The 57,671-nt window shown below is 39.0% G+C and carries 58 protein-coding genes and 2 tRNA genes (2 of these 60 cut by a window edge); 54 read left to right on the top strand and 6 right to left on the bottom strand.

Annotated elements, in window-relative coordinates; all coding sequences use genetic code 11:
• The 6 genes from KFO35_RS02485 to KFO35_RS02460 all read left to right on the top strand — a co-directional run.
• Positions 1-97: the final stretch of an ROK family protein gene (locus tag KFO35_RS02485; RefSeq protein ID WP_002308583.1), read on the top strand. It extends 788 nt beyond the left edge of the window; 97 of the gene's 885 nt are visible here — the last part of the coding sequence; its start codon lies beyond the left edge, outside the window; its stop codon occupies positions 95-97.
• Positions 98-207: 110 nt separating this feature from the next.
• Positions 208-444: a DUF2969 domain-containing protein gene (locus tag KFO35_RS02480; RefSeq protein WP_002316425.1), complete on the top strand. Its 237-nt coding sequence runs from the start codon at positions 208-210 to the stop codon at positions 442-444.
• 87 nt (positions 445-531) lie between these two features.
• A tRNA-Tyr gene (locus KFO35_RS02475) sits at positions 532-612 on the top strand.
• A gap of 6 nt (positions 613-618) precedes the next feature.
• Positions 619-690: transfer RNA gene (locus KFO35_RS02470), tRNA-Gln, on the top strand.
• A gap of 123 nt (positions 691-813) precedes the next feature.
• A complete protein-coding gene (locus tag KFO35_RS02465) occupies positions 814-984 on the top strand; it encodes a hypothetical protein (RefSeq protein ID WP_002292784.1) in 171 nt (56 codons plus the stop codon).
• 219 nt (positions 985-1,203) lie between these two features.
• Entirely contained in the window at positions 1,204-1,911 is a 708-nt protein-coding gene (locus KFO35_RS02460) for a GntR family transcriptional regulator (RefSeq protein WP_070873128.1), read from the top strand.
• Between the two features lie 57 nt (positions 1,912-1,968).
• On the opposite strand, the gene KFO35_RS02455 is transcribed toward KFO35_RS02460, so the two are convergent.
• Entirely contained in the window at positions 1,969-2,613 is a 645-nt protein-coding gene (locus KFO35_RS02455; protein WP_002308585.1) for a YigZ family protein, read from the bottom strand.
• A gap of 126 nt (positions 2,614-2,739) precedes the next feature.
• On the opposite strand from KFO35_RS02455, the gene KFO35_RS02450 reads away from it, so the two are divergent.
• The 27 genes from KFO35_RS02450 to KFO35_RS02320 all read left to right on the top strand — a co-directional run bounded on the left by KFO35_RS02450 (position 2,740) and on the right by KFO35_RS02320 (position 28,557).
• A complete protein-coding gene (locus KFO35_RS02450; protein ID WP_002292779.1) occupies positions 2,740-3,027 on the top strand; it encodes a DUF7662 domain-containing protein in 288 nt (95 codons plus the stop codon).
• A 107-nt stretch (positions 3,028-3,134) separates the two neighbouring features.
• The gene (locus KFO35_RS02445) at positions 3,135-3,455 is read left to right on the top strand and encodes a PTS sugar transporter subunit IIB (protein WP_002292778.1); all 321 of its coding nucleotides are present in this window, start codon (positions 3,135-3,137) and stop codon (positions 3,453-3,455) included.
• 80 nt (positions 3,456-3,535) lie between these two features.
• Entirely contained in the window at positions 3,536-4,849 is a 1,314-nt protein-coding gene (locus KFO35_RS02440; protein ID WP_070873126.1) for a DEAD/DEAH box helicase family protein, read from the top strand.
• Positions 4,846-5,565 carry a ComF family protein gene (locus KFO35_RS02435; RefSeq protein WP_002313494.1) on the top strand — a complete coding sequence of 240 codons (720 nt, stop codon included), beginning with the start codon at positions 4,846-4,848 and terminating at the stop codon, positions 5,563-5,565. Before KFO35_RS02440 ends, KFO35_RS02435 begins: the two co-directional genes overlap by 4 nt.
• Before the next feature lie 127 nt (positions 5,566-5,692).
• Positions 5,693-6,244, top strand: coding sequence for a ribosome hibernation-promoting factor, HPF/YfiA family (gene hpf / locus KFO35_RS02430; RefSeq protein WP_002292771.1), 552 nt, complete (start codon positions 5,693-5,695; stop codon positions 6,242-6,244).
• A gap of 221 nt (positions 6,245-6,465) precedes the next feature.
• Entirely contained in the window at positions 6,466-9,000 is a 2,535-nt protein-coding gene (gene secA, locus KFO35_RS02425; protein ID WP_002308589.1) for a preprotein translocase subunit SecA, read from the top strand.
• A 126-nt stretch (positions 9,001-9,126) separates the two neighbouring features.
• Positions 9,127-10,228 (top strand): peptide chain release factor 2 gene (gene prfB / locus KFO35_RS02420; RefSeq protein ID WP_176747395.1). Its coding sequence is split into 2 segments (ribosomal slippage): positions 9,127-9,198 and positions 9,200-10,228, totalling 1,101 coding nucleotides; the frame shifts between segments, so codons are not numbered across the junction.
• A gap of 104 nt (positions 10,229-10,332) precedes the next feature.
• The gene (ftsE, locus tag KFO35_RS02415) at positions 10,333-11,019 is read left to right on the top strand and encodes a cell division ATP-binding protein FtsE (RefSeq protein WP_002292768.1); all 687 of its coding nucleotides are present in this window, start codon (positions 10,333-10,335) and stop codon (positions 11,017-11,019) included.
• Complete coding sequence (gene ftsX, locus KFO35_RS02410) at positions 11,012-11,896, top strand: permease-like cell division protein FtsX (protein WP_280515002.1); 885 nt, start codon at positions 11,012-11,014, stop codon at positions 11,894-11,896. Before ftsE ends, ftsX begins: the two co-directional genes overlap by 8 nt.
• 151 nt (positions 11,897-12,047) lie before the next feature.
• Complete coding sequence (gene cls / locus KFO35_RS02405; RefSeq protein WP_060806678.1) at positions 12,048-13,496, top strand: cardiolipin synthase; 1,449 nt, start codon at positions 12,048-12,050, stop codon at positions 13,494-13,496.
• A gap of 336 nt (positions 13,497-13,832) precedes the next feature.
• Entirely contained in the window at positions 13,833-14,690 is an 858-nt protein-coding gene (locus KFO35_RS02400) for a phosphate ABC transporter substrate-binding protein PstS (protein WP_002314679.1), read from the top strand.
• Between the two features lie 114 nt (positions 14,691-14,804).
• Positions 14,805-15,725 carry a phosphate ABC transporter permease subunit PstC gene (gene pstC / locus KFO35_RS02395; RefSeq protein ID WP_002292761.1) on the top strand — a complete coding sequence of 307 codons (921 nt, stop codon included), beginning with the start codon at positions 14,805-14,807 and terminating at the stop codon, positions 15,723-15,725.
• Positions 15,725-16,609 (top strand): phosphate ABC transporter permease PstA, encoded by an 885-nt coding sequence (pstA, locus tag KFO35_RS02390; protein ID WP_002292759.1) that lies wholly within the window; start codon positions 15,725-15,727, stop codon positions 16,607-16,609. The genes pstC and pstA overlap by 1 nt, the downstream gene beginning before the upstream one ends.
• A gap of 14 nt (positions 16,610-16,623) precedes the next feature.
• On the top strand, positions 16,624-17,430 hold the full coding sequence (pstB, locus tag KFO35_RS02385; protein ID WP_002292758.1) for a phosphate ABC transporter ATP-binding protein PstB: 807 nt from the start codon (positions 16,624-16,626) through the stop codon (positions 17,428-17,430).
• Positions 17,431-17,445: 15 nt separating this feature from the next.
• The gene (gene pstB, locus KFO35_RS02380; RefSeq protein WP_070704315.1) at positions 17,446-18,204 is read left to right on the top strand and encodes a phosphate ABC transporter ATP-binding protein PstB; all 759 of its coding nucleotides are present in this window, start codon (positions 17,446-17,448) and stop codon (positions 18,202-18,204) included.
• Between the two features lie 12 nt (positions 18,205-18,216).
• The gene (phoU, locus tag KFO35_RS02375) at positions 18,217-18,894 is read left to right on the top strand and encodes a phosphate signaling complex protein PhoU (RefSeq protein WP_002289490.1); all 678 of its coding nucleotides are present in this window, start codon (positions 18,217-18,219) and stop codon (positions 18,892-18,894) included.
• 221 nt (positions 18,895-19,115) lie between these two features.
• Complete coding sequence (locus tag KFO35_RS02370; RefSeq protein ID WP_002292755.1) at positions 19,116-20,150, top strand: YibE/F family protein; 1,035 nt, start codon at positions 19,116-19,118, stop codon at positions 20,148-20,150.
• Complete coding sequence (locus tag KFO35_RS02365; protein ID WP_002292754.1) at positions 20,147-20,914, top strand: YibE/F family protein; 768 nt, start codon at positions 20,147-20,149, stop codon at positions 20,912-20,914. The genes KFO35_RS02370 and KFO35_RS02365 overlap by 4 nt, the downstream gene beginning before the upstream one ends.
• Positions 20,915-21,013: 99 nt before the next feature.
• Entirely contained in the window at positions 21,014-22,582 is a 1,569-nt protein-coding gene (gene liaX, locus KFO35_RS02360; protein WP_070704312.1) for a daptomycin-sensing surface protein LiaX, read from the top strand.
• Positions 22,583-22,757: 175 nt separating this feature from the next.
• Positions 22,758-23,066, top strand: a complete 309-nt coding sequence (locus KFO35_RS02355) for a PspC domain-containing protein (protein WP_002292752.1) — start codon at positions 22,758-22,760, stop codon at positions 23,064-23,066.
• Positions 23,066-23,416 (top strand): phage holin family protein, encoded by a 351-nt coding sequence (locus KFO35_RS02350; protein WP_002303620.1) that lies wholly within the window; start codon positions 23,066-23,068, stop codon positions 23,414-23,416. Before KFO35_RS02355 ends, KFO35_RS02350 begins: the two co-directional genes overlap by 1 nt.
• Positions 23,417-23,581: 165 nt before the next feature.
• Positions 23,582-24,520 (top strand): HPr(Ser) kinase/phosphatase, encoded by a 939-nt coding sequence (gene hprK, locus KFO35_RS02345; RefSeq protein WP_002289568.1) that lies wholly within the window; start codon positions 23,582-23,584, stop codon positions 24,518-24,520.
• 14 nt (positions 24,521-24,534) lie between these two features.
• On the top strand, positions 24,535-25,365 hold the full coding sequence (gene lgt / locus KFO35_RS02340) for a prolipoprotein diacylglyceryl transferase (RefSeq protein ID WP_002308605.1): 831 nt from the start codon (positions 24,535-24,537) through the stop codon (positions 25,363-25,365).
• A gap of 43 nt (positions 25,366-25,408) precedes the next feature.
• Positions 25,409-26,434, top strand: a complete 1,026-nt coding sequence (locus KFO35_RS02335; RefSeq protein ID WP_002308606.1) for an NAD(P)H-dependent glycerol-3-phosphate dehydrogenase — start codon at positions 25,409-25,411, stop codon at positions 26,432-26,434.
• A 14-nt stretch (positions 26,435-26,448) separates the two neighbouring features.
• Complete coding sequence (gene galU, locus KFO35_RS02330; RefSeq protein ID WP_002308607.1) at positions 26,449-27,387, top strand: UTP--glucose-1-phosphate uridylyltransferase GalU; 939 nt, start codon at positions 26,449-26,451, stop codon at positions 27,385-27,387.
• Between the two features lie 124 nt (positions 27,388-27,511).
• A complete protein-coding gene (locus KFO35_RS02325; RefSeq protein ID WP_002308608.1) occupies positions 27,512-27,952 on the top strand; it encodes a DUF948 domain-containing protein in 441 nt (146 codons plus the stop codon).
• A gap of 2 nt (positions 27,953-27,954) precedes the next feature.
• Complete coding sequence (locus KFO35_RS02320) at positions 27,955-28,557, top strand: YtxH domain-containing protein (RefSeq protein WP_002308610.1); 603 nt, start codon at positions 27,955-27,957, stop codon at positions 28,555-28,557.
• 62 nt (positions 28,558-28,619) lie between these two features.
• On the opposite strand, the gene KFO35_RS02315 is transcribed toward KFO35_RS02320, so the two are convergent.
• Positions 28,620-29,723, bottom strand: a complete 1,104-nt coding sequence (locus KFO35_RS02315) for an aminopeptidase P family protein (protein WP_010727054.1) — start codon at positions 29,721-29,723, stop codon at positions 28,620-28,622.
• 209 nt (positions 29,724-29,932) lie between these two features.
• Here KFO35_RS02315 and ccpA point away from each other — a divergent pair, with 209 nt between their 5' ends.
• From ccpA to KFO35_RS02270, 9 genes are all read left to right on the top strand, one after another.
• The gene (ccpA, locus tag KFO35_RS02310; protein WP_002291653.1) at positions 29,933-30,934 is read left to right on the top strand and encodes a catabolite control protein A; all 1,002 of its coding nucleotides are present in this window, start codon (positions 29,933-29,935) and stop codon (positions 30,932-30,934) included.
• A 353-nt stretch (positions 30,935-31,287) separates the two neighbouring features.
• Positions 31,288-31,683 carry a hypothetical protein gene (locus KFO35_RS02305; protein WP_025481034.1) on the top strand — a complete coding sequence of 132 codons (396 nt, stop codon included), beginning with the start codon at positions 31,288-31,290 and terminating at the stop codon, positions 31,681-31,683.
• Positions 31,680-31,934: a hypothetical protein gene (locus KFO35_RS02300; RefSeq protein WP_010727056.1), complete on the top strand. Its 255-nt coding sequence runs from the start codon at positions 31,680-31,682 to the stop codon at positions 31,932-31,934. Before KFO35_RS02305 ends, KFO35_RS02300 begins: the two co-directional genes overlap by 4 nt.
• A gap of 43 nt (positions 31,935-31,977) precedes the next feature.
• Positions 31,978-32,373: a hypothetical protein gene (locus tag KFO35_RS02295; RefSeq protein ID WP_070704308.1), complete on the top strand. Its 396-nt coding sequence runs from the start codon at positions 31,978-31,980 to the stop codon at positions 32,371-32,373.
• Positions 32,370-32,624: a hypothetical protein gene (locus tag KFO35_RS02290; RefSeq protein ID WP_070704305.1), complete on the top strand. Its 255-nt coding sequence runs from the start codon at positions 32,370-32,372 to the stop codon at positions 32,622-32,624. Before KFO35_RS02295 ends, KFO35_RS02290 begins: the two co-directional genes overlap by 4 nt.
• A 43-nt stretch (positions 32,625-32,667) precedes the next feature.
• Positions 32,668-33,063: a hypothetical protein gene (locus KFO35_RS02285; RefSeq protein WP_070704302.1), complete on the top strand. Its 396-nt coding sequence runs from the start codon at positions 32,668-32,670 to the stop codon at positions 33,061-33,063.
• Positions 33,060-34,316 (top strand): lipase, encoded by a 1,257-nt coding sequence (locus tag KFO35_RS02280; RefSeq protein ID WP_156272069.1) that lies wholly within the window; start codon positions 33,060-33,062, stop codon positions 34,314-34,316. The genes KFO35_RS02285 and KFO35_RS02280 overlap by 4 nt, the downstream gene beginning before the upstream one ends.
• Before the next feature lie 11 nt (positions 34,317-34,327).
• Positions 34,328-34,651: a hypothetical protein gene (locus KFO35_RS02275; RefSeq protein ID WP_070873112.1), complete on the top strand. Its 324-nt coding sequence runs from the start codon at positions 34,328-34,330 to the stop codon at positions 34,649-34,651.
• Positions 34,644-34,910 carry a hypothetical protein gene (locus tag KFO35_RS02270; protein WP_002314688.1) on the top strand — a complete coding sequence of 89 codons (267 nt, stop codon included), beginning with the start codon at positions 34,644-34,646 and terminating at the stop codon, positions 34,908-34,910. The genes KFO35_RS02275 and KFO35_RS02270 overlap by 8 nt, the downstream gene beginning before the upstream one ends.
• Before the next feature lie 162 nt (positions 34,911-35,072).
• Here the strand turns inward: KFO35_RS02270 and KFO35_RS02265 are convergent, their stop codons facing one another.
• A complete protein-coding gene (locus KFO35_RS02265) occupies positions 35,073-37,418 on the bottom strand; it encodes a transglycosylase domain-containing protein (protein WP_156272071.1) in 2,346 nt (781 codons plus the stop codon).
• Positions 37,419-37,696: 278 nt separating this feature from the next.
• Between KFO35_RS02265 and KFO35_RS02260 the strand changes: the two genes are divergently transcribed.
• Complete coding sequence (locus KFO35_RS02260) at positions 37,697-38,599, top strand: deoxyribonuclease IV (RefSeq protein ID WP_002308625.1); 903 nt, start codon at positions 37,697-37,699, stop codon at positions 38,597-38,599.
• A gap of 210 nt (positions 38,600-38,809) precedes the next feature.
• Positions 38,810-40,585: a hypothetical protein gene (locus KFO35_RS02255; RefSeq protein ID WP_010727060.1), complete on the top strand. Its 1,776-nt coding sequence runs from the start codon at positions 38,810-38,812 to the stop codon at positions 40,583-40,585.
• 308 nt (positions 40,586-40,893) lie between these two features.
• On the opposite strand, the gene KFO35_RS02250 is transcribed toward KFO35_RS02255, so the two are convergent.
• On the bottom strand, positions 40,894-42,480 hold the full coding sequence (locus KFO35_RS02250) for an Nramp family divalent metal transporter (protein ID WP_002320293.1): 1,587 nt from the start codon (positions 42,478-42,480) through the stop codon (positions 40,894-40,896).
• Between the two features lie 250 nt (positions 42,481-42,730).
• Here KFO35_RS02250 and KFO35_RS02245 point away from each other — a divergent pair, with 250 nt between their 5' ends.
• The 5 genes from KFO35_RS02245 to KFO35_RS02225 all read left to right on the top strand — a co-directional run bounded on the left by KFO35_RS02245 (position 42,731) and on the right by KFO35_RS02225 (position 49,801).
• Complete coding sequence (locus tag KFO35_RS02245; protein ID WP_002291670.1) at positions 42,731-42,955, top strand: YneF family protein; 225 nt, start codon at positions 42,731-42,733, stop codon at positions 42,953-42,955.
• Positions 42,956-43,096: 141 nt separating this feature from the next.
• Positions 43,097-44,848, top strand: a complete 1,752-nt coding sequence (locus tag KFO35_RS02240; RefSeq protein WP_002294954.1) for an ABC transporter ATP-binding protein — start codon at positions 43,097-43,099, stop codon at positions 44,846-44,848.
• Positions 44,848-46,632: an ABC transporter ATP-binding protein gene (locus KFO35_RS02235; protein WP_002313511.1), complete on the top strand. Its 1,785-nt coding sequence runs from the start codon at positions 44,848-44,850 to the stop codon at positions 46,630-46,632. The genes KFO35_RS02240 and KFO35_RS02235 overlap by 1 nt, the downstream gene beginning before the upstream one ends.
• Positions 46,633-46,966: 334 nt before the next feature.
• On the top strand, positions 46,967-47,818 hold the full coding sequence (gene licT / locus KFO35_RS02230) for a BglG family transcription antiterminator LicT (RefSeq protein WP_002314691.1): 852 nt from the start codon (positions 46,967-46,969) through the stop codon (positions 47,816-47,818).
• 96 nt (positions 47,819-47,914) lie between these two features.
• On the top strand, positions 47,915-49,801 hold the full coding sequence (locus KFO35_RS02225) for a beta-glucoside-specific PTS transporter subunit IIABC (protein WP_156272073.1): 1,887 nt from the start codon (positions 47,915-47,917) through the stop codon (positions 49,799-49,801).
• A 40-nt stretch (positions 49,802-49,841) separates the two neighbouring features.
• Here KFO35_RS02225 and KFO35_RS02220 read toward each other — a convergent pair whose 3' ends face one another.
• Positions 49,842-50,744: a MurR/RpiR family transcriptional regulator gene (locus KFO35_RS02220; protein ID WP_010727063.1), complete on the bottom strand. Its 903-nt coding sequence runs from the start codon at positions 50,742-50,744 to the stop codon at positions 49,842-49,844.
• A 229-nt stretch (positions 50,745-50,973) separates the two neighbouring features.
• Between KFO35_RS02220 and KFO35_RS02215 the strand changes: the two genes are divergently transcribed.
• The 5 genes from KFO35_RS02215 to KFO35_RS02195 all read left to right on the top strand — a co-directional run bounded on the left by KFO35_RS02215 (position 50,974) and on the right by KFO35_RS02195 (position 57,188).
• Positions 50,974-52,377 (top strand): 6-phospho-beta-glucosidase, encoded by a 1,404-nt coding sequence (locus KFO35_RS02215; RefSeq protein ID WP_156272075.1) that lies wholly within the window; start codon positions 50,974-50,976, stop codon positions 52,375-52,377.
• Complete coding sequence (locus KFO35_RS02210; protein ID WP_002336545.1) at positions 52,377-53,810, top strand: 6-phospho-beta-glucosidase; 1,434 nt, start codon at positions 52,377-52,379, stop codon at positions 53,808-53,810. Before KFO35_RS02215 ends, KFO35_RS02210 begins: the two co-directional genes overlap by 1 nt.
• A 144-nt stretch (positions 53,811-53,954) precedes the next feature.
• Positions 53,955-54,881 (top strand): thioredoxin-disulfide reductase, encoded by a 927-nt coding sequence (trxB, locus tag KFO35_RS02205; protein ID WP_002291688.1) that lies wholly within the window; start codon positions 53,955-53,957, stop codon positions 54,879-54,881.
• 213 nt (positions 54,882-55,094) lie between these two features.
• Entirely contained in the window at positions 55,095-56,822 is a 1,728-nt protein-coding gene (locus tag KFO35_RS02200; protein WP_002291690.1) for a phospho-sugar mutase, read from the top strand.
• 15 nt (positions 56,823-56,837) lie between these two features.
• Complete coding sequence (locus KFO35_RS02195) at positions 56,838-57,188, top strand: ArsR/SmtB family transcription factor (protein ID WP_002316410.1); 351 nt, start codon at positions 56,838-56,840, stop codon at positions 57,186-57,188.
• Between the two features lie 83 nt (positions 57,189-57,271).
• On the opposite strand, the gene KFO35_RS02190 is transcribed toward KFO35_RS02195, so the two are convergent.
• Positions 57,272-57,671: the end of a pyruvate, water dikinase regulatory protein gene (locus KFO35_RS02190; protein WP_002291694.1), read on the bottom strand. Its footprint extends 461 nt past the window's final position; only the last 400 of its 861 coding nucleotides appear in the window; its start codon lies beyond the right edge, outside the window; it ends in the stop codon at positions 57,272-57,274.

Below are 57,671 nucleotides of genomic sequence, written 5' to 3'. Positions count from 1 at the left end.
TTTCGAGCCACAGATCCTATTGTGTGAATACAGAAACGATGCTAACCTTGTAGGCGCAGCGGCCAACTATATCGCTATAGGTCAAGGGGAGAATTAAAAGCTTTAGAGAAGTCACTTCTTGCATAAAAGAAGATGAAATGGACAAGAGATTTTTGCCTAAGGAATGTTTTATTGGCTGCAATATGATAAAATGTCTGAGAGGTGAAAATGATGTCAAAAAAAAATAAAGATATTGAAGTACGTATCGAAGAAGTAAAAAAAGATATCAAAGGTAAGAATTATGAAGTCACTCAGTTATTTATAGGAAAAAAAATGATTGGTGAAATTTTAGCCTATGGACCAAAAGAATATGAAATTTTCTTTGGTGAAGAAGATTTTGGAAAAGAAAAAAGTCTTGAAAACGCGATAGAAACAGTGATTCGTCACTGGAATCTGCACGAATAAAAAAATATCAAAAAAACTTTCAATAAAGGGTTGCAAAAATCTGGAAAATTAGGTATTATAACTAAGTCAGGTTGATACAAACCTTTCGGAGGAGTAGCGAAGTGGCTAAACGCGACGGACTGTAAATCCGTTCCTTAGGGTTCAGTGGTTCGAATCCACTCTCCTCCATTTCATTGGGGTATAGCCAAGCGGTAAGGCAAGGGACTTTGACTCCCTCATGCGTTGGTTCGAATCCAGCTACCCCAGTATAGCACAACCGTAGGCTCTCGTAAGTTCGAGAGCTCTTTTTTTGCTTTGCTACCTTGTTCCTTGAAGATTCTGTCAAATTAAGATAGAGTTAAGTTAACAAAAAAAATTGGAGGGGTCAAAATGAAGTGGAAAGAAAAAGTAGACGAAGCAGCTGAAAAGTTATATGACTTGGTCAAATCAGAAAAATACGATATCGAAGTGAACATTCCTAAAAAAGGTGAAAAAGCAGTCCATGTAAAATCAAAACGCCCAACGAATCATACCAAAAAATGGATGGCTAAAAACCGCTAATAATAACAAAAGATCCATAAATCGGCATTTTCAGCGATTATAGGGTCTTTTGTTATTTTCTCAATAGGACATATCTAGAAAATGAATTCTATTAATAGGAATGGGAAGAAGGATTTGTACCTACATCATCTGTTTATGGATAGAATCCTTTATCTTTTTCAGTTGTGAATCAGGTATATACCAGTTATAATAGAAGAAACGAAAGGACGGGTGTACGTTATGTCGAATCAATTACCTGTATATATACAGATTCATGACCAATTAAAAAATGAAATCGAACAAGGTATATGGAAAGTCGGAGACCGTCTTCCTTCAGAAAGAGAATTAGCAGTGAAATTCAATGTCAGCCGTATGACGTTGAGACAAGCAATTCAAAACTTGGCAGATGAAGGAATCTTAGAAAGAAAGATCGGTTCGGGTACATATGTTGCGCGAGAAAAAGTACAAGAAAAGATGTCTGGCGCGACAAGTTTTACAGAAATCATGGAATCGCAAAATAGAGTACCTTCTAGTCGAACAATCTCTTACTTTTTGACTTCGCCAAGCTCAAGTGAAATGGAAAAACTAAACTTGAGTAAAGATGACACGATCTTGCGAATGGAGCGTATTCGTTATGCAGATGATGTCCCTATTTGTTTTGAAGTAGCCAGTGTTCCGCAAAAGCTGATCGATGGCTACAGCAAAGCAGAGATTACTGAATCGCTGTATCGCACATTAGAAGAAAAAGGCGGGAAAAAAATCGGTCCAGCGAATCAAACGATTACTGCTGTATTGGCTTCTGAGAAAATCGCAGACTATTTAGAGGTGAAACGAGGAGATGCCGTTCTTCGTTTGCGTCAGATTTCCTATTTTGAAGATGGTACGCCATTTGAGTATGTGCGTACGCAATATGTAGGAAATCGTTTTGAGTTTTATTTGGAAAAATAAAAAACAGGTGATCCCTGATTCCTTATTCGAAAAAAAGAGAATCAGAATCACCTGTTTTTATCTATGATCAGTTATCAGTTGCTCGTGATAAGAAACAGGACCTTCTTCAAATTGGACTTGTCCGTTCAGCAGCTCAATGATGGATTCTTTAAAGCTGTCAGCATTTTTTTCATCCACTGCACAGATGACGATGACTTGATCAGTGTATTGGATTTCTTTTATGAAAAAATGCTGTAGTTCAAGATAATTTTGTAATTTTCCTAGTTGCGGATACGTGATCACTACGGAGATCTCCTGTTGCAAGGTACCTTCTACGATTCCAATGTCGGACAATGCTTGAGAGACCGCATGAGTGTATGCACGTATCAATCCGCCCGTGCCGAGTTTCGTTCCTCCAAAATATCGAGTGACTACTGCAGCTACATTGATCAGTTGATTTTTTTTGAGGACTTCCAACATCGGTACGCCCGCCGTTCCACTTGGTTCGCCATCATCGCTGCTACGTTGGATCTCATTTTTTTCGCCAATGACGAAGGCGCTGCAGTTATGGTTTGCTTTCCAATGTTCTTTTTTGATTTCTTGGATGAAGTTTTTCGCTTCTTCTTCTGATTCTATTCGTTTAAGAGAACAGATAAAGCGTGATTTCTTGATTTCAATCTCACTTTGTCCATTTTCTTTGATTGTACGATAACGTTCGATCATCTTGTCACCTCTTTTTTTCGGTTGCTTTATTCAGTATAAAGAAAGTTCTAGGTTGTTTCAACACTATAACGGTTGCGCAATTACTGTAGTATGCGATAATAAAGACAAAGGCAGGTGGATCCGGGGATGAAGGAACGAATGAAAAAGTATGATGCAATTACGCATTATTTGAAGAACAACGGCGGCTCCCAAGTAACATTAACCTTTACCCAATTTGATGAACTGTTGTTTCCCAGTAACGGACTTCCCAAAACAGCCAGGGAAAGCACAGATTGGTGGGCAAATGACTATAGACATCCAGAAAAGGGTGCCTACGGCTGGTTAAATGCAGGCTATGAAGTAGTGGTCATCAATTTGGATAAAGAATATGTCGTATTCAATAAATTAGTGAAATCTAGCTGGCTATTTGATTAAATAAACCGTGTTTAGAAAACGTTGACAAATTTCTTTCTTTTTATATAATAGAGTAACAAACGCTAAGAAAACGTTTGCGTAGTCTGTTTTAAAAAGGAGAGAAAAGTATGGCTAAAAAAACAATCATGCTTGTATGTTCGGCTGGTATGAGCACAAGTTTGCTAGTAACAAAAATGCAAAAAGCTGCGGAAGCAAAAGGAATCGATTCTGATATTTTCGCTGTGTCAGCTTCTGATGCAGATAATAATCTTGCAAATAAAGATGTAGATGTACTGTTATTAGGACCTCAAGTTCGCTTTATGAAAGCTGATTTTGAAAAACGTCTGGAACCAAAAGGCATTCCTTTAGACGTCATCAATATGGCTGATTATGGAATGATGAATGGCGAAAAAGTATTAGACCAAGCAATTACATTGATTGGTGAATAAATAGATTATATAGAACTATCAAACAAGCAATCAAAAAAAAGATTGCTTGTTTTTTCGTATATTTTTTTAGGGCGAATGATATGAATCATTTTTGGGGCAGAAGGCTTCTTACGAGAGAGATTGAAGCAATGGATTGTGAGGAGGGAAACTTACCAAATTATGAGAAGATCGCAGCAGTAGAACGTTTAGGTAACAGGATTCTTTGTCATCGTTGTGGAGTGAAAAAGCCTTTCTTTGAGGGACAGCTTGCAGACTATGGCTATTTTTGCATACATTGCCTGTCTTTAGGGCGATGCGACAGTCAACAAGAGTTATATTTATTTGATCAGCCAAAAGCAGAATCTCGAGAAGTCGTCTTTTCTTGGACAGGACAGCTTACTGAAAAACAAACGGAAATCGCAGATAGGATACTTTATCATTCAGAAAAAAGACACCATCTTATTTGGGCAGTAACAGGTGCAGGAAAAACAGAAATGCTTTATCCGATTTTAGTGAAAACGTTAAAAGCTGGAGGAAGAGTAGCCATTTGTACACCGCGAATCGACGTTTGTAATGAATTGTTTTTACGTTATCGTCCTGTTTTTCCAGAAGAAACAATCATGTTACTCCATGGGAATACAACAACAGCTTATACCTTTAGTTCTTTTGTTATCTGTACGATTCATCAACTATATCGTTTTTATCGATCCTTTGACTTATTAGTAATTGATGAGATTGATGCTTTTCCTTATAGCGGGGATGCTGGGCTAGCTCACGCTGTGCAAACAGCAATCAAATCAGACGGTCGATTCATCTACTTAAGCGCCACGCCTGAGGAAAAGTTACTAAAGGAAATCAAGCAGACATTTGAGATCCACAAACTTGCCTTGCGCTTTCATCGGCGCTTGCTTCCTGAACCCGTACTTGTTTTCATGAATAATTGGCGACAAAAATGTGGGAACAAAAAGAAAATCAACTCTTTGGTGCGGATCATTCAGCAACTAATCAAAGAAAACCATATCCTTTTATTTTGTCCAAGTATTACGATGATGCATCGTTTAAAAGTCACACTGCAAGAAGCTTTTCCAGAATATGAGATAACAGATGTTTCTTCACAAGACGATCAACGGGCAAAGAAAGTTCAGAAAATGCGAGAAGCAACATACGAGATACTGTTAACCACGATGATCCTAGAACGAGGAGTCACATTTGAAAGAATCTCTGTCATCGTTTTAGGAGCAGATCATCCAGTTTTTACTAAATCCTCTTTGGTGCAAATCGCAGGAAGAGCCGATCGTAAAGGTCCTTATACGAACAGTCGAGTCTATTTTTTCTATGAAGAAAAAACTTCAGCTATTCGAAAAGCCTGTCAGGAAATCAAAGAAATGAACGAAGAAGGGAAGAAGATGCTGTGAGATGTAGTTGCTGCAGTAAAGACATCATCCAAAATTTAACATTCAGCGAGATCATCGGTGTGTCGAAATATAGACTTCCTCAGACCTGTTCAGTTTGCCGCGCACAATTCCATTTATTGGAAGCAAAAGGTTGTGCAGGTTGTCAAAAACCAATCCATTTGACATACGAGGAGACGAAAAAGAAAGCAAAGACTAGTTTCGTTTTCTGCAACGACTGTCAAGAATGGAAGAAGAAATATCCTGCATATGATTTTCAACACCGCGCCTTTTTTACGTACGATGAAAAAATGCAGGCTTGGATCAATCGGTACAAGTTTATGGGAGACATCCGATTAGCAGGGACTTTTGCATATAAATGGACTCAGATAAAAAAAGATTACCCGGCATATATTTATTGTCCAATACCTTTATCTGAAAAAAGGTGGCTAGAAAGAGGATTCAATCAAGTAAGCGAGATGTTGAAAGCAGCAAAAATTCCTTTTCAGATGCTGCTCAAAAGAGAGCAACATCTGCTTGCTCAAGCAAAAAACACGCGAAAGGAAAGATTGGAGATGCCTCAGCCTTTTGAGCTTGCTGTACCTCTTTCTAAGATACAACATAAAAAAATATTGATTATTGACGATGTCTATACAACAGGTCAGACACTTTTTCATGCAGCAGATTGCTTGCAGACCGCACAGCCAAAAATCATCCGAACCATTTCTTTGGCAAGATGAATCAGATGTGGAAATTTGATAGCGATTTAATTTGCAAATAACTTAGAGTTCGATATAATAGAATTAAGAAGAGGGAAAGAGTGGTCCTTCTCCTTCTTGATTGTGGTAGACGAAAGGGGTAATTTTTATGTTTAGATATAATGTACGCGGCGAAAATATCGAAGTAACTGAAGCGATTCGCGACTACGTTGAGAAAAAAGTAGGCAAACTAGAACGCTATTTCAGTGACGCACCCGATGCTACGGCGCATGTGAACTTAAAAGTTTATACAGAAAAAACAGCAAAAGTGGAAGTAACGATCCCATTACCTTATCTTGTATTACGTGCCGAAGAAACTTCTCCAGATCTATACGCAAGTATCGATTTGGTTGTTGACAAATTGGAACGCCAAATCCGCAAATTCAAAACAAAAATCAATCGTAAATCCCGTGAAACGGGCATGAATACTGCAGATGCTGCTGTTTTATTCAATGGAGAGGAAGAAAACGAAAACGATTCTGAATTAGATATCGTACGTACAAAACGCCTTTCATTGAAACCAATGGACAGTGAAGAAGCAGTCTTACAAATGAACATGCTGGGACATAACTTCTTTATTTTTGAAGATGCAGAAACAAATGGTACAAGTATCGTTTACCGCCGAAAAGATGGAAAATACGGATTGATCGAAACAGACTGATCATCCATACTTAAATAACATCAAAAACTTGCAGCAGCTGTCAATAGCTGCCGCAAGTTTTTTTGAGTTCGTCTCTTTTTTAGTTAAAATATGAATAAATTATGAAGTTCTTACTTTAATACGATTAAGATATTTCAATTATCTATAACTAATGATAAAATAAAAAGTAGAGTCTACATAGTCTGGATAATACACAGAAGGAAAAGGAGATTACACAACGCATGGCCAATTTGATTCGTTCACTTATCGAAAATGATAAGAAAGAACTAAAACGTTTAGATAGCATTGCAAAAAAAGTTGAATCATACGCTGACCAAATGGCAGCATTAACTGATGAACAATTACAAGCAAAAACTGCTGAATTCAAGAGCAGATACCAAAAAGGAGAAACATTAGATCAATTACTTCCGGAAGCTTTTGCAGTCGTTCGGGAAGCAGCAAAACGTGTATTGGGGTTATATCCATACCACGTACAATTAATGGGTGGGATCGTGCTTCACGATGGGAATATCCCTGAAATGCGTACTGGTGAAGGTAAAACCTTGACTGCAACGATGCCGGTGTATCTGAATGCGTTGACTGGCGAAGGGGTCCACGTAGTTACCGTCAATGAATATTTAGCAACCCGTGACTCGACGGAAATGGGCGAGCTTTATAATTTCTTAGGATTGACAGTTGGGTTGAATATCAACTCAAAATCTTCGGATGAAAAACGCGAGGCTTATAATTGCGATATCACTTATAGCACGAATAATGAATTAGGATTTGACTATTTGAGAGACAACATGGTCGTTTACCGTCATCAAATGGTACAACGTCCGCTGAATTATGCCATTGTCGATGAAGTTGACTCGATCTTGATTGATGAAGCGAGAACGCCGCTGATCATTTCAGGGCAAGCAGAAAAATCAACAGCTTTATATACAAGAGCAGACAACTTCGTGAAACGTTTGAAAGAAGAAGAAGATTATAAAATCGATATACAATCAAAAACAATCAGTTTAACTGAAGCAGGGATCGAAAAAGCTGAAGAAACATTCGGTTTGGACAACTTATATGACATTGAAAATACTGCATTGACCCATCACTTGGATCAAGCATTGAGAGCCAACTACATCATGCTTTTAGACATCGATTATGTTGTTCAAGATGGAAAAGTATTGATTGTTGACCAATTTACGGGTCGGATCATGGATGGACGCCGTTATTCAGATGGTCTTCATCAAGCTATCGAAGCTAAAGAAGGCGTAGAGATCGAAGACGAAACGAAAACGATGGCGACGATCACTTTCCAGAACTATTTCCGTATGTACAAGAAACTTGCGGGGATGACTGGTACAGCTAAGACAGAAGAAGAAGAGTTCAGAGAGATTTATAATATTCAAGTATACCAGATTCCGACAAACCGTCCGGTCATCCGTGACGATCGACCAGATTTGCTTTACCCAACATTACAAAGCAAGTTCCATGCTGTCGTACAAGATATCAAAGATCGCTACCGCAAAGGACAGCCTGTCTTAGTCGGAACTGTTGCAGTTGAAACATCTGAGTTATTATCAGATATGCTGAATCAAGAACGTATTCCTCATGAAGTACTGAATGCGAAAAATCACTTTAAAGAAGCAGAAATCATCATGAATGCGGGTCAAAAAGGTGCAGTGACGATTGCTACCAACATGGCTGGTCGGGGAACAGATATCAAGCTAGGGCTTGGCGTAAGAGAACTTGGTGGCCTAGCAGTTATCGGGACAGAACGACATGAATCTCGTCGTATCGATAACCAGCTTCGAGGACGTGCAGGACGTCAAGGAGACCCTGGTATGTCACAATTCTACTTGTCTTTAGAAGATGATTTGATGAAACGATTCGGTTCAGAACGAATCAAAGCTTTCTTAGATCGAATGAAGATCGGTGACGAAGATGCTGTGATCCAAAGCAAGATGCTGACGAAACAAGTAGAAGCTGCACAAAAACGCGTAGAAGGAAACAACTACGACACACGTAAGAACGTCTTGCAATACGATGACGTGATGCGTGAGCAACGTGAAGTAATCTATAAACAGCGTCAAGAAGTGATCATGGAAGAAAAAAGCTTATCTAAACCACTGATGAATATGGTCAAACGGACAATCAGTCGTGTGGTAGATGCGCATACGCAATTAGAAAAAGAAAATTGGAATTTGGAAAGTATCGTCGATTTTGCTGGCAGCACGCTTGTCCATGAAGACAGTATTTCCCTTACAGATATCGAAGGAAAAACCTCTCAAGAAATCAAAGAATATCTAAACGAACGAGCACAAGAAGTATTCAATACCAAAGCAGCTCAATTGAACGGACCAGAGCAACTGCTTGAATTTGAAAAAGTCGTGATCTTACGTGTCGTGGACTCTAAATGGACAGATCATATTGATGCAATGGACCAATTACGTCAGTCAATCGGCTTGCGTGCCTATGGTCAAAACAATCCATTAGTCGAATACCAAACAGAAGGTTATAAGATGTTCGAAGATATGGTAGGTGCCATTGAATATGAAGTCACTCGTATCTTCATGAAAGCTGAGATCCGTCAAAACGTACAACGTGAGCAAGTTTCTCAAGGAACAGCTTCTCACTCAGAAGATGGAGATGCCAAAGAAAACAGTAATACTAGCGCGAAAAAACAACCAATCCATGTGAACAAGGTTGGTAGAAATGATCCTTGTCCTTGTGGAAGCGGGAAAAAATATAAGAACTGTCACGGAAAAGATGCAAACTAATTTCTGACAGCAGGATTGGTGAGACAAATTCTTTTTTAAAGAATTTGTCTCACCTTCTTTCTGTTATTTGACGATTCTGTTAGACTAGATATAATAAAAAAAGTATAGTGAAAGAAGGAAAAAAACATGGAAATATCCGAAATTCGAAATCTCCTGACAGAAATGCAGGAAAAGGTCACAAGCTTCAGGAGGTCTCTTTGACTTAGACCAGCTGGAAGAAGACATTGCGGAAGCAGAAGCAAAAATGGCTGAACCTGGTTTTTGGGATGATAGCGAAGCTGCTCAAAAAGTGATCAGTGAAAACAATGCAAATAAAGAAACTTATGATCAATTCCATTCTCTTGCTGAAGAACTGGAAGAAATCGAATTGATGGTGGAGATGTTGCAGGAAGAACCTGATGCAGCAATGCAAGAAGAAGCAGAAACACGTATCAATGCGCTAGATGAAAAAATGAAGACGTATGAATTATCTATGTTGTTAGATGGTCCTTATGATCGAAACAACGCCATCGTCGAATTGCATCCAGGGGCTGGCGGAACGGAGTCCCAAGACTGGGGCAGCATGCTTTTACGCATGTATACACGCTGGGCAGAGCAGCATGGGTATCAAGTAGAGACACTAGATTATCAAGCAGGCGATGAAGCAGGAATCAAGAGTGTGACCCTACTGATCAAAGGACACAACGCATTTGGCTATCTGAAATCAGAAAAAGGTGTTCATCGCCTTGTACGTATCTCGCCTTTTGACTCAGCAAAACGTCGTCATACTTCTTTTTGTTCGGTAGATGTGATGCCAGAGCTTGATGAAACGATCGATATAGAAATCAATCCAGATGATTTGAAGATCGACACATATCGGGCAAGTGGTGCAGGTGGTCAGCACATCAATAAGACAGAATCCGCTGTACGAATCACTCACTTGCCTACAGGAACAGTAGTAGCGAGTCAGGCACAACGTTCACAATTGAAAAACCGGGAACAAGCGATGGGGATGCTGAAAGCTAAGCTTTACCAATTAGAAGTGGAAAAGAAAGAACAAGAAGCAGCTGCACTGAGAGGAGAACAAAAAGAAATCGGCTGGGGATCACAGGTCCGTTCTTATGTTTTCCATCCATATTCTATGGTAAAAGACCATCGGACAAACGTAGAGACAGGAAATGTCCAAGCTGTTATGGACGGAGATCTTGATTTATTTATTGACGGCTATTTGAAAATGCATCTGCAATAAGAGCCCTTTGTTAAATTGAAATAAAATTGTAAGATTTTGCAAGCAAGTTGAAACATTGCCATGCTATAATAGCTAAAGACTGAAAAAGATATGGAGAGAACGCCATGATTGAAATGAAGGATGTAATGAAGAAGTACTCAAACGGTACCACTGCTATCCGCAATCTCTCGATTGTCATCGAACAAGGAGAGTTTGTGTATGTTGTTGGTCCGTCTGGAGCTGGTAAATCTACATTCATCAAATTGATGTATCGAGAAGAAAAAGCTTCAAAAGGAACTTTGAACGTCGCAGGTCATGATCTAATAGCCATCAAAAACCGCGAAGTTCCTTATCTACGCAGAGAAATCGGCGTGGTATTCCAAGACTATAAATTATTACCAAGAAAAACAGTATATGAAAATGTTGCGTACGCCATGCAAGTTATCGGCAGAAAACCTCGGGATATCAAAAAACGAGTAATGGAAGTGCTGGATCTTGTTGGTTTGAAACACAAAGTCCGAGTCTTTCCTAGCGAATTATCTGGTGGGGAACAACAACGTGTTTCTATTGCCCGAGCAATCGTAAATACACCTAAAGTACTTATCGCGGATGAACCGACAGGGAATCTAGATCCGGAAAACTCATGGGAAATCATGAAACTATTAGATCGGATCAATGCACAAGGAACAACTGTCGTGATGGCTACACATAACAGTACGATCGTAAATACGATTCGACACCGAGTAATTGCTATCGAAAACGGCCGCATTATTCGAGACCAAGCGGAAGGGGAATATGGATACGATGATTAGAACCTTTTTCCGCCATTTATTAGAAAGTATCAAGAGTTTGAAACGTAACGGCTGGATGACAGTAGCTTCGGTCAGTGCGGTAACGATCACGTTGACTTTAGTTGGTGTGTTCATGGCGGTCATCATGAACGCAACCAAACTAGCACAAGATATAGAAGGAAACGTGGATGTATCTGTGTTCGTAGACATTGGTACAAAAGACGAAGAGATGAAAAAACTAGAAAAAGAATTAAATGACTTAGATCATGTCAAAAAAGTCGAATTTTCAAGCAAAGAACAGGAATTGAAGAAAATCCAAAAAGAAATGGGTGATTCTTGGAAATTGTTTGAAGGGGATAATAACCCGTTATATGATGTATACGTAGTAAGTGCTACCGATCCTTCTTATACAAAACAAGTATCAGAAAAAGCGGCAGATTTGAAGAATGTTTCCCGTTCTGATTACGGTGGGCCTTCCTCAGATCGGATTTTCCAAATTGCTGGTGCAGTTCGAACATGGGGATTAGTTGCGGCGGCATTGCTGTTGTTTGTAGCAATGTTTCTCATTTCTAACACGATTCGGATCACGATTTTATCTAGACAGCGTGAAATTCAAATCATGCGTTTAGTAGGAGCAAAAAATGGATATATCCGCTGGCCATTTTTCCTTGAAGGTGGTTGGATCGGCTTAATCGGTGCCATTCTTCCGATACTGATCATTACATTTGGTTACGCATGGTTTTACCAATTGATCAATCCGTCATTATTACGATCTCATTATTCATTGATCCATCCAGAAAATATCGTTTGGAAAATCAATCTTTTGATGGTCGGTATTGGTGTGATCATTGGTTCACTCGGCTCGATCATCTCTATGAGACGTTTCTTGAAATTCTAGTGTCACAAGATAAATATAATCAGAAAGTTGGACGATTTCGTTCCAGCTTTCTTTTTTTATCAGCTAGGTGGAGTAAATGGGGCGGCTTTTTTCTCTTTACTTTAAAAAACAACTTGGGTATTCTTAAGTTGGTAGAAAAAGAGGTGAAGCCGTGAAGATTATCGTTGACAATTTTTTTACGATCCTTTTGATTATGAATATTTTGCTTTCCTTTATTATCGTTTTTCGAGAAAGAAAGGAAACTGCGCAAACATGGGCATGGCTGCTCGTTTTGATGTTCATTCCAGTTGTAGGATTTATTTTATATATTTTTTTAGGAAGAGGGATTTCCAAAGAGAAAATCTTTGATTTGAAGATCCAAGGGAAAATCGGTAAGAATCTAGAAATCGAAGAAGATAAACAAGCATTGATGCGAGGACTTTATCCTCATCCGCCTACTGGACAAGTAGATGTGAAACAATTGATCTATATGCTTACTGTATTTGAAAGTACGCTTTATACGACTAAAAATGAAATCACTTTATTTACAGATGGTCGTGAAAAATTCGATGCGCTGATCGAGGATATCAAACAGGCAGAAGACCATATCCATTTCCAATATTATATTTACCGCAGTGATACATTAGGTGAAGAAGTTCGAGAGGCATTGACAGAGGCAGCAAGACGCGGAGTAAAAGTCAGAGTCCTTCTTGATGCATGGGGTTCCACACAAGTTTCTTCTAGTTTTTTTCAGAATTTGAAAAAAGCAGGTGGAGAAGTCGCATTTTTCTTTCCTCTATTCGTTCCGTATATCAATCCTCGAATCAATTATCGCAATCATCGTAAAATCGTAGTGATTGATGGGAAAATCGGATATACAGGTGGGTTCAATGTTGGAAACGAATATCTAGGATTGGTAAAGAAATTTGGTTATTGGCGAGACAATCATCTGCGTATCTATGGAGAAGCGGTTTACACCTTGCAAAACCGTTTTTTGATGGACTGGAATTCTCAGCATACAAAAGAAGTAGGATATTCACCGGAATTTTTCCCGACCATTCATTCTACAGGTGATATGGCTGTTCAAATCGTGACAAGCGGACCAGATACCGAACATGAGCAAATCAAAATGACATATTTGAAAATGATTTCGTTAGCCAAACGGGAGATATTGATCCAAACGCCGTATTACATACCGGATGGATCGATTCATGAGGCATTGAAGTTGGCTCTTCTCTCAGGCGTAAAAGTCCATATCCAAATACCTAACAAACCAGATCATCTTCTCGTTTACTGGGCAACGTATTCTTTCGCTGCAGAGCTGATCGAGTATGGGGCAAGAATCGAAACATATGAAAATGGATTTATCCATGCAAAGACGATGATTATCGATGGCGGCATCGTTTCCGTTGGTTCAGCTAATATCGACGTTCGCTCATTTAGATTGGATTTTGAAGTCAATACACTGATCTATGATGAACGAATGGCTTCTCGCGTAAGAAAAGCATTCTTTGAAGATTCAAAGATTTCGACGCATCTCACAAAAGAAGTGTATGAAAACCGAGGGATGATGATCAAGATGAAAGAAGGATTAGCAAGACTGATTTCGCCGCTCCTTTAAAATACAAAAAGGACAGGAGAGCCATCAATAGATGGAAATCTCGTGTCCTTTTTTCTCGGGGCCATTTCTGAGAGTACGTCAGAAATGGAGAAAGCGTCTCGCATGAGCGAAATTAACTTTGGGGTATCTCTTGTTTTTTGGGGAAAGCAAGAAATAAGCTAATATATGCTATTAAAAGAGACACATTTCAAAGCCAGTATAGCATAGAAACTTTTAATGAGATAGCTTTTTTTGCAATTATGAGAATTTATTTTGTTATTTAATGGTTTTGATTCGTTTTCATCAAGTAATGAAAATGATAGAATAGACATACTTTAGGATTAAAGGAGATTTCTAATGAAAAAACTAAAATTATTCTTACCAATAATAGGATTAGCTATTCTTTTATCAGGCTGTTCAAAGTGGATTGATCGAGGAGAATCCATTACTGCAGTTGGCTCTTCTGCCTTACAGCCTTTAGTAGAAACGGTTGCTGAAACCTACCAGACAGAAAATCCTGGAAAATTCATCAATGTACAAGGGGGCGGAAGCGGAACTGGTTTGTCTCAAGTACAGTCAGGAGCAGTCGATATCGGAAATTCTGATTTGTTCGCGGAAGAAAAATCAGGGATTGATGCTTCGGCATTAGTCGATCATCGAGTAGCAGTTGTTGGAATCACTCCTATTGTGAACAAGGATATTGGCGTAAAAGATATCAGTATGGAGAACCTGAAAAAATTATTTACGGGCGAGATCAAAAACTGGAGTGAAGTCGGTGGGAAAGATCAGCCAGTAGTTATATTGAACCGTGCATCAGGAAGCGGGACCCGTAGTACGTTTGAAAAATGGGTATTGGACGGAGAAACAGCTGTTCAGGCACAGGAACAAGATTCAAGCGGAATGGTGCGCCAAATCGTTGCAGACACACCCGGAGCAATCAGCTATGTTGCTTTTTCTTACGTTTCCGATGATGTGGATACGTTGAACGTTAACGGTGTGGAACCAACAGATGAAAATGTGACAACGAACAAATGGACGATTTGGGCATATGAGCATATGTACACAAGAGACCATCCAAAAAAACTGACAAAAGAATTTTTAGACTATATCTTATCTGATGAAGTACAAGATAATATTGTCGGAGAGCTAGGCTATATCCCTGTTTCACATATGAAAGTTGAACGTGATTGGCAAGGAAACATTGTTAAACAGTAATCTTTACACAAAATTTACAAACTTATCTAAACTTTTACATGTTATTAAAACCAAATTGATGTTCAATTTGTACACTGAGTGAGTATGTTAAACCTGATTAAGGGGGAGTCATCTGTGGAAGATGTGAAAAAAGTATTATTAACAAAATCAAAACGTTCAAAAATGGAACAGCGCGGAAAATTTATTAGTTTTTTATGTATCGCGCTGATCGTGTTGGTTGTATTATCTATTTTTTATTTTGTCGCTAGTAAAGGTTTGGCCACCTTTTTTACTGATAAGATCAATGTATTTGATTTTCTGTTTGGTACAGATTGGAATCCGAGCCAAATCGGAGCAAATGGGAAACCAATGGTAGGGGCATTGCCTATGATCACAGGTTCATTTATTGTGACTTTTTTATCAGCTATCGTTGCCACACCATTTGCTATCGGAGCAGCAGTATTTATGACGGAGATTTCTCCTAAAAACGGAACGAAGATCTTGCAACCGGTCATCGAACTACTTGTAGGTATTCCATCTGTCGTTTACGGATTTATCGGTCTATCTGTTATCGTTCCTTTTGTTAGAAGTATCTTTGGCGGGACAGGGTTCGGTATCTTAGCTGGTACATTTGTGTTATTCGTTATGATCTTACCGACTGTCACAACGATGACTGTGGATGCATTAAAGGCAGTGCCACGGCACTATCGGGAAGCTTCATTAGCGCTAGGTGCCACAAGATGGCAAACAATCTACAAAGTGGTGCTGCGAGCAGCAGTGCCCGGGATTTTAACAGCAGTCGTTTTTGGTATGGCTCGTGCGTTTGGCGAAGCCTTAGCTATCCAAATGGTTATTGGTAATGCGGCATTAATGCCAACAGGACTTACTACTCCTGCTTCTACATTGACGTCCATCTTGACAATGGGAATCGGAAATACAATCATGGGAACAGTTGAAAATAATGTGTTATGGTCATTAGCGCTGATCTTGCTATTGATGTCATTATTCTTTAATATCGTGATCCGTATGATTGGGAAGAAAGGAGAGCTGAAATAATGAACGCAAAACGCTCAGATAAAATTGCTACAGGTGTTCTATATGTGGTTTCAGGGATCATCGTATTGATCTTAGCAGCTTTATTACTTTATATCTTAGTTCGAGGAATACCGCACATTTCATGGTCTTTCTTGACTGAACCTTCCAAAGCCTACCAAGAAGGCGGTGGTATCGGGATTCAACTGTTTAACTCGATTTATTTGCTTTTGATTACCATGATCATCAGTTTTCCTATTTCTTTAGGTGCGGGTATCTATCTTTCAGAATATGCCGGAAAAAACTGGCTGACAGACGTGATCCGTACGTCTATCGAGATCTTGAGTTCTTTGCCTTCTGTTGTTGTCGGTTTATTCGGTTTCTTGGTTTTCGTTATTCAATTCCAGTATGGTTTCTCAATCATTTCTGGTGCATTGGCTTTGACCGTATTCAACCTGCCTCTTTTGACTCGAACGGTCGAGGAATCTTTACAAGCGGTCCATTACACACAACGAGAAGCTGGATTGGCGTTAGGTTTGTCACGCTGGGAAACAGTGATAAAAGTGGTTGTTCCAGAAGCAACACCAGGAATTTTGACTGGTGTGATCCTAAGTTCAGGAAGAATTTTTGGTGAAGCTGCCGCATTGATTTATACAGCTGGTCAAAGCGCGCCAGCATTAGATTTTACGAACTGGAATCCATTAAGTGTTTCTAGTCCGATTAGCATTTTCCGCCAAGCTGAAACACTGGCTGTCCATATTTGGAAGATCAACACAGAAGGTACGATGCCTGATGGTGTTTCTGTTTCGGCTGGTGCTTCTGCCGTGTTGATCATTGCTGTTTTACTGTTCAACTTCGGCGCTCGTGCGATTGGCAAACGATTATACCGAAAAATGACTTCAGCCTAAGGAGAAGAAGTAAGATGAAAAAATATAATTGGAATGAAACAAATGTCATTACCATGCCAAAAGAGAAGGAAGTAGCATTATATACGAATGATCTGCATGTTTGGTATGGCGACAATGAAGCAATCAAGGGAGTGGATCTAGAGTTCGAAAAAAATAAGATCACTGCATTGATTGGCCCCTCTGGCTGCGGAAAATCCACGTATCTTCGTTCTTTGAATCGTATGAATGATGGGATCGCTAATACGAAAATCACTGGAAAGATCATGTATAAAGACGTGGATATCAATGCGCCTCAAGTGGATGTTTATGAAATGCGCAAACGGATAGGCATGGTGTTCCAACGCCCCAACCCTTTTAGCAAATCGATTTATGACAATATAACTTTTGCTTTGAAACAACATGGTGAAAAAAACAAGAAGAAATTAGATGAAATCGTTGAAACAAGCTTGAAACAAGCAGCTTTGTGGGATCAAGTAAAAGATAGCTTGGATAAAAGTGCTTTGGCTTTATCTGGCGGACAACAGCAACGTTTGTGTATCGCTCGTGCAATTGCGATGAAACCCGATATCTTGCTGTTAGACGAGCCGGCAAGTGCCTTGGATCCTATTTCGACAGGAACGGTTGAAGAAACACTTGTAAACTTGAAAGAAGACTACACGATCATCATCGTGACGCATAATATGCAACAAGCAGCTCGTATCAGCGACTACACTGCCTTTTTCTATCTAGGAAAAGTAATGGAATATGACAAAACAAACAAGATATTTACCAGACCAAAAATTCAGGCAACCGAAGATTATGTGTCCGGTCATTTTGGTTAAGACGGAGGCCTCAACATGACAAAAGAAATTATCTCATCCAAAGATCTTCATCTGTATTATGGAAAGAAAGAAGCACTAAAGGGAATCGATCTAAGTTTCAATCAAGGTGAAATCACAGCGATGATCGGTCCTTCTGGTTGCGGGAAATCTACCTATCTACGTTCGTTGAATCGAATGAACGATCTGATTCCAAATGTAACGATCACCGGAAGTGTTTTATATAAAGACAAAGACATCTATGGTCCGAAAACAGATGTTGTTGAACTAAGAAAAGAAATCGGCATGGTGTTCCAGCAGCCAAATCCATTTCCTTTTTCTATTTATGAAAATGTCATCTATGGATTGAAGTTAAAAGGAGAAAAAGATAAAAAAGTCCTTGATCAAGTAGTGGAAGAAAGTCTGAAGGCAGCGTCTGTTTGGGAGGATGTGAAGGATAAACTGCATAAAAGTGCCTTGTCTTTATCCGGTGGGCAGCAGCAGCGTGTATGTATCGCACGTGTTTTGGCAGTGAATCCCGAAATCATCTTATTGGATGAACCAACTAGTGCACTTGACCCTGTTTCTACTGGGAAAATCGAAAGTATGCTGTTAGAATTAAGAGAGCGGTATACGATGATCATCGTGACCCACAATATGTCTCAAGCTTCACGTATTTCAGATAAGACGGCATTCTTTTTAGATGGTCACTTGATCGAATACAACAATACGAAGAAGATATTCATGAATCCAGAAAAACAAGAGACAGAAGATTATATTTCAGGTCGATTTGGATAAGGAGGAAACGGAATGCTACGTACACAATTTGAAGAAGAATTGCTGAATCTCCATAATCAGTTCTACGAAATGGGGATGATGGTGAGCAGCGCTGTGCACAAGTCAGTTCGTGCATACATCAAACACGATAAAATCTTAGCTCAAGAAGTTATCGAAAACGATATAAATATCAATAATATGGAAACGCGTTTGGAGAAAAAAAGTTTTGAAATGATTGCATTGCAACAGCCAGTTACAACTGACTTGCGTATGATTATCACGGTCATGAAAGCTAGCTCTGATTTAGAACGTATGGCCGATCATGCGGTGTCCGTTGCTAAATCTACAATCCGCGTAAAAGGACAGACGAGAATACCGGAAATCGAAAAAGAGATCTCCGATATGTCCGATTACGTGAAAAAAATGGTGGACAACGTCCTAGTTGCATATGTCAAAACAGACGAAAAAGACGCGCGTACGATCGCCAATATGGATCAAAGAGTCAATGACTATTTCAATCGAATCTATAATGCAACCATCAAAAACATGCAAGAAAATCCTGAAACAGTCATCAGTGGAACAGACTATTTGAATGTTGCCAGTTATCTAGAACGAATCGGAGACTATGTGACAAACATCTGTGAATGGATCGTCTACTTGGCTACAGGGAAAATCACTGAGTTAAATACGAACCACAATGAGATTTTCTAAACTGAAGTTGTGATTCTGCTGTTTATTTAGGAAAAGAGGTTGTGAAATCAGCGTTTTGTCCTGAGTATTAGAGAAACAAACGGTAAAATAGTTCCTCATATTTTGCCGTTTTTTGAGCTAATACCGAAGGTCAGCTGATTGAACACCGTTTATTCTGGAAAAGGGTTTGTGACAAAACATGTCACAAACCCTTTTCATTATTCCAATAGAAAGGATAAAGAATGCAAAAAAAGATTAGCATCATCATCACTCTATTTTTTATTTGTATACTTGCTTCATGGTTTATTCAGCGTCAAGCTGCTCTATATGACGTACCTGTTATCGAGATCGAAAGAGTGAGAATAGAAGAGGATCAGCAATTGATTACAGGAAGATTGATGAACACGGACCAAAAAGGAGAAGTGATTTCTTTATCGGCTCCTTATCAAAAAAATCAAATCGAAACAGCAAATATAACAACAAGACAAATCTATCTTGTCCAAATGCATGGAGATGAATGGCAACTAGTAGCAAAAAAAAATGATGGCTGGCTTTTTTTCTTTACAAGTATCTTCATTGGCACCATGTTGCTTATTGGTGGAAAACAGGGTGTATTTGCTTTGGGAAGTCTCATCGTCAACATCGTTTTACTTTTACTTTTGTTGCTCCTCTTTACCAAAACAGAAGGTATTTCTCTCTTAAATATAGCAATCTTATTTGTCGTTATAGGGATAATCGTTAGTATATTGGCGTTAGACGGATGGAATAGAAGCAGTATAATCAAAATTTCGGCTGCAGTTACAAGTGTTTTTTTAGCATTTTTTATTTGTCTTTTGACAATGAATCATTGGAAAGATCAAGGACTGCGCTATGAAGAACTGAATTATCTGACACGACCGTATCGTTCTGTTTTTCTTTCCAGCGTGCTGATTGGGACAGCTGGAGGGACACTGGATACCGTGATCACAGTCATTGCGACATTAGAAGAATTGACCAAGCAACAACCGAAAATATCAGCGAAACAGTTATGGCTTTCAGGAAGGCAAGTGGGCCGAGATGTGATTGGTTCGATGGCTAATATCCTTTTATTCGTCTATATCAGCGGAGCGATTCCATCGCTTCTGTTATATTTAGGAAATCAATGGTCTTTCAAAGAAACGGTAGAACAACATTTATCATTAGAATTTTTACGCGTCATTGCTGGCAGCTTAGGAATAGTATTATCAATCCCCATCGCGGTCCTCTTTTTTCTCGCTGTAAGGAGGTTAAAAAAATGAATGTACTTATTATACTTGTTGGGATTTTTGCAATTAGTGTGCTATTTGTCGGTGGTACGCAAGGTATGTATATTCTTTTAGGATTATTCATTAATTTAGGAATCTTTTTCCTATTATTATTCGGCTATCATCAGAAGTGGCCGATATTGGTATTGTCGATTATAGGATTCCTATTGATCGCTGTGGTTATCTTATTTTTTATCAACGGTTATAATCTGAAAATGCGAGCCGCTTTTGCCAGTATACTGATCTTTTTGTTTTGTTTCCTACTATTGATTCCTATCACTGATTTTTTAGCGATCCAAGGGTTTACTTCGATAGAACTAGAAGAACTATCTGGCTTAGATAAGACGTTAGCAATTGATTTTAGACTACTTGCGAGGTCGTTGCTTCTCATCAGTCTTAGCGGTGCTGTTTTAGATGCGAGTGTAGCGATTTCTAGTGGAACATTCGAAGTATATCAGGCAAATCCGCATTTGTCTTTTAACCAATTGCGCCATGCTAGTTTTGCCATTGCTAAAAAAATATTGGCGTCAACAGTGATGACTCTTCTTTTTGCGTTTATGGGGAGTTCTTTAGCGTTGATTCTTTGGTTCATTGATTTAGACATTCCTTTTCAGCAAATAATCAATGAAAAATCATTTGTCTTGGAATATACGATGGCTATCCTTACCACATTGGCCGCACTACTTGTCCTGCCCTTAACTTGCGTGACTACAGCATATCTCTTTACAAAAAAGAAGGAACATCTCAAGATGGAGTAAAAGTTACAACTTAAGTCCTATGACATTTTTACTGAATCAGTGCATAATATGGATGTAAGGAAAAGCTTGCAAACAATTTTGCTTAAGGAGGCAATTTCCATGAAAGAAAGAGAACGTATTTTAGACTTAGTGAAAAAAGGAATCCTTTCGACTGAAGAAGGCTTAGATTTATTAGAAAGCATGGCAACTGAAAAAGACGAAAAACAAATCAAAAAAGAAGCAGACAAGGTAACTGCTAGTCATAAAGAAAAAGATCAGGCAAGTCAATTGATCGATGAACTTGAAAACGGTGAAGAAAGAATTTCTGAGCCAGTTGATCCAAAAGAAAAAGAAAGACAAGATCAAGAAAACTTAGAAAAGATCTTAGATGAACTAGCAACTGAAGCGAATAAAACTTCGGCGCGTCTAGACGAAGTAAATGCTCAATTCGCTGACAATAAGGCAGCACGTAATGAGAAACAGGAAGCATTGATGCAGCTGAATACAAAAGAAGAATTAGGCGAGTTGACAGAAGAAGAATTAGCACAGCGTCAAACGTTAGAAGCAGAAATCAAAGAGTTAGAAGCAACCGGCGATACACTATTAGAAGAACAATTGAAGCTGGAAGCAGAATTAAAAGATATCCGCAAGAACCAATGGTCTGAGAAAAAAGAAACATTTACGGATAAGTTTGAATTGCCAGATGATTGGAAAGATCAAGCGACAGATACGCTGAATCAAGTAGGCGAAAAAATGTCAGAAGCTGGATCACAGTTAGGCAAATTCTTGAAGAAAACATTCCAAACTGTTTCAGAAACAGTAAATGATAACATGGAATGGAAAGATGTCAGCTTACGCGTCCCTGGAATTGCGACAACGAAATTTGAACATGAATTTTACTATGAAGCTCCTGCAGCAAGTATCCTTGATATCAAGGCAGCAAACGGAAACGTGACGTTAAAAACGTGGAACAGTGATGATGTGAAAGTGGAAGCCAAGATCAAACTTTACGGAAAAATGGGTGCTGAACCATTTGAAGCATTCTCTGAACGGAGCCAGATCGAGGTCAATGAAGATCATATTTCCTTTCAAATTCCAAATAAGCGTGTGCGTGCAGACCTTGTTTTCTACTTACCTAAACGAGTATACGACCATGCAGCTATCAAACTTCTAAATGGCAACATCATGATTGAGACATTGGAAGCTAAAGATATTTATACAAAATCTACGAATGGGAACATCATCGTGAACCAATTAACTGCAACGATGCTGGAAGTAGAAGGTGTAAACGGCAATATCGATATTCGAAACGGGAACATCTTAGATTCTATTATCGAAACAGTAAACGGTACAGTGACATTTGGTGCCACACCAGAAAACCTTTCTGTGTCTTTAGTAAATGGTGATGTACGTCTTACGATTAAAGAAGATAATTTGAAAAAAGTAGAAGCAAGTTCAGTGAACGGGAATGTCAAAGTTGCTTTACCAGATAGCATCGGTTTGGAAGGACACGCTAAAACAAGTCTTGGAAGCATCAACAGCCGTCTGTCCAATTACGAAGTAGTTCGTGAGAAAAAAGAACGGACAAACCAAATGTTGCAATTCCGTCGTGTTTCAGATGATGAGATCGCACAAGTGCAGCTTTCAACGACAACAGGAAGTATCTATTTAAAAGATACAGATAAATAAAGAGGTTGTGAAAGAGATGTTCAGCCTTGAGCAATAAGAAGCGATTTTTTAAAATAGCTTCCCCTATTTTAAAAAATTGTGCCTTATTGCCGATAGGCTATCTCTTGAACACCGATTAAGAAGAAGGTTGTCACAACGATTTTCTTCATTTAAAATAGTAGAACAGAGGTGAGACATGATGAAAAAAAAGTTGACAAAATCCAATAAAAATGTTGTTTTGACAGGTACTTTAGCAGGGATTGGGGAATATATCGGGATTGATCCCACTGTTATCCGTGTGCTTTATGTATTCTTAAGCTTAGTTGCTTTTGGAAGTCCAATCATTTTATACATTTTATTAGCTTTGATTATCCCATCTGCGCGTTCTGCACGAACAAACTATGGACATAACAATGCATATTATGAAAAAAACAATTATCGTGAACAAACAAAAAAACGCAAAGAAGCGGAAAAAATCGATGATGACGAATGGAGTGACTTTTAATGTCGTACTTTCAGCGTATTTTGGTTAATACGTTAACATTCATATCGTTGGCTGTTCTTTTTCCTGCGATGGTCCATGTGAGCAGTATTTGGACGGCCGTTCTTGCCAGCTTCGTATTATCTGTGTTGAACATGTTTGTCAAACCGATTTTGACGATCCTGTCCCTGCCCTTTACATTAGTCACATTGGGATTGTTTACGTTTGTTATCAATGCAGCGATTCTTAAAATGACTTCCTTTTTTGTAGGAGCAGAACATTTTAGTTTTTCTTCATTTGGTGCAGCGTTATTCGTAGCTATCTTGATGTCACTTGTCAATGTAATTGTTAGTGAACATAACAGCAGAAAATAAAAAAAGCTGTGCCGAGATCTCGGCGCAGCTTTTTTGTTTAGAATAAAGAATGCGTTTTCTATTACATTGGTAATTAAATAAAAACGTTTTTTTTAATTGGTAGTACTTTTGGCTAGACAATGATAAAATGATAGAGAACACTCTAATAGAAATGAGGTAGCATGAATGTCAGAAGTTGTAAAAGTTAGCCAATTAGTAAAAAAATTATCTTTGGAAATCGTCACAGGCGACGAGAAAAGTTTAGACCGCGTCATCGTGACTGGGGACATCTCACGCCCAGGACTAGAGTTGACCGGTTATTTTAATTATTATTCCCATAATCGTTTACAGCTATTTGGCAGTAAAGAAATCAGTTTTGCGGAACGGATGATCCCAGAAGAGCGTTTGATCATTATGAGAAGATTATGTAGTGAAGATATGCCCGCATTTATTATTTCAAGAGGATTGCCGGCTCCGGAAGAAATGATCCAAGCAGCCAATGAAAATGGGATAGCTGTGCTGCGTTCGCCTATCTCAACGTCCCGGCTGCTAGGTGAATTATCTAGTTATTTAGATGGGCGCTTAGCCCCTCGAACAAGTGTCCACGGTGTGTTAGTCGATGTCTACGGATTAGGTGTACTAATTCAAGGGGACAGTGGGATAGGGAAAAGTGAAACGGCGTTGGAACTGATTAAGCGCGGACATCGATTGATCGCAGACGATCGAGTAGATGTCTATCAGCAAGATGAACTGACGGTAATCGGAGAACCTCCTAAAATCCTGGAACATCTGATTGAGATTCGAGGGATCGGTATCATAGATGTAATGAATCTTTTCGGTGCGAGTGCGGTACGAGGCTCTATGCAAGTCCAGTTAGCTGTTTATCTAGAAGCATGGGCGAAAGATAAGAAATACGACCGTCTGGGCTCTGAAGACACGACCGTTGAAATCGCGGAAGTGGGCATTCCACAAATAAAAATCCCTGTCAAAACAGGACGAAACGTTGCAATCATCATTGAAGTAGCCGCGATGAATTTCCGCGCGCGTACAATGGGCTTTGACGCAACGAAAACATTTGAAGAAAGATTAAGTCGCTTGATTGAAGAAAACTCAGGCAATGACTAGCAAGGAGTGACAATATGTTAGCACAAATCAATCGAGTTGCTTTTGAGCTTGTAGGAATTCCTATCTACTGGTATGCATTGATTATCGTATCAGGAATCATTATTGCCATGTGGCTCAGCAGCAGAGAAGCTGTTCGGGTAGGATTAAAAGCAGATGACGTGACAGATTTTATGTTGTGGGGATTGCCGATTTCCATTATTGGTGCCCGCTTGTATTATGTTTTATTCGATCTTCCCCAATATATAGCTGATCCAATCCAGATATTCAATATCCGTTCAGGAGGATTAGCGATTTACGGGGGATTGATTGCAGGTGCAATCACACTGTACTTTTTTACCAAATATCATTTTATTTCTTTGTGGACCTTTTTAGATATCGCTGCACCAAGCGTATTATTGGCGCAGGCAATCGGACGATGGGGAAATTTCATGAACCACGAAGCGTATGGTCCAGACACGACACGAAGTTTCTTAGAAAGTCTGCATTTACCGCAATTCATCATTGATAACATGTATATCGAAGGAATCTATCGACAACCAACCTTTCTTTATGAATCACTTTGGAGTTTGATTGGATTTATTCTGCTTTTGGTTTTGCGGAAGAAACCACATCTTTTGAAAAAAGGAGAAGTCCTTTTATGTTATCTAATGTGGTATAGTTTCGGACGTTTCTTTATCGAAGGGTTACGCACAGACAGCCTTTACTTTTTAGGTGTGATCCGCATTTCTCAATTATTGTCTGCTGTTTTATTTGTCGGCACATTGATTCTGTTTATTTGGCGTAGAAAAAAAGGAAATTTACCGGATTATGACCGCTCATTAGGAAAAAATCAACAAATTATTTGATTTTTAGAGCGTTAAAAATGAAAAAAATTTCAGGAGTGGTAAAATGAATTATAGAGTAGCGGTTTTAGGACCAGGCTCTTGGGGGACTGCTTTAGCACAAGTCCTCGCTGAAAACGGACATGACGTTCGGATTTGGGGACATCGTGCTTCACAAGTAGAAGAAATCAACACCCAACACACCAATCAACGTTATTTACCAGATCATCATCTACCCGATTCCATCCGAGCATTCACCGATATGGAAGATGCAGTAAAAGATGCAGATGCGGTACTATTCGTTATCCCAACGAAAGCGATACGTTCTGTTGCAAAAGAACTAGTTGCCAAATTGAATACGAAGCCAGTGATCATCCACGCAAGTAAGGGATTAGAACAGGGAACGCATAAAAGAATCTCTGAAATCTTGTTAGAGGAAATCCCGACAGAAAAAAGAAAAGCTGTTGCTGTTCTTTCTGGGCCAAGCCATGCGGAAGAAGTAGCAAAGCATGACATTACGACGATCACAGCGGCAAGCACAGATGTAAAAGCAGCAAAATATGTACAAGAGCTGTTCATGAACCATTATTTTCGAATCTATACCAACCCTGATGTGATTGGTGTAGAGATGGGAGCAGCTTTGAAAAATATTATTGCCATTGGAGCTGGTGCTATTCACGGCTTAGGGTTTGGCGATAATGCAAAAGCGGCAATCATGACGCGCGGATTAGCTGAGATCAGCCGTTTAGGTGTAGCAATGGGTGCCAACCCACTGACCTTTATTGGCTTAAGCGGAGTAGGTGATCTAGTCGTTACTTGCACAAGTGTTCATTCCAGAAACTGGCGCGCAGGCAACTTGTTAGGACAAGGTCAGCCTCTAGAAGAGGTGCTAGCCAATATGGGAATGGTTGTTGAAGGTGTGAATACTACTCAAGCAGCGATGGAACTAGCCCAAATGATGGAAATCGAAATGCCCATCACTCAAACAATCTATGAAGTGCTGTATGAACAAAAAGAAATCAAAACAGCCGCAAAAGAAATCATGTTACGTGATGGGAAAAAAGAAAATGAATTCTCATTAACAATTTTTTGAAGGAGCGAATGTATATGAAAGTAAAAAAAGCAGTTATTCCAGCAGCAGGATTAGGAACAAGATTTTTACCAGCAACAAAGGCGATGGCAAAGGAAATGTTGCCAATCGTGGACAAACCAACGATCCAATTCATCGTTGAAGAAGCGTTGAAATCAGGAATCGAAGACATCTTGATCGTTACAGGAAAAGCTAAACGACCAATCGAAGATCACTTTGATTCAAATATCGAATTAGAAACAAACCTAAGTGAAAAAGGAAAAACCGAATTATTGAAATTAGTAGAAGAAACGACAGATGTCAATTTGCATTTCATCCGTCAATCTCATCCAAAGGGGTTAGGACACGCCGTTCTTCAAGCAAGAGCCTTTATTGGAAATGAACCGTTTGTCGTTATGCTAGGCGATGATATCATGGAAGACGAAGTACCATTGACACAGCAATTGATCGATGACTATGAGCGTACACACGCTTCTACGATTGCCGTTATGCAAGTTCCTCACGATGAAACTTCAAAATACGGAATCATCAACCCAGGGGAAGTACTGGAAGATGGGTTATACAATGTCAAAAACTTTGTTGAAAAACCAGATCCAAGCAAAGCACCAAGTGATTTAGCTATTATTGGGCGTTACTTATTGACTCCAGAAATCTTTGATGTATTATCAGAACAACAACCAGGTGCTGGAAATGAGATCCAACTAACTGACGCAATCGATACGTTGAATAAAACACAACGCGTATTTGCCCGTAAATTCACAGGTAAACGTTATGACGTTGGTGACAAATTTGGTTTTATGAAAACAAGTATTGAATATGGTCTGACACATCCAGAAGTAGGGGCACCTTTGCGTGAATACATCATGTCTTTAGGTAAAACATTAGAAGCAGAAGGAAGCAAGATCAATCATAATCCAAAAGGAATAACAGAAATCAAAGAAGAAAAGAAAAAATAATCTTTTTTTCTAACGAGCTTCAGCTGCTAATTGAATAAAAAGTAGTTGAAGCTCGTTTTTATTTGTTTAAAAAACACGAAAATGCTATCCTTATAGAAAAGAGAGACAAGAAGGGAGTTTGATCATGTCAGGAGGAGAAATTGCAGGATTGATCGCAGCAATCGCCTTTGCGATACTTGTCGTTTTCATCGTTCGCGTATTGTTGCAAGTTTCCAAAACTTTAGAAAAAGTAGACCAGACTGTCGCAGAAGCAAATACGACAATTGAGATCGTCACACAAGACGTAGATCTTTTATCTAGACAAGTAGAAGGCTTGCTAGTCAAAAGTAATGAGCTGCTCTTGGATATCAATGGAAAAGTCGCAACGATCGATCCATTGTTCACAGCAGTTGCTGATTTAAGTGAAAGTGTATCGGAACTTAATCATTCTAGTAAAAACATCGTGACGAAAGTCGGCGGAATCGGAAAAACGACAGCTAAAGCGACTGTTGCCGGAAAAGTCGGTGGAACAGCGATGAAATTTTTTAAAAACAAAAAACATACTGAAACGACAGGAGGAAAATAAGAATGGCTAAAAAAGGTGGATTTTTATTAGGTGCAGTAGTTGGAGGTACAGCCGCAGCAATCGCCGCATTATTGTTAGCACCCAAATCTGGTAAAGAACTTCGGGATGAATTGGCTGCTCAAGCAGATGATTTGATGGACATGGCTTCAGATTACACAGATATGGCAAAAGAAAAATCATCTGAGTTAACAGGTATTGCAAAAGAAAAAGCGCAAGATCTTTCTCAACAAGCAGGGGATCTAGCAGGCAATGTTAAGCAGAAGGTAAGTGAATCAGCAGAGGAAGCAGGAAGTGAATCAGATGATATCTTGTTAAACCTCAAAGAACAATCAGCTGATTTATCTAATCGTTTCAAAAAAACAGCAGAAGATCTGAAAAAGCCAGCAGACGAATTAGGTAGTATTGCTAAAGATACTTCAGAAGATATCATGATCGATGTAAAAGATGCTGCAGATAAAGCAGGAGAGACGGTCAATGAAGGAATGTCAGAAGCAAAACCAGTTGCAGATGACACAAAAGAAATGTTGAAAATGGCAAAAGAAGATGCAAAAGAAGCTAAGAAAGAAATGAAAGATACAATGACAGATTCGACTACCAATCACTAAGATTACTCATTTCTAGAATAAAAAAGGTGAGAGCGGACCAGCTCTCACCTTTTTTATTTTCATTACTCTAAAACAAGTAATTCTTTTGGTGTAGTCGTGAATGGCACACAACCATCACTTGTCACATACACACAATCTTCGATACGTACCCCTACTTTTTCAGGAATATAGATTCCTGGTTCAAGAGAGAAGCACATCCCTTCTTCAATCACTAAGTCGTTTCCTTCTACAAGAGAAGGGAATTCGTGGACGGTTGTTCCGATTCCGTGACCTAAACGGTGATTGAAATATTCGCCGTAGCCATAGCTGTTGATCACGTTTCGTGCGATTTGATCAAGTTCACCTGCTGTCACACCTGGGCGAACTGCCTCTTGTGCGGCAAGCTGTGCTTCAAGAGTGATGTTATAGATTTTTTCTTGGAATTCAGTTGGTTTTTGATAAGCAACTGTACGAGTAGCATCACTGCAATAGCCATTCCAAATAACGCCAAGATCGAATAACACTAGTTCATTTGGTGAAACCTTCGTGCTTCCTGGTGTACCATGAGGGCTTGCAGCATTTGCTCCTGCAAGGACTAATGTGTCGAAAGACATTTGTGAAACACCTTGTTTTTTTAATTGGTATTCGATTTCTGCGATAATTGCTTGTTCAGTTACGCCTTCTTTTACTGTTTTGAAGCCAATTTCAAAGGCAACATCGGCCCATTTACCAGCTTCGATCAGTTTGTCTTTTTCTTCTACCGTTTTGATCAGTTGCAGACGCTGGATAATAGAAGTTAGATCGGTGTAAGAATCTGTACCTGTCAAGATATCAGAGATAGCATCGAAGCGATCGACAGTCAGAGCATTCTTTTCAATACCTACATTACCAGGTTGCCCATAGCGTGCGCGAAGCTCTTTTCCGATGATCTCCCAAGGATTTTCGCTGTCTAAGTAGCCACGTACATCGTACGTCCAGCTGCTGTTTTGAGCATCTTCAACTTCCAGAGCAGGAGTGAAAAGGAAAGGATCTTGTTCCAGAGGGATAAAAAGAGCTAGTACACGCTCGTGAGGATCACTTTCATATCCGGAAAAGTAAGCGATGTGGCCAGGGTCGCTGATATAAGCCAATTCTACTTGGTGTTGTGCCATCCATTGACGTAGTTCATTGATTTTTACGTTATTCATTTAGCAACCTACTTTCTAAATTAATTTTGTATTCAATAATTGTACCACTGATTGATTAAAAGACCAACGTTCTTAAAACTGAAAAAAGTAAAAATTTTCATGAAAACAGAGATAAAACGGTTGCAATTGTTGAGATTATTTGATATCCTATTTTAGAAATGTAAGACGTATTTTCAGAAAACATATAAAATATGAATAGGAGAACACAAATGGAAAAGCAAACAATCACTATCTATGATGTAGCGAGAGAGGCAAATGTTTCGATGGCTACTGTTTCACGTGTCGTAAATGGCAATCCAAACGTCAAACCAGCAACAAGAAAAAAAGTCTTGGAAGTTATCGATCGCTTGGATTATCGTCCAAATGCAGTCGCACGTGGCTTGGCAAGTAAGAAAACAACAACAGTTGGGGTAATCATTCCTGATGTCAGCAATATGTTCTTTGCCTCTTTAGCACGTGGTATCGACGATGTGGCAACAATGTACAAATACAATATCATCTTAGCAAACTCAGATGGCAACGATCAAAAAGAAGTCAATGTATTGAATAATTTATTGGCTAAGCAAGTGGACGGCGTGATCTTTATGGGTCACCATATCACAGACGAAATCCGTGGAGAATTTTCACGTTCAAAAACGCCTGTTGTACTAGCTGGTTCCATTGATCCAGATGAACAAGTAGGTAGCGTAAACATTGATTATGTATCAGCAACAAAAGATGCAGTAAATAAATTAGCAAAAAGCGGCAATAAAAAAATCGCTTTTGTCAGCGGTGCGCTGATTGATCCTATCAATGGCCAAAACCGTTTGAAAGGCTATAAAGAAGCATTAAGCGAAAACAATCTACCATATAGCGAAGGATTAATCTTTGAGGCACAATACAACTTTAAAGATGGTCTGTCTCTAGTTGACCGGATCCATAATAGCGGTGCAACAGCTGTCTATGTTTCAGACGATGAATTAGCCATTGGTATCTTGGATGGTTTATTAGACCGTGGCGTAAAAGTACCAGAAGAATTCGAAATCATCACAAGCAACAATTCTTTACTGACAGAAGTAGCTCGTCCTCGTTTGACAAGTATCACACAACCATTATACGATTTAGGAGCGGTATCCATGCGCCTATTGACGAAAATGATGAATAAAGAAGAAGTCGAAGAAAAAACGATTATCTTGCCTTATGGAATCGAAGAAAAAGGATCAACTAAATAATAAAAGATCAATCATTTAAAGGTTGTTCCCAAAGTGGTCAACTTCTGGAACAACCTTTATACGAGAAAAGGGGTTATGACAAAATTTTGTCATAACCCCTTTTTTTGTGACTTTAAAAAAAAGAGAGAATGGCGGAAACAAACCTTACGTCCATCGTATACGACACAATCTGTGCGTAGATGCTACATTTTGTTCACTACTATCAAAATTACTTTAAAATGAAAACGTGATAAAAAAGAAAGTAGAAAAGTAGAAAAGTAACTCTAAAAAATCCAAAAAAATCCAGGCTCGATTGCGTACTTATCTTAAAGGAGAAACAATCCATCATACATAACCCGAAAGGAGACTTCTATTTGCCTAAGAAAAGACGAAAGACCATAGTCATCATTTTGACCATTCTTACTATAGGAATCGGAGGAAAATTTTACATGGACAAAAGAGAAGCGCAAAAACAGCAAGATTTACTCGCAGTAGAAAAACAGTCCGTCAAAGTTCTGAAAAATACCTTTGCGGATATCAAGGAAGTGAAGGTAGAAGAATTTAAAAAAAACCCTGTTACCGGAAGTTATGGTGCACTTGTGACAATGACAAATAATGAAGGGAAATCTGTTTATTTTGATTATAGTTTTTGGAAGGAGAGAAATGAACTTGGTGGTTTTGGCATTGAGAACAGAGCGGTACAAAAGACAGGAGTCACTATAAAAAGAGTAAAAGTAATTTTTTCTAACGGACAGGAGGAGTTAGTATGACAATAAACGATAAGCATTACAATGATATTAGTGAGAAGGTTTATTGGCTAGATCCCAAATATCCCCGCTACAATGAGGGATACAAAAAGAACTCTGTTAAAGAATTTGCTGGTATGGAATTTCAAATCTTACAAATCAAAGACTCATTGGACGGCATGCAGGCGATGGTTGTAGCGCCAATCGTCCATAGCAAATTGGAGAAAAATTTCAAAAATAAAAAAATTCCTGCAAACTTTCGCGTACTTAAATAATGAAGGTATCAATACCGTACATAAAAAGAAAGGAGGCACGTTCTTGCCCCGGAAAATAAGAAAACTCAGCTTAGCCATTTTATTCATCATCATATTAGGGATCGGAGGGAAAGTCTATATGGACAAAAGAGAAGTGCAAAGACAGAAAGATTTACTCGCAGTAGAAAAACAATCCGTCAAAGTTCTGAAAAATACTTTTGCGGATATCAAAGAAGTGAAAATCGAACAATTTGAGAAAAACGACATGACAGGAATCTATGAAGCATTGATAACGATGACCAATACAGAAGGAAAAGTCGTTTATTTTGATTATAGCTTTACAAAAGAAAGCAATGAGATAGATGGCTATGGTGTTGAAAATGAAGAAGTACAAAAAGAAGGGATTACGGTTGATGAGATTATAGTTATCTATACAGATGGAAGTGAGGAAAAAGTATGACAATTACTGATAAGCAGTATAAAGGAATAAGTAATAAAGTATATTGGCTAGATCCAAAACATCCTCAATATAGTAAAAGTTACAAAGAAGGCGCCATTAAAAACTTTGGAGAAACAAAATTCCAAATCCTAAAAATCAAAAACTCCTTCGACGGCATGCAGGCGATGGCTGTAGCGCCAATCGTCCATAGCAAATTGGAGAAAAATTTCAAAAATAAAAAAATTCCTGCAAACTTTCGCGTACTTAAATAATGAAGGTATCAATACCGTACATAAAAAGAAAGGAGGCACGTTCTTGCCCCGGAAAATAAGAAAATTCAGCTTAGCCATTTTGTTAATCGTCATATTAGGAATCGGAGGGAAAATCTATATGGACAAAAGAGAAGTGCAAAAACAGCAAGATTTACTCGCAGTAGAAAAACAATCCGTCAAAGTTCTGAAAAATACTTTTGCGGATATCAAGGAAGTGAAGATTAACGAAGCAGGAAAAAATGAAAAAACTGGTTCTTACGGAATGCATATAACGCTAATAACTATTAATAACGAAACAGTATCTTTCTCGTATACGTTTTGGAAAGAGCAAAACAAAATCGGGAGTTATAGTATAGAAAATAGAAATATACAAAAAAAGGGAATCACTAAAGAAAAAGTAAAAGTTACTTATACAAATAAAGAGGAGGAACTAGTTTGACTATAACTGAAGAATTCTATCGGGAGTTAAGTGACAAGGTTTATTGGCTAGATCCTAAACATTCAAAATATGAGCCTGATTTAAAAATTAATAGTGAGTGGGATTTTGCGGGTGTTGAATTTAAAATCCTACAAATCAAAGACTCATTGGACGGCATGCAGGCGATGGCTGTAGCGCCAATCAAGAACGGTAAAGTGGATATTTCTCAAGTAGTGATTGCCTTTGCAGGAACGAACTTAAGTGATTGGAAAGATTTGGAAACGGATGCAAGAAGTATCATGAATCTCTACGGGAATAGACCAGGAGCAAGTTTTTCTGAAAAAGCAACAACAAACAAGATTTTATCCGTTAGTGGATTGAAAACAGCGGGGCAAATCAATTCAGCGATTGCATTTGCTAATGAAGTAAAAAAGGAATATGGAGAAGCTGCTATTTCTACTACCGGCCATTCATTAGGTGGATTCTTAGCATTATATGTAGCAGCAGAGAAACAATGGAAAAATGTCGGCTTCAACGGGCCGGACCCGTATGATCTCTTATCACCAGAAGCAAAAAAATGGGTGGAAGAAAATCCCGGTATGCTCACCAATTACCGAAATCACGCCGATTTTATCGGTAATTTTGGTGGTAATGGCACAGGTGCTGAAGTTCGGATCAGTATGGAAACAGCATTCTTGAATCTGCTTGCTTCCCACAGTTTAACCTCTTGGAAGTTTGATGAAAATGGAAAGCTGATTATTCCTGAAAATAAAAACAATGTTAAAGCTCGAAAACAACAGAAAGAAAACCAAGCGACCCAGTTGTTTTCCTATCAGTTGCAAGAACTGAACAACATACGTAAAAAACTACGATTAAGTGGCGGCCGGCTGACAGTTAATGAACAAATTTACTTAGATGACACACAAGCTAGGTTAGTAGTGGAAAAGTTATCGGCAAAAATGAAAAGCGCTATGGAAGAAGTTATCCGCATCAATCAAAGAGGAATTTTTGAGCTAGAGAAAAAATGGCAAGAAGGCTTGCGGCAAGCACGTGTTGTCGCCCCTTCGTTGACTGAACAGGAAATCATAGAAGCATTAGCTAGTGTGGGCGCCACAAAAGAAAACTTAGTCGATTCTGCGAAAGAAGTCTATCTGCTACGAATCAATAAGGCAAGACGTATGGGGGAGGCCTTTGATACATTGGCGAAGGAGATCCAAGACAAAATCAATGAAATCGTGGCACGAGATCGAGAATTAGCACAGCAATTCAATTAAAGGAGAAGTAGATGAAACTAGAAGAATTGGAAAGAGATTATCGAAGTGAACGAAGACAATTAGAAGCTCAAGAAGATGAATTGATCCACTTTAAGAATCAAGGATTACGATTGATGGAGCAAGAGGAGCAGCGACTGCATCATGTATTAAAGAACTTAGCTTTAGATAATGAGCCTCTGTTTCAAGCAAGACGAAGTTATTCGAATTATCAGGAGCATTATCAACAAGCCCTACAAGTAGAACGACGAAAACTCTATCAGCAGCAAGATGAACTAGAACGTTCCTATCGTCAAAAAATCAGACAAATAACTATGGAGAAAGCATCTTATGAATGAATTTTTAATGCAATTACTAAAAGAATTAGAGAAAAATCTACATCGATCAAATGTACGTTCAGTTGGTATGGGGATATCTCAGCAAATTTGGGCAGAAAAACGATTGACAGATCAAAACTACCAAATGACTGCAGAAGAAGCTGCTCAAGAATTTTCTAACCGACATGTACACTTGAAAGAATCAGTAAAAGGGCAATTTGCAGAAAAACTAACCGAATTATTCCAAAGACAAGAAAAGAAATTAAAACAGTTTCGTTAGTAAAGTTATATAGAAAAATTTTGTGAAAATGGCTTTTCACATTTTTACATAAATTTGTCTTAATATCGTAGATGCAAGCTTTTGAACACCATTTATTCGGAAAAAGGGAGCTGTGACAAGATTTTTGTCGCAGCTCCCTTTAATTCTGATTAATCTATTAGATCAATCATCTTTATCGTCTGATTCTTTGGTCTCTGGATTCGCTCTAGCATAAGCTGAAGCGGTGTTCCAGTAATCTGTATAGTTTTCATCAGTACCGCCAACGCCGAATTTAAAGGCGCTTTTCTTCGGACCATTTTTTGCCCAAAGTGATTCCACTGTTTTTCCTGGCGTTTGGATGGATTTTTTATTGACAGTAACTTTTCCAGCTGTTTGTCCTGTGAACCCAGATACTTTTTTCTTCATCACATCGAATGATAAGTCAAATTTCTCATCAGTGCCGAAAATCTCAGGGTTTGCTTGGTAAGCTTGATTGATTAGATTGGCAAGATAATTAGCCGAACGTATTCTTGCTTGGCTGTCCATTCCAGTATTGTCATCGTGTCCTGCCCAACTACTGATAGTGATAGATGGAGTTGAGACGATCAGCCATGAATCTCGGTATTCATTGGTAGAACCAGTTTTTCCGACCCAATCTGCATTTCCTAGATTTCCGTTTAAGCTTGAGATGACATCTTTGAATGGTGTAGTGATTTTTTCATTGATCACACTACGCATCATGTCATTCATGATCGATGCCGTTGCTTCGGAATAAATACGGACAGAATTACTTTCATGTTTATAAATCACATTACCTGCATTATCTGTGATGGAATCAATGATATAGCCTTCTTCGTAGACTCCACCATTTGCTAAGGCCTGGAATCCATTTGTCTGTTGAAGCGTCGTTACATCTACTGTCCCTAAAGGAGCCGATTCAACGCCCCAATTATCATTTGCTGGGTAGTTCATCTTCGCCAAGTAGTGCTCGTAAGCGTATTGTTTCGATCCACCGGAATTCAACACATCTTGATATAAGTGATAAGCTGGGATATTGTTGGACCATTCCAGTGACTCACGAACGGTTTGGAAGGTGTTCGACCCTTCATTGGTCGCATTGACGATTTTCTCACCAGCATTTTTTCCTTCTTGCCAAGTCGTTGCATAATCTGATACACGGGATTCTGATCCGACAAGTCCCATATCGATTGCAGGACCGTAAACAAGAACCGGTTTGATGGATGAACCAGCTTGACGTTCTGTATCAAAGGCGTGGTTATTTTGATTCTGGCTGTAATTCCGACCACCCACGAAGCCATAGATACGTCCGGTTCTGTTATCCATCAATACATTTCCAGTCTCCACTTGGCTACCAGCACCATCATCTAACATGTAGCCATAATTTTCTACGCCGGTTTGCAATGCAGCATAGATATCTTTATCGATCGTCGAATGGATCGTATATCCTTTGTTTTGGATCGTTTGCTGTGCTTTTTGATAATAAGCTTCACTGACCGATGAATCTGACATATCAGCATTATCTTTTTCTGCCAATTGTTGTGCAATAATCCTTGTTGCTTCGTTCATCACGGTATAATACAAGAATTCTCTGTCAGTCTGTTCCGCGATTTGTTGTGGGAGAAAGTCTTTTGTAAGATCATAGTCTTTCGCTTCTTCGTATTGTTCTTTCGTAATTTGTCCTTCACGGTACATACTGAATAAAACAAAATCTTTTCTGGCAAGACCGGCAGAAAGATCTTCTTTTAGCGCGCCTGTATTCGTGTATGGACTATACGTGATAGGGCTTTGAGGCAAACCAGCGATATAAGCAGCTTGCGGCAGAGTCACATCCTTTGCATCTACACCAAAGATTCCTCTAGCAGCTTCCTGGACTCCAGCAATATTTTGCCCCTTATTATTCCGACCAAATGGTGAGACATTCAAATACGTAGCAATGATCTCATCTTTTGAAAAGTGTTTTTCTACTTGTGCAGAAAGAACAATCTCGTTTGCTTTACGTTTGAATGTTGTTTCATCGGTTAGGATCTGTTGTTTGACTAATTGCTGTGTCAAAGTGGATCCTCCAGACGAGCCGATGCCAGTCGCTTCTGAAACTAGTGCTCGTAAAACAGCTTTAGGGACATAACCTTGGTGTTTATCGAAGTATTCATCTTCTGTACTGATAATCGCGGTTTTCAATAAAGGCGAAATCTTATCAGATGAAATAGTCGTCCGCATCAGATCTGTCTGGATTTTTGATATCTCTGTATTATCTGCATAAACAATCTTTGACGTTTCCGTAATGTTTCCTAGTTCTGTCTGCAGTTCTTTTTTAGTCGGCAATTGTGTGTCTTCGACAAGATAGGCAAAGTAGCCAGCACCTATTCCGATACCTAGAGCTGCGAACAACAAAAGAAGAACAGTAATAAAAACAGTCAATGATTGAAACACTCTAAAAATAATCTTAGGAACAAACCATTTTTCTTTTTTTCTTCTATTCTGTTTTTTTCGAGTATTTTTGCGTGGCAAAAGGGTCACCTCAACTAATGGTTTTATTTCGCTAATTATAGCAAATAATAGGACAAAAAAACAGACAAGGCTGTTTTTGACAGGAATTTCTTTTTCGAATGAGATAAAACGTGAGGAAATGATCTTTTTTATGAAAGAGTTCTTAAGCTTTTCTTTAGGGAAAGTTTCAGTTACTATGGAGAACAGGGCAAAGAAAAACAAACTATTTTCTTTGTACATCATCTTATCAATATACAGGAATTGTTCGAAACAATTGCCTTTCAAGGAGGAATCCATCCATGTTATTAGGCTCACACGTCAGCATGAGCGGAAAGAAAATGCTGTTAGGCGCGGCAGAAGAAGCAGCCAGTTACGGATCTTCGACCTTTATGATCTATACAGGCGCTCCTCAAAATACTAGAAGAAAAGCTATCGAAGAGATGAATATTGATGCCGGAAAAGCATTTATGGCAGAAAACGGACTAACAAATATCGTCGTTCATGCGCCTTATATCATTAATTTGGGAAATACGATCAAACCAGAAATGTTTCCATTTGCTGTACAATTTCTGAGAGAAGAGATTGTCCGTGCGGAAGCTTTAGGTGCTACTCAAATCACCCTTCACCCAGGCGCTCATGTAGGAGCAGGGGCAGAAGCTGGGATTGCTAGAATTATTGAGGGGTTGAATGAAGTTTTGACAAAAGAACAGACGGCACAGATCGCTTTGGAGACGATGGCAGGGAAAGGTACGGAAATCGGTCGAACATTTGAGGAATTAGCGCAAATCATCGATGGAGTAAAATTGAATGAAAAATTATCCGTTACTTTTGATACATGTCATACGAATGATGCCGGATATAATATAAAAGAAGATTTTTCAGGTGTAATGGAAGAGTTTGATAAGGTCATCGGATTAGATCGGCTTAAAGTACTGCATATCAATGATTCTAAAAATCCACAAGGTTCTCATAAAGATCGGCATGCCAATATCGGTTTTGGAACAATTGGATTTGACACATTGAACAAAATCGTCCATGATCCAATGTTTGACAACATTTCGAAAATATTAGAAACCCCATATGTCGGTAAAGATAAAAAGAAAGCTTACGCACCATATGGAAAAGAAATTTCCATGTTCAAAGCGCAAGCATTCGATCCCGAAGTGTTCCCTGAGTTATTAGCAGAAGAAGTCACACTTTAAGTTTTCTATCTGACAGCAACAAAAAAGGATTGGGCAGTCTGCCTTGTCCTTTTTTGTTTAAGAAACAAAGGAGTGCTTTTTGCATTCGTTTTCGACATGCTCCTTTCGCCCCCTCTTTTTAAATTCAGACAAACAGGGTATACTGATAGAAAAGTAAAAAACGAAAAGTTTCACAAACAAGTAGCAAAACGTGATTGAAAGGACGAAAAGATGCTGAACATTTTAAACCCCTTGATCGACCAACTAAAAAAGAAACATACATACTTTATTCTTGGCATAGCCGTATTATTTACAATTATTCGGTTGTATTTATATAGTAAAGCAATCTATGGAACAGATATGTCGGCGACCTATGATGATCAGCTGCTGATTCACTATGCTCAAAATATTTTGGATGGTAAATGGCTAGGGGAGTACACGACTACGACACTTTCAAAAGGGATCTCCTACAGCTTGTTTTTAGTACTTGCACATAAACTGCATCTTTCTTATGCAGTTTTATTCGGCATGTTCAGTATTCTTGCCAGTATATTGGTTGCACTAGCGTTTAAACCAATCGTGAAGAACAAGTATCTTCTTTTAAGTATCTATTTTTATTTTTTGTTTTCTCCGATTAGTTTTACACATGAATATTCCACTCGAACATATCGTAATGCTCTCGTGATCCCGACTGTTGAGATCATTATCGCTTGTTTACTAGCTATTTATTACCGCAAATATAATTCCAGCAAAAAATTGCTGCCGTGGTTTTTAGGGCTAGCTGTTTCTTTTCCTTTCTTTTGGTTCATTCGCGAAGATTCCATCTGGCTTCTTCCTTTTACTGTAGTCGCGTTAGGTATCAGTTTCGTTCAGATCTTGCTAGGACAAGACTTTTCTTTCAAAGAAGCAAAGAAGTTAAAAGAACGACCATTTCTCCTTTCGAAACAAGAATGGCTGAAACTTTCATTGTTTTTACTCCCTCTAGTCGGTTTCTCCATCGTCTATCAGTGGATCGAATATAAAAACGAGACAACATATGGTATTGCCGCCATCAATGACCGTTCGAGTGGCGAATTTGGACGTTTGATGAAACAGCTGATCCGAATAGATGACGAAACAAACTTAAATAAAGAAAACAGTGAGATATGGGTCTCGCATGCTGCATTAAATAAAGCTTTAGACGCATCTCCTACATTTCATACTGTTTCTACTCGTATTGACGAATTGTATACGACTCATGCGTGGACCCAAGGCGGAAAAGTAAAAGAATTACCAGGAGATATCATTTTTTGGGCATTGCGAGATGTGGTAAGCGAATCTGGTTATTACCAAAACAATGCAAAAGAAACCAATGATTTTTGGAAAAAAGTCAATCAAGAATTAGAAGAAGCCTATCAAAAGGGAACTATCAAAAAGAAAAAAGAATTTTATCTGATGGGATCAGGGGATGGAAAGACGATGAATGATCTGCCAATCGTATTTGCTTTTCTGAAATCAGGATATGCCTATGCATGGCGATACAAAGATTTCCATCAAGGGGGGAATTATAGTTTCGGGACGCAAGAACAAGTCGAACAGGCACAAGAACTATTGAATCTTCCACTAATGGATAATTGGATCGATAGCAGTGATCCGAGAACACCTGATTTCCAGTTGACAAAAACAGCAAAAGTCGCGAATGTCATGATAAAAATTTACCAAGTTCTGGCCATTCCCGTGCTGATTGCTTCAATAGCAGGGATATTACTTATGATACTAGGAACCGTATTTGCAAAAGCTGATCGTGCCTATTATAGTTCCTCTTTGATTGTAGTCATCGGATTAATACTGACACAATTGGTTTTTCTTTTCGGTGTCTCGTGGTTTTGTTCTTATGCGCCAGAAAAAAAGGATTATTTTTTAAGTGTCTACACTGGCGCAGGCGTGCCATTAACGCAATTCATCGCAGTAACAAGCATGCTAGTTTTTAGTAAATTGAATCTGAAAAAAGCTTTATCTTCCAAATAAAAAGGGAACTGTGACAAAAGTCTTGTCGCAGTTCCTTTTTCCGAATAAACGGTGTTCAAAAGCTTGCATCTGCGGTAATAAGCTCAACCAAACGTAAAATATGAGGAACTATTTTTGTTTGGCTGTTCTTATTACTTGATGCAGGGCAGCTTTTTCACAACCTCTGATACACGGTGTTCCAGAAGTAACTTCTTCGGAAATAAGCCGAAATTTCACAAAAATTTGAAAAGCAATTTTCTTAAATTCCTTCTTATTTCTTGAAGCTGCCCACTTCTGTCACAACCTCCTTTGTGTAAAAGAATCAGTTTCTATTCGATTTCTTCTATCGTTTCTTGCAAACGCTGTTCATATTTTTTGTTTCCTTTATATAAATCACCAATCGTCCATGCCAACAGGAGAAGGACAAGAACAATGATTACATAGGCAATTTGATCAGCCAATGCTAGTTGAGCTGAGGTGGCTTGCTCGCCGAAGAAACTTTCGATTTGACCTGGTAATCCTCGTAAGTTCAAGTAAGTCAGACTAATCACAGAGAACCAGCCAAGAAGTTTTACAACAAATGAATTTTTGAATCGGCTCCCCATCTCCGCTTGGCTATTGGTCATCATCAGTAAAGGAATCATCGAGAATGGCAATGCAAAAGCCAGAAAAACTTGGGATTCATTCATCAAGTTATTCAAAGCGGTATGTTCTTCGATCGTTCCTTTTGTACTTGTAAACAAAACACAAATCAATACAGGAATCACAGAAAGCAATCGTGTGACTAGTCTTCTTAGCCAAATCGGGATACGCATATGGATGAAGCCTTCCATGATGACTTGACCGGTCAACGTACCAGTAATAGTAGAGTTCTGGCCAGAAGCAAGAAGTGCTACAGCAAATAAAGTAGACAAGATACCAGATTTTGCTACAGCAATCAAGATACCATTGCTCATAGCTGATGGATCAGATAAAGCTTCATACAGACCAAAAAAGGAAGGATCTTGGACAGAACCGGTTTTGAATACAGCGACACCCATGATCAATAGCAGTGCATTGACTAAAAAAGCCATTGACAACTGGATATTAGAGTCCCAAGTAGAAAAGCGTACCGCTTGTGCTACATCTTCTTCGTCTTGGTGATCAATCTTCCGAGTTTGAGAAACTGCTGAATGAAGATATAAGTTATGCGGCATGACTGTTGCACCAATAATCCCTAACGCTCCAGTCAGCGGAGTTTCACCACCTATGACAGGTGAGTCTGAGAATGTATGACTGTTAGGGATAAAGCCAGCAAATAAACTGTGCCAATCAGGGTTAGACAAGCCAACTTGATAGACGAAAACGAATAAAATGACGAAAATCAAGCAGACAACCAAAGCTTCGATTTTACGAAACCCGACTTTTGTCAGCAATAAAAGGACGAAAACATCTAACACAGTGATAAATACGGCAATTACCAATGGAATATCAAAAAGTAAGTAGAGGGCGATTGCTGCACCAATGACTTCTGCGATGTCTGTTGCCATAATGGCTAATTCAGTCAAGATCCATAAAATGACACCCAATGTCTTACTTGTCCGTGCTCGGATTGCTTGGGCCAAATCCATTTGGGTCACGATTCCTAATTTTGCTGCCATATACTGTAAAAGCATAGCAATTAGACTAGACATCAAAATAACTGACATCAATAAATATTGGAAATTTTGTCCACCAGTGATCGAAGTGGACCAGTTACCTGGATCCATATAACCAACTGCTACTAATGCACCTGGTCCAGAGTAAGCAAGAAGTGTTTTAAAAAAACTTTTTCCCTTTGGTACATCCACTGTTCCATTTACTTCAGCTAAAGATAAACCATTTGTATGTTCAATAAGTCGATGCTTATGAAATTGTTTGTTGGATTGATTATTCAAGAAAAAACCACCTTTCCTATTTATCTACGATTACATTCTACACCTCAGAAAGAAAAAATTAAAGAAAAAGATTCGGTATGCCTAATTTTTTTTCGTGGCGTGTCTTGCTGGTTAATGAAAAAAATTTTGTTCTTCTCTAAAAAAACCACTATTTTTTGCATGAAACTAAAGAATACGCCTTTCTTTTTTCAATAAACTTTAGTAAAATAAATCATTGAGAGCAATTCGGAAATAGAAAGGAGAGATTTATATGGTATCAACAGGTATTGTCGTACTTATTGCTATTATTGCTTTGCTAATCGGCGCAGTAGGTGGCTTTTTCCTAGCGCGTAAATATATGAAAGACTATTTAGAAAAAAATCCTCCCGTTAATGAGGACATGTTGCGATCAATGATGATGTCAATGGGGCAAAAACCATCTGAGAAGAAAATTCGCCAGATGATGCAGCAAATGAAGAACCAAGGGAAAAAATAGGTTCTGACCCAAAGACTTTTTGCGGGCTGATTTTTTCAGTCCGTTTTTTATTTCGTAATTTGTTAGACTATTCAGACTATTCAGCAAAAAAGACAAGGACAGACAATCCTATGCTCTTGATAAAGACAAAGGAGGAGTAAAATGTCGATTTTTAGAAAATTAGGTTGGTTTTTTCGTCAGGAAAAGAAACATTATTTAATTGGGATTTTCTCCCTATTCGCAGTGGCCTTGGTACAGTTAGTTCCTCCAAAAGTGATTGGGATCATCATTGATGAGATCGCCGATAAGAATTTATCAATAAAGATCATTTCTTGGTGGATCTTACTATTGATCCTTGCAGCTTTCTTACAATATCTTTTTCGTTATATCTGGCGGACGAATATTTGGGGAAGTGCAGCTCGGTTGGAGAAAGAACTTCGGCAGCAGCTATTCAAACATTTTACAGAAATGGACAATCTCTTTTACCAAAAATATCGGACTGGAGATTTGATGGCTCATGCAACGAATGATTTGAATGCAATCCAAAATGTAGCAGGAGCTGGTATCTTGACCTTTGCAGATTCAGTGATCACGGGCGGAACAACGATCATTGCGATGATTTTGTTTATTGATTGGCGCTTAACACTGATTGCGCTGATTCCTCTGCCTTTACTAGCCGTTACTTCACGAGTGCTGGGGTCAAAACTCCACGATGCTTTTCGTGATTCGCAAGAAGCTTTTTCTAGTATCAATGATAAGACACAAGAAAGTATCACTGGGATCAAAGTCATTAAAACATTTGGACAAGAAAAAGAAGATCTCGCGGATTTTGAAGAAAAGATTGAAGATGCAATTATTAAAAACAAACGAGTCAATTTTTTAGACTCCTTATTTGATCCATTCATTACCTTGATTATCGGTCTGTCTTATGTTGCAACAATTATTTTAGGTGGAAAGTATGTCTTGGAAGGCACGATCTCGATCGGGCAGATGGTCTCATTTATTAGCTATATCGGTATGCTTGTTTGGCCGATGTTTGCGATTGGTCGATTGTTCAACGTATTGGAAAGAGGAAATGCTTCTTATGATCGCGTCAATGAACTTTTGCATGAAAAGACGCATATCGTGGAACAACTGGGTGCAGTGCAGACCCCGGCAAAAGGCGAGCTGAATGTAGCTATTTCCTCTTTTAACTATCCGAAAGAAGAATCACCAGCATTAGAACAAATCAAATTTGCGATCCAAGAAGGAGAAACATTAGGTATTGTTGGGAAAACTGGTGCGGGAAAAACGACAATCATCAAATTACTGATGCGTGAATACGATGATTATCAAGGGAAAATCCAATTTGGCGGACGTTCGATCAAAGAATATTCATTGAATGCTTTATTAGGATCAATCGGTTATGTGCCTCAGGATCACTTCCTGTTTTCGATGACCATTCGAGATAATATCCGTTTTTCTAATCCAAAACTTTCAGAAGAAGAAGTAGAGCATGCGGCTTCTTTAGCATTTATCAACAATGAAATCAAGGAATTGCCAAAAGGTTATGATACCTTAGTTGGAGAACGTGGAGTCTCTTTATCTGGCGGACAGAAACAGAGGATTTCGATTGCTCGAGCATTGATCAAAAATCCTGAATTGCTGATCTTAGATGATGCACTTTCTGCAGTAGATGCCAAAACAGAAGAAGCTATCTTGCATAATTTAAAAGAAATAAGAAAAGAGAAAACAACCATCATTGCAGCTCACCGTTTAAGCAGCGTGATGCATGCAAAAGAAATCATTGTTGTCGATCAAGGGAAAATCATTGAACGAGGAACCCACCACGAGCTGCTTGCATTAGGTGGCTGGTATGAACGAATGTGGGAAAAACAGCAATTAGAAGCGAAGATAGAAGGAGGCGAGGCCTGATGGATGAGAATTATCAATCGGAATGGACAAAATCGATTCCACTTAAAGAACAGAAGAAGATCATCAAACGACTGATGAAGTTCGCCAAACCTTTTAGAAGAACGTTCATCGTTGCTATCTTATTTGCGTTTGCCCTGTCTGTGATCAATGTCCTATTGCCAAGGATCATCCAAACTTTTATGGATGATCATCTGGCTAAACAGTCAGCTACGACACAAGTTATTTTGTTTTTTGCTGGTGTGTACTTGTTTGGAGTCATAGTCAAAAGTATCATTTGGTTTTTCCAATGGTATTTGTATTCCATGGCTTCATTGAAGACCTATCAGTATGTTCGGGTAAGATTATTTGAAAAGCTGCATACACTAGGTATGCGTTATTTTGACCAGACACCGGCAGGATCGACCGTTTCTCGAGTGACGAATGATACAGAAACGCTATTTGAATTTTGGTATGTCTTTTTGATGGTATTGACTGGGATCTTTGCAGTCGTTTCTTCTTTCGTTGCCATGTTTCAAATCAATGGAGAAATTGCCTTGTGGACTTTGGTGTTTTTGCCGATTTTAGGAATCGTCATCTGGTATTACCAGAAATTCAGTTCTCGTATTTACCGAAATATGCGGGAAAAATTAAGTCAGCTGAACACGAAATTGAATGAATCGATTTCCGGCATGCGTATTATCCAGCAGTTTCGCCAAGAAGCTCGTTTAGCTAAAGAATTTGAACAAGTGAACAACGAGTATTTAGACACGCGCTATGCGATGATCAAAACGAATTCGATTCTGTTAAGTCCGATCATCAATTTTCTCTATGCATTGGCGATTGCGTTGGCGTTGACTTTGTTTGGGATCGATGCGTTGCATTCTCCCGTAGAAGTTGGACTGATCTATGCATTTACGACCTATGTCCAGGGATTTTTTAATCCAATGTCTCAAATGATGGACTTTTTGAGCACCTTTACAGATGGGATGGTTGCCGGTAGTCGTATTTTGAAAATCATGGATACAGAAGAATATGCACCGCAACAAAATCCTGGAGCAGATCAAGCGATTACTTCAGGTAAGATCGAGTTTCGCAATGTAAGCTTTTCTTATGATGGAGAGCACAATGTATTGAACAATATCTCTTTTGTCGCTAATCCGGGTGAGACAGTTGCATTAGTGGGGCACACCGGAAGCGGAAAAAGCTCGATCATCAACGTATTGATGCGGTTTTACGAATTTTATGAAGGCCAGATCTTGATTGATGATCATGACATTCGAGAATATCCAATGGAAGAGTTACGTAAGAAAATGGGATTGGTCTTGCAAGATGCCTTCTTGTTTTATGGAGATATTGCAGGAAATATCCGGATGATGAATCCAGCTATCACAGACGAACAGATTCGCCATGCAGCTGAGTTTGTTCAAGCAAACAAGTTCATCGATGAATTACCAAAAGGATATCACTCAAAAGTGATCGAACACGGTGCCAGCTATTCTAGTGGACAACGACAGCTGATCACTTTTGCGCGAACAATCGTGACAGATCCTAAAATACTAGTATTGGATGAAGCAACAGCAAATATCGATACTGAAACCGAAGGATTGATCCAAGAAGGATTGGCAAAAATGCGACAAGGACGGACAACGATAGCGATTGCCCATCGGCTGTCCACGATTCGGGATGCAGAATTGATTTTAGTTTTAGACAAAGGTCATATAGTAGAGCGTGGGAATCATGAAACACTTCTAGCGCAAAATGGTTTGTATGCAGATATGTACAAACTGCAAAGCAGTGGTGTGTAAAAAGAGGTTGTGACAGTAGCATAGTAGCATTTTGTCCTAAGCGCTAGAGCGAAAATAAAACAGAGCTTCCCAGATTCTTCATCTGTGAGCGTTAGTGGCGTAGTCACCCGATTTAAAAAAGACGACGACAGCTAGTCAAAAGTGCCTAATAGCCACTAAGAAAGCGTTGACAAAAGCGTTTGCTTTCGATAATATAAAGAAAACGATACAACTTGGATAGTGATTGCCTGATGCAAGCTAAACCTGATGAGTCTCCCATGGTTCCATGGACGGCTTTTTGGGTTTTTCTTTTTGTTTTGAATACAGCCCTATATATCATGGAAAGGAGCAAAACATGCTGATTGAGAAAGTACTGAATAACAACGTCGTAATAACCAGGGATGAAAGAAATCAGGAAATGATCGTGATGGGAAAAGGTTTGGCATTCAAAAAGAAAGTGGGTGACCCGATTTTTGACTCATGCATCGACAAAAAATTTCAGTTGACAAATGACGGGCTTTCACAACAGTTCCAAGAATTGGCACAAGCGATTCCTCTTGAGTACTTAGAAATTTCTTGTGAAATCATTGAATATACAAAAGAGGCTCTACAAGTCCAGTTGAATGATTCTGTGTATATTGCATTGACGGATCATTTGTATACGGCTATCGAACGTCACAAAATGGGAATATTTGTACCAAATGTATTGCTGTATGATATCAAACAACTATTTCCTAAAGAGTATGCCATCGGGAAAAAAACAGTGAAGAAAATCTCGGATAAATACCACATCAAGTTATCAGAAGATGAAGCCGGATTTATCGCATTGCATTTAGTCAATGCACAAGGCATTCAAAGCCAACAAAACAATACCTACCTGTTTACTATAACAATACAGGATATTCTAAATATCGTCCGCTATTACTATAAGATTACATTTGATGAAGATTCAGTCCATTTTTTTCGATTCGTCACACACTTACGTTTTTTTCTGACACGCGTCCTAGATGGAGAAAAATCAGAAGTGGGAGAAGTTTCTGAGGAATTGTTTCAGGTTATTCAAAAAAAATATAAGGATACGTTTGGTTGCGTTGAGAAAATAGCAGACTTTTTAGCCGAGACGTTCAACTACCAGATGTCCACGGACGAAAAAATGTATTTAACGATCCATACTGCGCGTTTAGTGCATGAGAATCGTTGTAAATAAATAAAAAAAGGAGGATAAATTAACAAGAACGTATGAAATAAGGGTAGTGACATTCAGTTGGCTAAACCTTCCACTAATAAATTGGAGGGAATAGAAATGGGAAAATACCAAGAATTAGCGAGAAAAATCGTAGAAAATGTCGGCGGGAAGGAAAATATCAATGGTTTGACACATTGTATCACAAGGCTTCGTTTCAAATTAAAAAACGAAGAAAAAGCAAATGATGAGATCTTGAAAAATATGGACGGTATTGTAACGGTAATGCGAGCGGGAGGGCAGTATCAAGTTGTCATCGGGAATCATGTGCCAGTCGTGTTTGAAGAGGTTATAAAAGCAGGAAACCTTACTTTTGATGAGGCTGTTTCAACAGAAAAAATGAGACCGTTTGATATGCTTATTGATGGAATATCGGGCTGTTTCCAACCATTCCTTGCTATCCTAGCTGCTGGCGGGATGATTCGTGGACTGACAGCATTCCTTGTCTTCTTAGGCGCGTTTGACCGCGGTTCTGGCACATTTGTTATGTTTGATAATATCGGTGATTCTGTATTCCAATTTATGCCTGTTATTATCGGTTTAACAGCTGCCCGTAAATTTAAAGTAAATGAATTCGTAGGGATGTTGCTTGGCGCAGCATTAATGAATCCTAGCTTGTCGCTGGAAGCTTTGAGTGGTGCAGCAGAAGCACCACTAACGACCATATTTTCTGGCACTATTTTTGAAGCACCTATTTATCAAACAGTATTCGGCATTCCCTGGATTGCGCGTAACTACGCTTCTTCTGTCATTCCCATTATCTTTATTGTGTTGTTAGCTAGCCAAATTCAGAAACCAATTAAAAAGTTAGTACCTGAGATGATCGCGAATTTCTTCGTTCCATTCTTCACCGTTCTTATTACAATGCCTTTAGGTTTTTTACTCGTTGGACCAGTATTCACATTCGCAACTGATATTTTAATGGCTGGATTTGAAACACTTTTAGCACTTTCGCCAGTTATTTATGGAGCAATCGTAGGCTTCTTCTGGCAAATTCTGGTGATGTTTGGTCTCCATTGGGCAATCGTACCAATGGGATTGATGCAATTTTCTGTGAATGGTTGGCAAAATATTATGACACCTGTTGCAGTAGTGTCTTTTGGACAAACTGCAGCACTTACCGCACTCTACTTTAAGCTTAGAAATCCAAAAGACAAAGCAATTGCAATACCAGCCATTGTTTCTGGTATTGTGGGGATTACAGAGCCAGCTATTTATGGGTTTACATTACCACGTAAAAAAATATTTATTTTTACCTGTGTCGGTGGTGCGTTAGGGGGCGCGTATAGTGGGTTAATGAATTTAACTTCTTGGAATCAAGGTGGACTAGGCATCTTTACAATTCCCAACTATATTAGACCAGATGGTGATTTAACAGATGTGATTAATGTATTGATTGGGATCGCCATTGCGATGGTGGTATCCTTTGCGCTGACTTTTTTCTTTTGGAAGGAGGAAGCAGGTGAAACAGATGACAGACAGAAAAGATCAGGTAAAGAAATTGTAAAAACACCGATACAAGGACAAATCGCTCCACTGAAAACAGCAAAGGATGCAGCTTTTGCACAAGGAACACTAGGTCGAGGAATCTTGATCTACCCTGAAAAAGGAGAAGTACGTGCCCCTTTTGACGGAACAGTCATGACCCTGTTCCCCACGAAACATGCAATCGGAATGGTTTCTGAAACAGGTCTGGAATTGCTGATTCATGTCGGATTGGATACTGTTCAGTTGGAAGGGAAATATTTTGAAAGCTTGGTGCAGCAAGGAGAAAGAGTGAAACAAGGCGATCTGTTGCTCCGCTTCGACAAAAAGAAAATCGAAAAGGAAGGATACAGTTTAGAAACACCTGTAATCGTCACCAATTACATGGATTATTTGGATATTTTGGAAAATCAAGGGGAGACGGTCGGGCCAGACGATGCACTTATCACCGCACTGACCTGAACGGTTAGGTGAAAGAATGGAATAGACTTAACTATTCTTTTTAGTCCACTTCTTTATTTTCAAAATTGAAAGGCTCTTTCATGATGGCTGAGCTGATAGGGCGTTTATCAAATTTTTGTCCTACAGAAATTAGATGGACTAAATTCTGTTGATAATTTTCTGCAAAAACACAACTATATAACACGTCTAGAAGATAACAAATCGATGTATTGATCGTAAAATTACCAATTTTTGAATACAGTCGTTCGCGTGTCGTAAGTCGCAAAGCGGCTGTACTCATTGAGGATAGCGTTGAATCACCGATACTGGTCAAAGCTAAAATTGGAACATGATTTTGTTTCAATATTTCTGCGGTACGAAGGATCACATTGTTTTCACCCGTATAAGAAATCAGAATCCCGCACATATCACTCGTGCAATTGTACGCTTCATAGAACGATTCACCAAAAGTGGTGACAATCGTGACATCCATTTTGATGCGCTTCATTTTCAGCATGAAATCTTGAGAAATCAAAGTATTCGAGTTACTGGCGAAAATCACGATTTTTTTTGCTTGAAGCATTAGTTGTTTGGCTTTTTGCAGTTGGTCATGATGAATGAGAGAAAGTGTATCTTGAATCGTCATCTGTTCTAAAGAAGCCATTTTATTTGCGATCGTCATAATACCGTCTGTGGTGGAAAAAGGAAGATTCGCATCTACGTCTTGAAAATTCCCTTCAAGATAGGCTGTTTCAGCTAAAAAAGCATTACGAAAACTGACCCAGCCATCAAAACCCATTTTTTTTGCTACACGGATGAGTGTGGACGGGTGGATATAACATCGCTCAGCAATCTCTTGGATGGTCATTTCGCCAAGTGCTGGAGAATCGCTTAAGAGAAACTGAATCACTTCATTTTCTGAAGGAGAAAAGGAGATTTCTTTGATTTTTTCACGTAATAACATGTAGATACCTTCTTCTAGTTTTTTTACGTAAATTATAACTTTTTTGAAAATGATTTGTAAACGGATTTATGTTATATAGCTTAATAAAGTCATTTTTTGACAAGATATTTACAAAAATCCAGTAGAAAACACTAACTTTTGTAAATGTTACTGGAAAGAAACGAATTTCTATTGTTTGTTTTGTTTACAAAAAAGATAATAAAAGTGTAAAAAGCAAAGGAGTGAGAACATGGCAAAAGGAATCAAAATCGCTACGATTGGTGGAGGCAGCAGTTACACCCCCGAGTTGATGGAAGGATTTATCAAAAGATATGAGGAATTACCGATACGAGAAATCTGGCTCGTAGATGTAGAAGAAGGAAAAGAAAAGCTTGAGATCGTCAGTCAGATGTCTCAGCGTATGTGGGATGCTTCTCCGTATGAAGTCAAGATCTATGCAACTTTGGATCGGGAAGAAGCATTGAAAGATGCGGATTTTGTTACGACTCAGTTTCGTGTCGGTCAATTAGATGCACGAATCAAAGACGAGCGGATCCCTAGTTATTATGGGATGATTGGGCAAGAAACAAATGGTGCTGGCGGGATATTCAAAGCTTTTCGTACCGTTCCAGTGGTTTTGGCAATCGTTGAAGACATGAAGCGTTTATGTCCAAATGCTTGGCTGATCAATTTCGCGAACCCAAGCGGGATGGTGACAGAAGCAGTTATCAGATATGGCAAATGGGATAAAGTGATCGGATTATGCAATGTGCCAGTAATGGCGATGATGACAGAACCAGCAATGCTTGGCAAGAAAAAAGAAGAGCTGATCTACAAGTTTGCCGGTCTAAATCACTTCCATTGGCACAAAGTAGCAGATAATAAAGGAAATGACCGCACAGCAGATTTGATTGATCGTTTATACGATGAAGACAATGGATTGCCGAAAAATATCTTTGACATCCCGTTTTTCAAAGAACAATTAAAACAAATGAACATGATCCCTTGTGGCTACCACCGCTATTACTACCGTGAAGAAGAAATGTTGGAACATGCTTTAGAAGAATATCAAACGATTGGTACAAGAGCGCAACAAGTGAAAGAAACAGAAGCAGAGCTGTTTGAATTATACAAAGATCCAGAATTGGATCATAAACCTGAACAATTGCAAAAACGAGGTGGTGCTTATTATTCAGATGCTGCCTGTGAAACGATTGCTTCGATCTATGGAAATAAAGAAACACAGATCGTGGTGTCTACAAAGAATGATGGAGCTGTTCCTGATCTGCCGGCAGATTGTGTAGTAGAAGTCACTGCCTATGTTGGCGCACAAGGCGCACGAAATGTAGCGTTTGATTCCCTTCCTGCTGCTGAAAGAGGCTGGTTGCAAGTAATGAAGAATATGGAATTGCTGACGATCGAAGCAGCCGTGACTGGTGATTATGGAACAGCTTTACAAGCGTTTACGATCAATCCGCTTATACGATCAGGAAAGACAGCAAAACGGATCATGGATGAGTTGTTTATTGCACATCAGCAGTATTTACCGCAATTCAAGGAAACAATCAGCCGGTTAAAAGCAGAAGGAATCGAAGTCCAAGATGAACTGGCAAGAGAATTGTCAAGCAATACACATGTAATGGAGGAAGTATGATGGGATTCAGAAAAGATTTTTTATGGGGCGGTGCTACAGCAGCCAATCAATGCGAGGGTGGTTATGATGAAGGCGGACGTGGGTTAGCGAACGTAGATGTTGTGCCAATCGGAAAAGACCGTTTTCCTGTCATTACTGGAAAAAAGAAAATGTTTGAATTTGATAAAGATCATTTTTATCCAGCAAAAATTGCGATCGATATGTATCATCATTATAAGGAAGATATTGCTTTGTTTGCAGAAATGGGGTTCAAGACTTATCGGATGTCCATTGCTTGGAGTCGTATTTTTCCAATGGGCGATGAAAATGAGCCAAATGAATCTGGTTTGAAATTTTATGAGGATGTCTTTAAAGAATGTCAAAAGTACGGGATCGAGCCGCTTGTGACGATTACACATTTTGATTGTCCGATGCATTTGATCAAAGAATATGGTGCGTGGCGTTCTAGAGAACTCGTTGGTTTTTATGAAAATCTGTGCCGAGTCATCTTCAATCGCTATAAAGGACTTGTCAAATATTGGTTGACATTCAATGAGATCAATATGATCCTTCATGCACCATTCATGGGCGCAGGGCTGTATTTTGAAGAAGGAGAAAATGAAGAACAAATCAAATATCAAGCGGCACATCATGAGTTGGTTGCAAGTGCCATCGCAACGAAGATCGCTCATGAAGTAGATCCGGAGAACAAAGTAGGCTGTATGCTGGCAGCAGGAGCATATTATCCATACACTTGCAATCCTGAAGATGTTTGGGCTTCTAGAAAATCAGATCGAGAAAATTATTTCTTCATTGATGTCCAGTCACGAGGAGAATATCCCGCTTATGCATTGAAAGAAATGGAACGAAATGGCATTCAGATCAAAATGGAACCTGGGGATGCCGCATTGCTGAAAGAACATACTGTTGATTTTATCTCCTTTTCTTATTATTCTTCTCGAGTTTCGACTACTGACAACGAACTCTTGGAACAGACTGCAGGAAATATCTTTGCTTCTGTCAAAAATCCATATCTGGAAGCAAGTGAATGGGGTTGGCAAATTGATCCATTAGGCTTGAGAATAACGATGAATGATATTTATGATCGTTATCAAAAACCACTATTTATTGTAGAAAACGGCTTAGGTGCAGTCGATACGCCCGATGAGAATGGTTATGTGGAAGATGACTATCGAATCGACTATCTGGCAGCACATATCCAGGCAATGAAAGATGCAGTAGAATTAGATGGAGTCGATCTATTAGGCTATACGACTTGGGGATGTATTGATTTAGTATCAGCTGGTACAGGTGAGATGAAGAAAAGGTACGGATTCATTTATGTCGATCGTGACAACGAAGGAAATGGCACATTAGCCCGTTCGAAGAAGAAATCATTCAACTGGTATAAAAAAGTAATTGATTCAAATGGAGAAAATCTTTCGAATGATTGATCAATGATTTGTAAAAGTCTATTGTTTTTCAGCGGATTTTTCGAGTATAATAAAGCTATTCGAGAAACGCAAGCAGAACAATAGACTTTTTTTCGCATTGGCTGTAAAGTATGCTTACTTGATTAAGTAAAGGAGAATCTACATATGTATGATGTAATCGTTATTGGCGCAGGTCCTGCTGGGATGACTGCTGCTTTATATGCTTCACGTTCAAACTTATCCGTATTGATGATCGAACAAGGCGCCCCTGGCGGCCAAATGAACAATACGGCAGAAATCGAAAACTATCCTGGTTTCGATTCAATCATGGGTCCTGATCTAGCTTATAAGATGTATGAAGGTGTTTCAAGATTTGGGACAGAAAATGCTTATGGAATCGTGCAAGATATCAAGGATCACGGCAGCCACAAAGAAGTTATTTGTGAAGATAAAACTTACGAAGGAAAAACAGTCATTATCGCAACAGGCTGTATCCACCGTAAATTAGGCGTACCTGGCGAGGAAGAATTTGCTGGACGTGGCGTTTCTTACTGTGCAGTTTGTGATGGTGCGTTTTTCCGTAACAAACGTCTAGTAGTGATCGGAGGAGGAGACTCAGCAGTAGAAGAAGCCATCTATTTGACACAATTTGCTTCTGAAGTAGTCATCGTCCACCGTAGAGATGAATTACGTGCACAAAAGATCATCCAAGACCGTGCATTTGCGAATGAAAAAATTTCCTTTATGTGGGATACAGTCGTTGACGAAATCGTTGGGAATGAAATGGTAGTGACAGGTGTGAAAGCACGTAATGTCAAAACCGGCAATGAGTTTGATTTGGCAGCAGACGGAGTATTCATCTATGTTGGACTGGATCCATTAACTGCACCATTTAGAGAAGCAGGGTTGACGAACGAAGCTGGCTGGATTCCAACAGACAACGAAATGAAGACGAATATACCAGGCGTTTTTGCCATCGGAGATGTTCGTGAAAAAGATTTGCGACAAATCACTACTGCTGTTGGTGATGGTGGGATCGCTGGACAACAAGTGTATAAATACTTGGAATCTTTAGAAGAAACAACTGCATAAGTTTAAAAAGAGTGGAAGAACGGTTTCAATTGTTCTTTTACTCTTTTTTTTCGCGTGAAATCTACTGAATCCGATTTATGCGAATACTTGCAACCGTGCTTGATAAAAGAATCCTTTCTTGATTTAAGCGTTTTTTAGACCTCGTACTTTCATATCTAATAAGTGAATGCTATACTTATTAAGAACCATATTTCAGAAAGAGGTGTTATTTTCATGTCTTGGGAACAAGTGTATGAACAATGGGTACATGAAGAAAATTTAGAAGAAAACTTAAAAAAACAATTAAATGATCTGGGTGAAGATCCTGAAAAACTTGAAGATGCTTTTTATGCACCGTTGGAATTCGGTACTGCAGGCATGCGGGGAATCTTAGGGCCTGGGATCAATCGAATGAACATCTATACGGTAAGACAAGCAACAGAAGGACTTGCACGTTTCATGGATACACAAGGCGAAGAAACAAAACGCCGAGGTGTCGCTATCGCTTATGACTCACGCCATCAATCACCAGAATTTGCCATGGAAGCAGCCAAAACATTAGCACATCACAATATCCCATCTTATGTATTCGAAAGTCTACGTCCAACACCAGAGCTTTCTTTTGCAGTCCGTCATTTGAAGACGTTTGCGGGAATCATGGTAACCGCATCCCACAATCCAGCAGCTTACAACGGATATAAAGTCTACGGAGAAGATGGGGGACAAATGCCTCCTGCAGACGCAGATGCATTGACGAAATATGTCCGTGAAGTCAGCAATCCGTTAAAAGTTGAAGTATTATCTGACGAAGAAGCTGAACATAGCGGATTGATCACGATCATCGGAGAAGAAGTGGATGCCGCTTATCTAGAAGAAATCAAAGCAGTAACGATTGATCATGAATTGGTGGAAACAATGGGGAAAGATTTGAAACTTGTGTACACACCACTTCACGGAACAGGAAAAATGTTGGGCGAACGTGCGTTGAAACAAGCTGGATTCGAACAATTCGTACTAGTTCCAGAACAAGCTGTCGCAGACCCAGATTTCACTACAGTCAAATCACCAAATCCAGAAGAACACTCTGCTTTTGAGTATGCGATACGACTTGGCGAGAAAGAAGGCGCTGATTTGCTGATTGCAACAGATCCTGATGCAGACCGTTTAGGTGCAGCCGTTCGTTTGCCAAATGGCTCCTATGAAGTTTTGACCGGAAACCAAATCGGAGCACTGTTTGCTCAATATATTTTGGAAGCACACCAATCGCGAGGCACTTTACCTGAAAACGCAGCGGTATTGAAATCGATCGTTTCTAGCGAATTACCTACAGCAATTGCGGAACACTATGGGGCTACCATGTTCAATGTATTGACAGGATTCAAATTCATTGCTGAAAAAATTCAACAATTTGAAGAAGATCATTCCCATACTTTTATGTTCGGATTCGAAGAAAGTTACGGTTATTTAGTTAAACCTTTCGTTCGCGACAAAGACGCGATCCAAGCATTGCTCTTATTAGCAGAAGTAGCAGCTTACTATAAAAAACAAGGCAAAACGTTGTATGACGGCTTGCAAACGATTTTTGAAACCTATGGCTACTACGCAGAAAAAACGATTTCTGTGACAATGAGCGGACAAGAAGGCTCTGCGAAAATCTCTGCTTTGATGGAAAAATTCCGTGAAGAAGCACCAACAGAATTTGCCGGAGCAAAAGTCATCCAAACAGAAGACTTCAAAGAGTTGACGAGAACAAACCGTGAAGGAAATGTAGAAAAACTAACGACACCGCCATCTGATGTATTGAAGTATACGCTGGAAGAAAATGGCTGGATCGCTATCCGTCCTTCAGGAACTGAGCCGAAAATCAAGTTTTATATCGGTGTAAAAGGAAACTCTTCAGAAGACGCAGCTGAAAAAGTAGCCGCTTATGAAGCGATTATCCAAAAGATGACAGAAGAATAAAAAAACTTGAGACTGATGGAAAAAGTGGTAAACTTTAGAAGTCAGTCTTTTTTCAAGTTGGAGGTGAATGGATTGCCAGACACGCAAAAAACAAAAGTAGAGAAAGTCAGCCAACTATTCAAAATGTTGAGTGACCCCACTCGTCTCAAAATTCTGCTGTATCTGAAAGACGGGGAACAAAATGTGACAGCAATCACCCAAGCAGTGGAAATGGAACAATCTGCTGTATCGCATCAACTGCGTTTATTAAGAGAAAACCATGTCGTCAAGTCCCATCGTGAGGGAAAAGCGATTTTGTATAGTCTTGATGATTCTCACGTACTGGATATTTTGAACCAGACACTCAAACATGTGGAACATCAATAACGATAGGTGCAAATAGAGACAAACTGGACTGTGTCAACGAATCTTCTTCGCTGACACAGTCCAGTTTTTTTAAAGAAAAATTGTTAGTCTGTTTCTTCGGTGGTTTCAGTTCCATAATAACTATGGTCTTCTAGGTCTAAAGCATTCAAAATAAGCGAAGCTGTTTCTTCAATAGATAAAGAAGCGACATTGATTACTACGCAGCCCAATTTTTCATAAAGATCATTCGCAAAATCGAGTTCAGCTCGTATTTTTTCGATATCGGAATAAGCAGTATCAGGATTTAATCCGTAAGAGCGCATCCGTTCTTTACGGATATTGTTTAAAATATCTGGGTTATTCGTCAGTCCCACGATTTTTTTAGGATCGATCTCCCAAAGCTGTTTGGGAATATGTGCTTGTGGGATCAAAGGTAGATTGGCAACTTTTAAATTTTTGTTAGCTAAAAACAAGCTCAAAGGCGTTTTGGAAGTTCGGGATACG

The organism is Enterococcus lactis (genome assembly GCF_015751045.1).
Classification (GTDB): domain Bacteria; phylum Bacillota; class Bacilli; order Lactobacillales; family Enterococcaceae; genus Enterococcus_B; species Enterococcus_B lactis.
Note: the sequence above shows the minus strand (reverse complement) of the source record. Positions and strands in the feature narration are given on the sequence as shown.

Coding starts and splice junctions, on each gene's coding strand:
- secA (WP_002308589.1), top strand. CDS start 6,466: ATGGCCAATTTGATTCGTTCACTTATCGAAAATGATAAGAAAGAACTA.
- licT (WP_002314691.1), top strand. CDS start 46,967: ATGCTGATTGAGAAAGTACTGAATAACAACGTCGTAATAACCAGGGAT.
- KFO35_RS02200 (WP_002291690.1), top strand. CDS start 55,095: ATGTCTTGGGAACAAGTGTATGAACAATGGGTACATGAAGAAAATTTA.
- trxB (WP_002291688.1), top strand. CDS start 53,955: ATGTATGATGTAATCGTTATTGGCGCAGGTCCTGCTGGGATGACTGCT.
- KFO35_RS02245 (WP_002291670.1), top strand. CDS start 42,731: ATGGTATCAACAGGTATTGTCGTACTTATTGCTATTATTGCTTTGCTA.
- KFO35_RS02215 (WP_156272075.1), top strand. CDS start 50,974: ATGGCAAAAGGAATCAAAATCGCTACGATTGGTGGAGGCAGCAGTTAC.
- pstA (WP_002292759.1), top strand. CDS start 15,725: ATGAACGCAAAACGCTCAGATAAAATTGCTACAGGTGTTCTATATGTG.
- KFO35_RS02370 (WP_002292755.1), top strand. CDS start 19,116: ATGCAAAAAAAGATTAGCATCATCATCACTCTATTTTTTATTTGTATA.
- phoU (WP_002289490.1), top strand. CDS start 18,217: ATGCTACGTACACAATTTGAAGAAGAATTGCTGAATCTCCATAATCAG.
- KFO35_RS02465 (WP_002292784.1), top strand. CDS start 814: ATGAAGTGGAAAGAAAAAGTAGACGAAGCAGCTGAAAAGTTATATGAC.
- lgt (WP_002308605.1), top strand. CDS start 24,535: ATGTTAGCACAAATCAATCGAGTTGCTTTTGAGCTTGTAGGAATTCCT.
- KFO35_RS02365 (WP_002292754.1), top strand. CDS start 20,147: ATGAATGTACTTATTATACTTGTTGGGATTTTTGCAATTAGTGTGCTA.
- KFO35_RS02445 (WP_002292778.1), top strand. CDS start 3,135: ATGGCTAAAAAAACAATCATGCTTGTATGTTCGGCTGGTATGAGCACA.
- KFO35_RS02450 (WP_002292779.1), top strand. CDS start 2,740: ATGAAGGAACGAATGAAAAAGTATGATGCAATTACGCATTATTTGAAG.
- pstB (WP_002292758.1), top strand. CDS start 16,624: ATGAAAAAATATAATTGGAATGAAACAAATGTCATTACCATGCCAAAA.
- KFO35_RS02210 (WP_002336545.1), top strand. CDS start 52,377: ATGGGATTCAGAAAAGATTTTTTATGGGGCGGTGCTACAGCAGCCAAT.
- KFO35_RS02290 (WP_070704305.1), top strand. CDS start 32,370: ATGACAATTACTGATAAGCAGTATAAAGGAATAAGTAATAAAGTATAT.
- KFO35_RS02220 (WP_010727063.1), bottom strand. CDS start 50,744: ATGTTATTACGTGAAAAAATCAAAGAAATCTCCTTTTCTCCTTCAGAA.
- KFO35_RS02225 (WP_156272073.1), top strand. CDS start 47,915: ATGGGAAAATACCAAGAATTAGCGAGAAAAATCGTAGAAAATGTCGGC.
- KFO35_RS02235 (WP_002313511.1), top strand. CDS start 44,848: ATGGATGAGAATTATCAATCGGAATGGACAAAATCGATTCCACTTAAA.
- KFO35_RS02300 (WP_010727056.1), top strand. CDS start 31,680: ATGACAATAAACGATAAGCATTACAATGATATTAGTGAGAAGGTTTAT.
- hprK (WP_002289568.1), top strand. CDS start 23,582: ATGTCAGAAGTTGTAAAAGTTAGCCAATTAGTAAAAAAATTATCTTTG.
- liaX (WP_070704312.1), top strand. CDS start 21,014: ATGAAAGAAAGAGAACGTATTTTAGACTTAGTGAAAAAAGGAATCCTT.
- KFO35_RS02325 (WP_002308608.1), top strand. CDS start 27,512: ATGTCAGGAGGAGAAATTGCAGGATTGATCGCAGCAATCGCCTTTGCG.
- KFO35_RS02335 (WP_002308606.1), top strand. CDS start 25,409: ATGAATTATAGAGTAGCGGTTTTAGGACCAGGCTCTTGGGGGACTGCT.
- ftsE (WP_002292768.1), top strand. CDS start 10,333: ATGATTGAAATGAAGGATGTAATGAAGAAGTACTCAAACGGTACCACT.
- KFO35_RS02455 (WP_002308585.1), bottom strand. CDS start 2,613: ATGATCGAACGTTATCGTACAATCAAAGAAAATGGACAAAGTGAGATT.
- hpf (WP_002292771.1), top strand. CDS start 5,693: ATGTTTAGATATAATGTACGCGGCGAAAATATCGAAGTAACTGAAGCG.
- KFO35_RS02260 (WP_002308625.1), top strand. CDS start 37,697: ATGTTATTAGGCTCACACGTCAGCATGAGCGGAAAGAAAATGCTGTTA.
- KFO35_RS02460 (WP_070873128.1), top strand. CDS start 1,204: ATGTCGAATCAATTACCTGTATATATACAGATTCATGACCAATTAAAA.
- KFO35_RS02400 (WP_002314679.1), top strand. CDS start 13,833: ATGAAAAAACTAAAATTATTCTTACCAATAATAGGATTAGCTATTCTT.
- ftsX (WP_280515002.1), top strand. CDS start 11,012: ATGATTAGAACCTTTTTCCGCCATTTATTAGAAAGTATCAAGAGTTTG.
- KFO35_RS02355 (WP_002292752.1), top strand. CDS start 22,758: ATGATGAAAAAAAAGTTGACAAAATCCAATAAAAATGTTGTTTTGACA.
- KFO35_RS02350 (WP_002303620.1), top strand. CDS start 23,066: ATGTCGTACTTTCAGCGTATTTTGGTTAATACGTTAACATTCATATCG.
- KFO35_RS02255 (WP_010727060.1), top strand. CDS start 38,810: ATGCTGAACATTTTAAACCCCTTGATCGACCAACTAAAAAAGAAACAT.
- KFO35_RS02240 (WP_002294954.1), top strand. CDS start 43,097: ATGTCGATTTTTAGAAAATTAGGTTGGTTTTTTCGTCAGGAAAAGAAA.
- KFO35_RS02270 (WP_002314688.1), top strand. CDS start 34,644: ATGAATGAATTTTTAATGCAATTACTAAAAGAATTAGAGAAAAATCTA.
- pstB (WP_070704315.1), top strand. CDS start 17,446: ATGACAAAAGAAATTATCTCATCCAAAGATCTTCATCTGTATTATGGA.
- KFO35_RS02480 (WP_002316425.1), top strand. CDS start 208: ATGATGTCAAAAAAAAATAAAGATATTGAAGTACGTATCGAAGAAGTA.
- ccpA (WP_002291653.1), top strand. CDS start 29,933: ATGGAAAAGCAAACAATCACTATCTATGATGTAGCGAGAGAGGCAAAT.
- KFO35_RS02315 (WP_010727054.1), bottom strand. CDS start 29,723: ATGAATAACGTAAAAATCAATGAACTACGTCAATGGATGGCACAACAC.
- KFO35_RS02195 (WP_002316410.1), top strand. CDS start 56,838: ATGGAAAAAGTGGTAAACTTTAGAAGTCAGTCTTTTTTCAAGTTGGAG.
- KFO35_RS02440 (WP_070873126.1), top strand. CDS start 3,536: ATGAATCATTTTTGGGGCAGAAGGCTTCTTACGAGAGAGATTGAAGCA.
- galU (WP_002308607.1), top strand. CDS start 26,449: ATGAAAGTAAAAAAAGCAGTTATTCCAGCAGCAGGATTAGGAACAAGA.
- KFO35_RS02320 (WP_002308610.1), top strand. CDS start 27,955: ATGGCTAAAAAAGGTGGATTTTTATTAGGTGCAGTAGTTGGAGGTACA.
- KFO35_RS02275 (WP_070873112.1), top strand. CDS start 34,328: ATGAAACTAGAAGAATTGGAAAGAGATTATCGAAGTGAACGAAGACAA.